37 protein-coding genes and 3 pseudogenes are annotated in these 51,651 nt (G+C 71.1%); 15 read left to right on the forward strand and 25 right to left on the reverse strand.

What is annotated here, in order from left to right:
* Window positions 1–373: 373 nt before the first annotated feature.
* Both ACWDSL_RS21320 and ACWDSL_RS21325 read left to right on the forward strand, forming a co-directional pair.
* Window positions 374–496, forward strand: a pseudogene (locus ACWDSL_RS21320) (transposase family protein); the annotation flags it as partial.
* Between the two features lie 48 nt (window positions 497–544).
* Window positions 545–994, forward strand: coding sequence for a transposase (locus ACWDSL_RS21325; RefSeq protein WP_450487671.1), 450 nt, complete (start codon window positions 545–547; stop codon window positions 992–994).
* An 85-nt stretch (window positions 995–1,079) separates the two neighbouring features.
* Here the strand turns inward: ACWDSL_RS21325 and ACWDSL_RS21330 are convergent, their stop codons facing one another.
* The 3 genes from ACWDSL_RS21330 to ACWDSL_RS21340 all read right to left on the reverse strand — a co-directional run bounded on the left by ACWDSL_RS21330 (window position 1,080) and on the right by ACWDSL_RS21340 (window position 5,262).
* Window positions 1,080–1,946, reverse strand: coding sequence for an alpha/beta fold hydrolase (locus ACWDSL_RS21330; protein ID WP_450487603.1), 867 nt, complete (start codon window positions 1,944–1,946; stop codon window positions 1,080–1,082).
* 83 nt (window positions 1,947–2,029) lie between these two features.
* Window positions 2,030–4,489 (reverse strand): GTPase-associated protein 1-related protein, encoded by a 2,460-nt coding sequence (locus ACWDSL_RS21335; RefSeq protein ID WP_450487605.1) that lies wholly within the window; start codon window positions 4,487–4,489, stop codon window positions 2,030–2,032.
* A gap of 44 nt (window positions 4,490–4,533) precedes the next feature.
* Window positions 4,534–5,262, reverse strand: a complete 729-nt coding sequence (locus ACWDSL_RS21340) for a hypothetical protein (RefSeq protein ID WP_450487607.1) — start codon at window positions 5,260–5,262, stop codon at window positions 4,534–4,536.
* 206 nt (window positions 5,263–5,468) lie between these two features.
* Here ACWDSL_RS21340 and ACWDSL_RS21345 point away from each other — a divergent pair, with 206 nt between their 5' ends.
* Window positions 5,469–7,127 carry a cellulase family glycosylhydrolase gene (locus ACWDSL_RS21345; protein WP_450487608.1) on the forward strand — a complete coding sequence of 553 codons (1,659 nt, stop codon included), beginning with the start codon at window positions 5,469–5,471 and terminating at the stop codon, window positions 7,125–7,127.
* A gap of 32 nt (window positions 7,128–7,159) precedes the next feature.
* Here the strand turns inward: ACWDSL_RS21345 and ACWDSL_RS21350 are convergent.
* From ACWDSL_RS21350 to ACWDSL_RS21370, 5 genes and pseudogenes are all read right to left on the reverse strand, one after another.
* Window positions 7,160–9,130, reverse strand: a pseudogene (locus ACWDSL_RS21350) (DUF2264 domain-containing protein); the annotation flags it as partial.
* A 22-nt stretch (window positions 9,131–9,152) separates the two neighbouring features.
* Entirely contained in the window at window positions 9,153–10,214 is a 1,062-nt protein-coding gene (locus ACWDSL_RS21355; protein ID WP_450487610.1) for a LacI family DNA-binding transcriptional regulator, read from the reverse strand.
* Window positions 10,215–10,285: 71 nt separating this feature from the next.
* Window positions 10,286–11,935 carry an extracellular solute-binding protein gene (locus ACWDSL_RS21360; protein WP_450487612.1) on the reverse strand — a complete coding sequence of 550 codons (1,650 nt, stop codon included), beginning with the start codon at window positions 11,933–11,935 and terminating at the stop codon, window positions 10,286–10,288.
* A 92-nt stretch (window positions 11,936–12,027) separates the two neighbouring features.
* A complete protein-coding gene (locus tag ACWDSL_RS21365) occupies window positions 12,028–12,915 on the reverse strand; it encodes a carbohydrate ABC transporter permease (protein WP_450487614.1) in 888 nt (295 codons plus the stop codon).
* Window positions 12,912–13,766 (reverse strand): ABC transporter permease, encoded by an 855-nt coding sequence (locus ACWDSL_RS21370; RefSeq protein WP_450487616.1) that lies wholly within the window; start codon window positions 13,764–13,766, stop codon window positions 12,912–12,914. The genes ACWDSL_RS21365 and ACWDSL_RS21370 overlap by 4 nt, the downstream gene beginning before the upstream one ends.
* A 232-nt stretch (window positions 13,767–13,998) precedes the next feature.
* Between ACWDSL_RS21370 and ACWDSL_RS21375 the strand changes: the two genes are divergently transcribed.
* Window positions 13,999–14,505, forward strand: a complete 507-nt coding sequence (locus ACWDSL_RS21375) for a zinc ribbon domain-containing protein (protein WP_450487618.1) — start codon at window positions 13,999–14,001, stop codon at window positions 14,503–14,505.
* 9 nt (window positions 14,506–14,514) lie between these two features.
* Window positions 14,515–14,718, forward strand: a pseudogene (locus ACWDSL_RS21380) (hypothetical protein); the annotation flags it as partial.
* A gap of 32 nt (window positions 14,719–14,750) precedes the next feature.
* On the opposite strand, the gene ACWDSL_RS21385 reads toward ACWDSL_RS21380, so the two are convergent.
* Together ACWDSL_RS21385 and ACWDSL_RS21390 are read right to left on the reverse strand one after the other, a co-directional pair.
* Window positions 14,751–15,518 carry a VC0807 family protein gene (locus tag ACWDSL_RS21385; RefSeq protein WP_450487620.1) on the reverse strand — a complete coding sequence of 256 codons (768 nt, stop codon included), beginning with the start codon at window positions 15,516–15,518 and terminating at the stop codon, window positions 14,751–14,753.
* Window positions 15,519–15,737: 219 nt separating this feature from the next.
* A complete protein-coding gene (locus ACWDSL_RS21390) occupies window positions 15,738–16,076 on the reverse strand; it encodes a GNAT family N-acetyltransferase (RefSeq protein ID WP_450487622.1) in 339 nt (112 codons plus the stop codon).
* Window positions 16,077–16,345: 269 nt separating this feature from the next.
* On the opposite strand from ACWDSL_RS21390, the gene ACWDSL_RS21395 reads away from it, so the two are divergent.
* Window positions 16,346–17,218: a LysR family transcriptional regulator gene (locus ACWDSL_RS21395; protein WP_450487624.1), complete on the forward strand. Its 873-nt coding sequence runs from the start codon at window positions 16,346–16,348 to the stop codon at window positions 17,216–17,218.
* Window positions 17,219–17,276: 58 nt separating this feature from the next.
* Here ACWDSL_RS21395 and ACWDSL_RS21400 read toward each other — a convergent pair whose 3' ends face one another.
* Entirely contained in the window at window positions 17,277–18,539 is a 1,263-nt protein-coding gene (locus tag ACWDSL_RS21400; protein ID WP_450487626.1) for an MFS transporter, read from the reverse strand.
* Window positions 18,540–18,878: 339 nt separating this feature from the next.
* Here ACWDSL_RS21400 and ACWDSL_RS21405 point away from each other — a divergent pair, with 339 nt between their 5' ends.
* Complete coding sequence (locus ACWDSL_RS21405) at window positions 18,879–19,988, forward strand: low temperature requirement protein A (RefSeq protein WP_450487627.1); 1,110 nt, start codon at window positions 18,879–18,881, stop codon at window positions 19,986–19,988.
* A 116-nt stretch (window positions 19,989–20,104) separates the two neighbouring features.
* Here ACWDSL_RS21405 and ACWDSL_RS21410 read toward each other — a convergent pair whose 3' ends face one another.
* Together ACWDSL_RS21410 and ACWDSL_RS21415 are read right to left on the reverse strand one after the other, a co-directional pair.
* The gene (locus tag ACWDSL_RS21410) at window positions 20,105–20,827 is read right to left on the reverse strand and encodes an alpha/beta fold hydrolase (protein ID WP_450487629.1); all 723 of its coding nucleotides are present in this window, start codon (window positions 20,825–20,827) and stop codon (window positions 20,105–20,107) included.
* 14 nt (window positions 20,828–20,841) lie between these two features.
* Window positions 20,842–21,813, reverse strand: coding sequence for an alpha/beta hydrolase (locus ACWDSL_RS21415; protein ID WP_450487630.1), 972 nt, complete (start codon window positions 21,811–21,813; stop codon window positions 20,842–20,844).
* A 276-nt stretch (window positions 21,814–22,089) separates the two neighbouring features.
* On the opposite strand from ACWDSL_RS21415, the gene ACWDSL_RS21420 reads away from it, so the two are divergent.
* The 4 genes from ACWDSL_RS21420 to ACWDSL_RS21435 all read left to right on the forward strand — a co-directional run bounded on the left by ACWDSL_RS21420 (window position 22,090) and on the right by ACWDSL_RS21435 (window position 26,065).
* The gene (locus ACWDSL_RS21420; protein WP_450487632.1) at window positions 22,090–23,970 is read left to right on the forward strand and encodes an amidohydrolase; all 1,881 of its coding nucleotides are present in this window, start codon (window positions 22,090–22,092) and stop codon (window positions 23,968–23,970) included.
* An 88-nt stretch (window positions 23,971–24,058) separates the two neighbouring features.
* On the forward strand, window positions 24,059–24,721 hold the full coding sequence (locus ACWDSL_RS21425) for a hydrolase (RefSeq protein WP_450487634.1): 663 nt from the start codon (window positions 24,059–24,061) through the stop codon (window positions 24,719–24,721).
* Between the two features lie 74 nt (window positions 24,722–24,795).
* Window positions 24,796–25,347, forward strand: a complete 552-nt coding sequence (locus ACWDSL_RS21430; protein ID WP_450487636.1) for a DoxX family protein — start codon at window positions 24,796–24,798, stop codon at window positions 25,345–25,347.
* Entirely contained in the window at window positions 25,328–26,065 is a 738-nt protein-coding gene (locus ACWDSL_RS21435; protein WP_450487638.1) for a YoaK family protein, read from the forward strand. Before ACWDSL_RS21430 ends, ACWDSL_RS21435 begins: the two co-directional genes overlap by 20 nt.
* A gap of 181 nt (window positions 26,066–26,246) precedes the next feature.
* Here the strand turns inward: ACWDSL_RS21435 and ACWDSL_RS21440 are convergent, their stop codons facing one another.
* The 3 genes from ACWDSL_RS21440 to ACWDSL_RS21450 form a co-directional block, all read right to left on the reverse strand.
* Entirely contained in the window at window positions 26,247–27,248 is a 1,002-nt protein-coding gene (locus ACWDSL_RS21440; protein WP_450487640.1) for a helix-turn-helix domain-containing protein, read from the reverse strand.
* Between the two features lie 176 nt (window positions 27,249–27,424).
* On the reverse strand, window positions 27,425–29,338 hold the full coding sequence (locus ACWDSL_RS21445) for an AfsR/SARP family transcriptional regulator (RefSeq protein ID WP_450487642.1): 1,914 nt from the start codon (window positions 29,336–29,338) through the stop codon (window positions 27,425–27,427).
* Window positions 29,339–29,408: 70 nt separating this feature from the next.
* Window positions 29,409–32,273, reverse strand: coding sequence for an AfsR/SARP family transcriptional regulator (locus ACWDSL_RS21450; protein WP_450487644.1), 2,865 nt, complete (start codon window positions 32,271–32,273; stop codon window positions 29,409–29,411).
* Between the two features lie 195 nt (window positions 32,274–32,468).
* On the opposite strand from ACWDSL_RS21450, the gene ACWDSL_RS21455 reads away from it, so the two are divergent.
* On the forward strand, window positions 32,469–33,908 hold the full coding sequence (locus tag ACWDSL_RS21455) for a tetratricopeptide repeat protein (RefSeq protein WP_450487646.1): 1,440 nt from the start codon (window positions 32,469–32,471) through the stop codon (window positions 33,906–33,908).
* A gap of 338 nt (window positions 33,909–34,246) precedes the next feature.
* On the opposite strand, the gene argG is transcribed toward ACWDSL_RS21455, so the two are convergent.
* The 3 genes from argG to ACWDSL_RS21470 all read right to left on the reverse strand — a co-directional run bounded on the left by argG (window position 34,247) and on the right by ACWDSL_RS21470 (window position 38,714).
* The gene (gene argG / locus ACWDSL_RS21460) at window positions 34,247–35,698 is read right to left on the reverse strand and encodes an argininosuccinate synthase (RefSeq protein WP_450487648.1); all 1,452 of its coding nucleotides are present in this window, start codon (window positions 35,696–35,698) and stop codon (window positions 34,247–34,249) included.
* Between the two features lie 43 nt (window positions 35,699–35,741).
* Window positions 35,742–35,891: a hypothetical protein gene (locus tag ACWDSL_RS21465; RefSeq protein WP_450487650.1), complete on the reverse strand. Its 150-nt coding sequence runs from the start codon at window positions 35,889–35,891 to the stop codon at window positions 35,742–35,744.
* A 135-nt stretch (window positions 35,892–36,026) separates the two neighbouring features.
* Window positions 36,027–38,714 carry an ABC transporter substrate-binding protein gene (locus ACWDSL_RS21470; RefSeq protein ID WP_450487652.1) on the reverse strand — a complete coding sequence of 896 codons (2,688 nt, stop codon included), beginning with the start codon at window positions 38,712–38,714 and terminating at the stop codon, window positions 36,027–36,029.
* A 178-nt stretch (window positions 38,715–38,892) separates the two neighbouring features.
* Between ACWDSL_RS21470 and uvrA the strand changes: the two genes are divergently transcribed.
* Window positions 38,893–41,763, forward strand: coding sequence for an excinuclease ABC subunit UvrA (gene uvrA / locus ACWDSL_RS21475; protein ID WP_450487654.1), 2,871 nt, complete (start codon window positions 38,893–38,895; stop codon window positions 41,761–41,763).
* Window position 41,764: 1 nt separating this feature from the next.
* Here uvrA and ACWDSL_RS21480 read toward each other — a convergent pair whose 3' ends face one another.
* The 5 genes from ACWDSL_RS21480 to ACWDSL_RS21500 form a co-directional block, all read right to left on the reverse strand.
* Entirely contained in the window at window positions 41,765–42,682 is a 918-nt protein-coding gene (locus ACWDSL_RS21480) for an NmrA family NAD(P)-binding protein (RefSeq protein WP_450487656.1), read from the reverse strand.
* Between the two features lie 141 nt (window positions 42,683–42,823).
* Window positions 42,824–43,540: a zf-HC2 domain-containing protein gene (locus ACWDSL_RS21485; RefSeq protein ID WP_450487658.1), complete on the reverse strand. Its 717-nt coding sequence runs from the start codon at window positions 43,538–43,540 to the stop codon at window positions 42,824–42,826.
* A complete protein-coding gene (locus tag ACWDSL_RS21490) occupies window positions 43,537–44,115 on the reverse strand; it encodes a sigma-70 family RNA polymerase sigma factor (protein ID WP_450487660.1) in 579 nt (192 codons plus the stop codon). The genes ACWDSL_RS21485 and ACWDSL_RS21490 overlap by 4 nt, the downstream gene beginning before the upstream one ends.
* A gap of 90 nt (window positions 44,116–44,205) precedes the next feature.
* On the reverse strand, window positions 44,206–45,177 hold the full coding sequence (locus ACWDSL_RS21495; RefSeq protein WP_450487662.1) for a DUF1996 domain-containing protein: 972 nt from the start codon (window positions 45,175–45,177) through the stop codon (window positions 44,206–44,208).
* A 173-nt stretch (window positions 45,178–45,350) separates the two neighbouring features.
* Window positions 45,351–46,043 (reverse strand): TetR/AcrR family transcriptional regulator, encoded by a 693-nt coding sequence (locus ACWDSL_RS21500; RefSeq protein ID WP_450487664.1) that lies wholly within the window; start codon window positions 46,041–46,043, stop codon window positions 45,351–45,353.
* Window positions 46,044–46,096: 53 nt separating this feature from the next.
* Here ACWDSL_RS21500 and ACWDSL_RS21505 point away from each other — a divergent pair, with 53 nt between their 5' ends.
* Window positions 46,097–47,215 carry an FAD-dependent oxidoreductase gene (locus ACWDSL_RS21505; protein ID WP_450487666.1) on the forward strand — a complete coding sequence of 373 codons (1,119 nt, stop codon included), beginning with the start codon at window positions 46,097–46,099 and terminating at the stop codon, window positions 47,213–47,215.
* Window positions 47,216–47,309: 94 nt separating this feature from the next.
* Here the strand turns inward: ACWDSL_RS21505 and ACWDSL_RS21510 are convergent, their stop codons facing one another.
* A complete protein-coding gene (locus ACWDSL_RS21510; RefSeq protein WP_450487667.1) occupies window positions 47,310–49,535 on the reverse strand; it encodes a family 43 glycosylhydrolase in 2,226 nt (741 codons plus the stop codon).
* Between the two features lie 207 nt (window positions 49,536–49,742).
* On the opposite strand from ACWDSL_RS21510, the gene ACWDSL_RS21515 reads away from it, so the two are divergent.
* The gene (locus ACWDSL_RS21515) at window positions 49,743–51,524 is read left to right on the forward strand and encodes a glycoside hydrolase family 9 protein (RefSeq protein ID WP_450487669.1); all 1,782 of its coding nucleotides are present in this window, start codon (window positions 49,743–49,745) and stop codon (window positions 51,522–51,524) included.
* Window positions 51,525–51,651: the final 127 nt, after the last annotated feature.

Consider the following 51,651-nt stretch of genomic DNA (forward strand, 5'->3'; position numbering starts at 1 on the left):
CACCGACACCGGCGCATCCTTCGCCCGCCGCCACACCTCACCCCGGTTCGGCCCCCGAAACCGCCGCCCCTCCCCAGGAGCAGGAGCAGGAGCAGGAGCAGGAGCAGGAGCAGCCAATGATCGACTCACCACACTCTCCCCCCTCTCCCGGACCAGCGTCAGCGTCAGCGTCAGCGTCAGCGTCAGGCATAACGTCATGAAGTCTGTTCGGGTTACGGTCAGTTGTATGGAGCTTCGTCTCGCCGCCTGCCGTTCTGCTCAGTTGAAGGCGTGGACGGGGCTGTCCGGACCGCAGTTGCACGCCCTGATCACCCGTTTGTGGCGGCGCCGCCCGGACAGCGGGTGCGGCCGGCCCTGATCACTTGCCTTCGGCGACCGGGTGCTGCTGGTCGTCCTGGGCTACCGCACGAACCTCACCATGGAGCAGTTGGCCGCGCTGTTCGCCACCACGGACTCCACCGTGCACCGGGTCACCGCCGACCTCGCGCCGCACCTTGCCGCCCTGCTCGGCCCGCCGCCCACCGACCGGCGGGAACTGTGGCTGGTGGACGGCACCCTCATTCCGGTGCATGACCAGCGGAAAACGAAGAAGTCGAAGAACTACCGGGGCAGTGTGAATGTGCAGATCGTCTGCCGGGCCCGTGACCGCCGTATCGTCGCGGTCGGCGACGCCTGGCCGGGCAACCGCAACGATGTGGTGGTCTTCCGGGAGACCGTCGGCAAGACCCTGCCCGATCATCCCCGCCTGTCCGGCGATGGTGGTTATCAAGGGATCGAGCGGATCCGCTCGCCCCGGCGCGGGCCTGACCGGAAGATCATCAAGGACCGGGCCTACCGGCGGTTCCGCAAGCGCCGCGCCGTCGCCGAACACACCATCGCGCGCCTCAAGGACCACCAAGTCCTCCGCCAGTGCCGCCGCAGGGGAGAAGGGATCGACCACGCTTTCGCCGGCATCGCTGCTCTGCACAACCTGAAACTGGAGATCAACGGCTGACCACAGACCCGCAACTGCTCACAGGAAACCGTGTCTGACCTGGCATTACGGGATATCTCTTAGAGAGAGCCCTGCCGACCCGGCCTCAGCGTCCGGGTGCTTTGCCGAGAAAGGCCCGGACGTGGTCGGCGACCTCTTCGAGATGGCTTTCGAGCAGGAAGTGGCCGCCGTCCAGGAGGTGGACCTCGGCGTCGGGCACATCGTCCCTGAAGGCCGTCGCTCCGGCCGGCCCGAAGATCTCGTCGTTGCGGCCCCAGACCGCGAGCAGCGGGACCCGGCCGGCCCTGAGGTAGGCGTGCAACCGCGGGTAGACCTCGAGGTTGGAGATGTAGTCGCGGAACAGCTTGAGCTGGACCAGGTCGTTTCCCGGGCGCTGGACGAGCGCGGCATCGTGGTGCCAGGCGTCGGGGCTGACCAGGCTGGGGTCCGGGACGCCGTGCAGATACTGCCACTTGATGGCCTCGAGGCCGAGCGCGGGCCGGAGCGCGGCCTCGGTCTGCGGATTCGGATCCTTGGCGTAGGCCCAGACGGGGGTCCAGAACTCCTCGACGAAGCCGGCCTCGTAGCCGTTGCCGTTCTGGCTGACGATCGCGGTCACGGCGTCCGGGTTGTCGAGCGCGAGTCGCCAGCCGATGGGCGCGCCGTAGTCCTGGACGTAGAGCGCGTACCGGTCGACGCCGAGTTGGGCGAGCAGACCGGCGGTCAACTCCGTCAGCGCGTCGAAGGTGTAGTCGAAGGCGTCGACCCCAGGAGCGTCGGACAGGCCGAATCCGAGGTGGTCGGGGGCGATGAGGTGGTAGCGGTCGGCGAGGGCCGGGATGAGCTGGCGGAACATGAACGAGCTGGTCGGGAAGCCGTGCAGAAGCACAAGGCTCGGGGCGTCGGCCGGTCCGGCCTCCCGGTAGAACAGCCGCTGCCCCCGTACGGTGGCGTAGCGATGGTGAACGGCCATCCGATCCGACCTCCTGCCTGGGGGATCCCGGAGCAGTGCCCATCCACTTGGCAGGCTAAGCGAATCTTTCACCGACGGCCATTTCAGCCGGGGTGGCCGGGGTGGCCGGGGTGGCCGCCCGACGTCCCCTTGCGCCGCCGGCCGGCCAGGCGCCGGCCGATCCGGCCGAACGCGCCGGGACGGCTCCACGCCCGGAACTCATCGGCCCAGCGGACGCTCGTACGCTCCAGACAGTGCTCGACGGAGGCGATATCCGCGGCGGGCAGCGCCCGCACCACCGGACGGAGCACCGAGTCCAGCAGCGCCGTCCGCGTCTCCTGCCAGGCGCCACCCGCCTGGGGATGCGAGCTCCAGGCGGTGAAGCACTCGGCCACATACGAGGGCTCGGCGCGGAGCCGGTCAAGCACCCGCTCGGACCCCGCGGCCCGGCCGTAGGCGGCGACCAGGGCCGGGTCCTCGCTGTGGATCAGCGCGTACAGCTCTCCGTCCGGGGCGTCCTCGGACAGCACACGGTCCGCGAGCGCCCCGAAGGCATGCTCCAGAACCGTCGGCTCCACCGGCTCCGCCGTGGCCCGAAGGGACAGCGCCCGCCCGGCCCAGCCGGGCTCGGCGCGACGGCTCCGCAGATCGCGGGCGAACTCCAGGAGCAGCAGCGACGCGCGGTCGCGTGGCGTCAGCACCTCGGCGAAACAGCGCAGCAGGTCATGGGCGAGATCGGGTACGTCGGCATCGTCCGCGGGCCCTTCGAGCGCGGCCTTGAGCAGCGTGGCCGAGGTGCCGGCCGCGCGGTGGGCGTCGGATCCGATCTCGCCGAGCATCAGCCGGGCCTCGTGGGCGGTCGGTGTGCCGCCCGCCCATACCAGCCCGACCGCGGTGCGCAGCACGAGCGGATCGGCGAACACCGAGACTCCGCCGGAGCGCAACACGGCGTTCAGCACCGTGGCGCGGTCGCCTCCGCCCGCCGTCAGCCGCGGCGCCTCGGCACACATCCGCAGATGGGGGAGGGCCTTGCTCTCCGCGAACCGCAGCGGCACCAGGGCCAGCAGCCGGGCCGCGGCGAGCGGATCGCCCACGGCCAGGGTGTCGAGCTCGCCGAGCAGCGCGGTGCGCAACGCGAAGTGCTCGTCCAGCGCCAGGCGCACCGCGGGGGTGTGGGTCGCCTCCGGATCGGCCAGCAGCGCTTGGGCGAGTCCGTGTGCCACCTTGGGCAGCAGATCCGAGCAGTCCACGCCCAGCAGATCGGCGATACGCAGCAGCTCCAAGGGCCGGGCGATGCCCAGTTCGGTGTCGGACACGCCGACGCGCAGATCGGCCGCGAGCTCGCCCGCGAGGCGCAGCCGGACCTCTTCGGTGAGCGCCTCGGGCCGCAGGGCTTCGAGGCCCGGGCCGGCCACGGGCGCACGGACGGCCTCGGCCAGCACCAGCGCGGCGAGCGGTGTGCTGACGGCGGTCGGCACCCTGCCGTCCAGACAGGTGAACAGCCCTGTCAGGGCCGCCTTTTCGGCATCCGACCGGCCCCCGTCCGGCACGCACAGCGCCGCCAGCAGCCGGTGCAGCCGTTCATCGCCCAAAGCTTCAGGGTGGTGGCGCGCCCAGTCCGCCGCCTCGGTGCGGCCTACGGTGCCGAGGTCGAGCCCCGCGCACAGCGCGCCGACGGCGAGCGCACCGGGGGCGAAGGGGCCACCCGGAAGCGCGTCGGCCTCTTTGAACAACTCGGGCCGCCCGCCCAGCCAGATGCCCGCGGCCACCTCCGCCCAGCCGTCGGACACCGGCTCCCCGGTCCTCCGGCCGGCCACGTCGTATACGCGACAGCGGTGGCCGTGGTCGGCCGGCTCCCGGCCGTCTTCCGGCAGTACGCCGATGATCTGCTGCCGGGAGAGCTCCGGCCGCGGCGCATAGGTGGTGAACGTCAGCCGGTGGCCGAAGTCGCGCGGCAACGCGGCGCAGGCCAGGGCGATCCACCGGGCCACATCGGCGCTGTCCCGCTCGACCAGGATGATCCGCGGCGCGGACTCGTCCTCGCTCAGCCTGCGCAGATCCGCGAAGAAGCGCGCGAGCCACGGCGCCCGGGAGCCCGCGAAGGCGACCAGGCCGTCCCGGTTCAGGCGCCCCGAGGCGGTCAGCGCCTCCAGCGGCTCCGGGACCCCGCCCTCCGGCGCGCGAGCGGCCCACTGCGGGGAGCCCCAGGCGGTGATGGGCAGCGCGCCGCCCGGCAGCGACGCGCCCGTGGGCAGATACACGGCATGGCCATGGAACGTGCCCCGGCGCCCGCTGTGGTCGGCCCCCGTATGGACCGTATGGACCGTACGGGCCAGAAGCCCGCTGCCGTCGGAGAGCAGGCTGTAGCTGAACGTCTCCGGAGACGAGGCGTGTTCGGAACCGGAGGGACGCGGGGGTGCGTCAGCCGGCGGCTCGTATCCGATCAGCTGCTCGACCTCCCCGAGCAGCGACGCCGGCACCGCGGCGCTGACCGCGGTGAACCGCAGTCCGGATCCATCGGGCCCCAGCGGTGCCGAGATGTAATGCAGCTGCGCCAGGTTCATCTTCCGGGCCTCCACGGCTCCAGCACCACCGCCCGCTCCCCTGCTCACCGTTGACTGTGAGAAGGATTATCACAGCAGATCCACCTCTGTGGTGGCGGAGTCCCCAGGTTCGCCCGAGGTGGTGGCGGCGTACCGCTGGGACCGGCGCGGGGCCGGTCCCAGCGGGTCCGCCAGCCGGCCTGGATATCGGCGAGAAGTTTCTTCGCTTCCGCCGGCTTCGGCCCATAGGTCGCGGGATCGGTGGCATTGAGCGCGATGAAGATGTCCACGGCGTCCTGCGCCCGGGCGAGGGCCTGGTCCCGCCGGCCGGACTGGCGCAGATACGGAATCGTCGGCCACATCAGCCAGTCGCCCAGCCCGGGACGGTACTTAGGGTCCTTGGTGGCGAGCTTGCGGAGCAGATCGGTCGCCTGGACGGCGCGCTGGGCGCCCTGGACGTGGTCGGGCTTGCCCCACAGGGCCTGCGCCAGATTGATCAGCGTCCAGGATTTCTTGTACGTGAGCTCGTCGGAGTCGGGCTGCTCCTGGAGCAATGTGTCGTACAGCCCCAGCGCCTCCTGCTCACGGGCGATCGCCTCGTCGTAGCGGCGAGTGCCCATCAGATAGGTGCCCGCGGGGAACACCAGCCATGACGCGAGCCCGGCCCGGTAGCCGGGCTTCTTGGCGGTGAGCTTGCGGAGCAGATCGGTCGCCTCGACGGCACGCCGGGCACCCTGCTCATGGTCGGGCTTCGCCCACAGGGCCTGTGCCAGATTGACGAGCGTAAACACCAAAGCGGTGCCGTATATGGCGATTGAAAGCGAACAGTCCCTCACATCCTCAACAGACCCAATGTCCTGTTGTGGTGCGGTGGATGGTCCGCTCCGACGGCCTGGCTCCCGTCGGAGACCTTGACGTGTCCCGGGCGCGATGCATTGATGGGAGCGCTCCCAGTTCCTCGCCCGCGTCAGCCGTCATGTGCTCACTCCTTGGAGTCGCGATGAGACGAACGAGACCGCCGGCCGTCCTGCCGGCCGTATTGGCCGTACTGGCCGTACTCCTCGGGATCCTGGGCCTCGGCCCGACCGCCCAGGCCGCCGCCCCCGCCGAGTCGCGCGCCGCGGCGGCCACCGGCCTCCACATCAGCGGCGGGCGCCTGTTGGAGGGCAACGGCAACGATTTCATCATGCGCGGAGTCAACCACGCCCACACCTGGTACCCGGGCCAGACCCAGTCGCTGGCCGACATCAAGGCGCTGGGCGCCAACACCGTCCGCGTCGTGCTCTCCAACGGCCACCGCTGGACCAAGAACAGCGCCGAAGACGTGGCCGCCATCGTCGCCCAGTGCAAGGCCAACCGGCTGATCTGCGTACTGGAGGTGCACGACACCACTGGCTACGGAGAGGAGTCCGCGGCCGCCTCACTCGACCAGGCAGCGGACTACTGGATCGGCCTCAAGAGCGTGCTCACCGGCGAAGAGAACTACATCGTCATCAACATCGGCAATGAGCCCTGGGGCAACACCAACCCCGCCAGCTGGACCGCACCCACCACCGCCGCGATCCAGAAGCTGCGCAGCGCCGGATTCCAGCACACGATCATGGTCGACGCCCCCAACTGGGGCCAGGACTGGCAGAACGTCATGCGCGACAACGCGCAGAGCGTCTACAAGGCCGACACCACCGGCAATCTGATCTTCTCGATCCATATGTACAGCGTCTACGACACGGCGCAGGAGATCACCGACTATCTCAACGCCTTCGTCAGCGCCCGTCTGCCCATCCTCATCGGCGAGTTCGGCGGACCCCCCGACCAGTACGGCGACCCCGACGAGAACACCATGATGGCCGCCGCGCAGCAGCTGAAGCTCGGCTATCTGGCCTGGTCCTGGAGCGGTAACACCGATCCGATCCTGGACATGACCACCAACTTCGACCCCACCAAGCTCACCGACTGGGGCAAGCGCGTCTTCAACGGCCCCAACGGCATCGCCGAGACCTCCCGCGAGGCCACCGTCTACAGCGGTGGCTCCGGCGGCGACACCCAGGCCCCGACCGCCCCCGGCACCCCGACCGCCTCGGCCGTGACGGCCACCTCCGCCACGCTCACCTGGCCCGCCGCCACCGACAACGTCGGTGTCGCCGCCTATGACATCGTCCGCGTCAGCGGCGGCACCGAGACAAGGGTCGCCACCTCGACCGGCACCAGCGCGAGCATCACCGGCCTGACCGCCGCCACCTCCTACACCTTCGCCGTCTACGCGCGGGACGCGGCCGGCAACCGCTCGGCCCGCTCGGCCACGGTCGGCGTCACCACCGAGGCGGGCGGCGGCTCCGGGGCGGGCTGCTCGGTCGGCTACCGCGTCGTGGGCGACTGGGGCAGCGGCTTCCAGGGCGAGATCTCCATCCGTAACACCGGCTCCGCCGCCATCAGCGGCTGGACTCTCGGGTTCTCCTTCGCCAACGGCCAGACCATCACCAACATGTGGGGCGGCACGCCGCAGCAGTCCGGTGCCGCGGTGACCGTCACACCCGCCGCCTACACCTCCACCATCCCCGTCGGCGGCTCGGTCACCGTCGGCTTCACCGGAAACAGGGGCAGCACCAACTCCGCGCCGACCGCCTTCACACTCAGCGGCAGCTCCTGCGCCACCGGCTGACGACCCTCGGATGTCGTGAGGGCGTCCGCTCGTACGTGTTCGACCACCCCGTCCGGGAAGCGGACCTCCACGGAGCCGTCCGGTGTCACACCGGCGCGGGCGCCCGAACGCACGACATCGATGTCACGGCACACGTCTGGGTCGGCCGTGAGCAGGACCAGCGTCACCAGCAACCGGGTGCCGCCCGGGTGCCGGTCCAGGGTGAGCAGGGGCGTCGCCGAGTGGCGGCCGTAGGCGTTGCGGTCCCGCGCCTGCGCCACCGTCCCGCGCGGCGCCCCGTCCGCGCTGTCCCAGCCGAGCAGGCCCACGAGCGCGGTGGTCAGGCCGTCGTGGCGGCGGGCCAGTGCCCAGCCGGGGCCGGTGTCCGCGGTGGGCGGGGCGGTGTCGCAGGCCACGGCCCAGCCGCCTTCGCGTACGGAGGTGCCGGGCGGGGCCTGGACATGGTGCACCCGCACCTCCCAGGGGCCGTGCACGAGGCCGGCCGTGGCGATGCGCGAGGCTGAGTCGGTGTGTTCCTCGCCCGCGTGTTCCTCGCTCTCCGGGACGAGCGGGGTGTGCCATGAGGCGGCGCGACGGCCTTCGGCGTACAGCGGGTGGATACGGCCCCGGCGGGACGGGCCCGAGGGGGTCAGCAGCGCGATGTGGTTGTCCGGGCCGGGTGGTTCGTCGCCGGGCGGGGTCTCCGGCGCGGTGGCCGTGGAGTAGGCGAGCCGCGTGTAGTGCGGGCTGTCCTGCGGGGCGGCGGGCGGGGGTGGCAGCCGGTCGCTGCCGTGGTTGACCAGGCGTACGATCCCGTCGGCCGCGGTGGAGTGCAGCAGCCAGCCCGGGGCGGGCAGGGCCAGGTGGTGGTCGGCGGTCTCCACGGGGCCGGGTTCCTCGGTCGCCGTCCATACCGGGTGGTCGGCGGGGAGCAGCAGACCGAGGAATGCCTTGCTCGCCCAGTAGGGGGAGGCGGGGCCCGAGTAGGGCTGGGTGACCGGGCGGAACGGGCGGTACCAGCCCAGGCTCAGCAGGCCGCCCGCATCGGGTGCGCCGTGGTCGGCGAAGTGTTTCAGGGCGCCGGAGGCCAGTCGGCGGGTGCGGCCGGGCGGCAGCGGGGTGGCGTCGGTGAGGGCGCCCGCCCACAGGGGCGCGGTGGTGGCATAGCGGTAGGTGAGGGAGCGGCCCTGGTGGACGGGTGCGCCGTCGGAGCCGAAGAAGTACTGGTGGGTGTCCAGGAAGGTGTGCAGTCGGGCCCGGTGTTCGGCGACCAGGGCGGCGTCGGCGCGGGGCCCGGCGATACGCGCCCACAGCACGGGGTACAGATGCAGCGCCCAGGCGTTGTAGTAGTCGAATTTCCGTCCGTCGCCGTCCGTGTACCAGCCGCCGCCCCGGTACCAGTCGTCCAGGCGCGCCAGGCCCGCGTCGATCTCGGCGCGGCTGTGGGGCGCGTCGATGGAGGCGAGGAACTCTTCGGTGATGACCTGGAAGAGACGCCAGTTGGAATCGTTGGCGGTGGCCCCCACGAAACCGCCGAGCCATGCGGCGGTCCGCCGGCGTACGGGGTCGGGCAGCCGGTCCCACAGCCACGGGCGCGTCTCGTGCAGGGCGATCGCGATGGACGCGGCCTCCACCATGGGCTGGCCGCGGTCGGTGATGGGCGGCCACCGCTCGGGGTGGCGGGGGTCTGTGCCGGTGGCGAGGCCGGTGGCGTAGCGCTCGATGAGCGCCTGGGCCACGGTGCTCCCGGGAGCGTCGGTTCCGCCGGCCCCGGCGATACGGAAGGCGGCGAGCAGGAAGGAGCGGGCGTAGCCCTCGAGCCCGTCCGACCAGGCGCCGGCGTAGCTCGCCGGGCCGGGGAGCCGGTACTGGGCCAGACCGGGTGAGGCGTACGGGACGAGCGCGGTCAGCAGGTGGTCGGCGGTGGCCTCCCAGTGGGCCCGGGTGTAGCCCGTATACGGCGACCGTCGGGGGTCGGGGGGCGGCAGATGGTCGGTGTCGACGATGCGATGCGGCGCGGTCATGCCGGGTCGGGTCCTCCGTATGTCACTGTGCGCGTGCGGACGGGGGCGGGCTCACGCTGTCGCGTACGACGATGTGGGTGCCGAGCACATGCCGGGTCTCCGCGGTCTCCTCGGGATCGCGCAGGGCCAGGCGTACGGCGGCTCGCCCCAGTTCCTCGGCGGGGGTGTGGACGGTGGTGAGCGGGGGGTTGAAGTCCTGGGCAAGAGGGATGTCGTTGTAGCCGACGAGGGAGATGTCGCCGGGGACGCGCAGGCCCGCGTCGGAGATGGCGCGCAGGGCGCCCGCGGCGACCATGTCGTCCCCGGCGAAGACCGCGGTGAACTCCCTTGTGTTCTGGAGGAGTTCGGACATGGCGCGATGTCCGGCGGCGCGGCCCAGGCCGCAGTCGACGATATGCGCGGACTCGGCCGGCAGGCCGTGTGCGGCGAGCGCGGCCCGGTAGCCCGAGACGCGGGCGTCCAGGGCCGTGTTGCCGGGCAGTCCGCCCAGGAACACGATCCGCCGGTGTCCCGTCGAGATCAGATGGCTGGTGATGGCCTTGGCGCCGGCCTCGTTGTCGAAGACGACGACCAGCGCCGGCAGGCCGGGGTCGGGCGAGGGACGGCCGCACAGCACCAGCCGGGAGCCGGCGGCGTCCAGGGCGTGGGCGTAGTGGGCCACCCGTTCCCGGTAGGCGTCGTCCTCGACGACACCGCCCGCCAGGATGACCACGCTGGCACCCTCCTCCCGCATCAGCTGTACGAACTCCATCTCCCGCTGCGGATCGCCGCCGGTGCTGCCGACCAGGCACAGCAGGCCGTGGGCCGTCGCCTCCGCCTCGACGCCCTCGGCGACCTGGGCGTAGAACGGGTTGGTGACCTGGCGCACGACGACGGCGACCATCTTGCGGCCGCCGCCGACCAGGGCGCGGGCATGGGGGTTGGCGACGTAGTCCAGGGCGCGCGCGGCACGGAGCACTCGGGTACGGGTGGCCGGTGGCACCGGGTACTTTCCGCTGAGCACACGGGAGACGGTGGCCGCGGACACGCCCGCCCGCCCCGCCACATCGCGGATCGTGATCCGCCCCCGCTCCGTCGCCGCCATGCCGTCTCCCATCTCCTCGTGCCTCTCGTGCCTCTCGTGCCGTTCGTGGCCACCTGGTCGTCGGTGCCCGCTCAGCTGTTGGCGGCGTGTTCCTTGGCGTACTCCTCGGCGAGCCTGTCGCCACCGCGGGAGCGCCACCGCTTGACGGCGTCGTCGTATTCGGACATCGAGACCCGTCCGGCGATGACCGCCGTGATCGTGTCGTCCATCAGCGCTCTGAGCGTGGCGCCCTGGGTGGTTTCGGTGCGGGTCTGGAGCCCGTACGACGCGTTGCGGATGGCGACCGGGACCACTTTCTGCTGCCAGGCGTGCAGGGCGCGTACGGCTTCCGGCCTGCCCGGCACGAAGAGCACCTGCGGTCCCTCGGCCAGATACCTGAAGGGGAGGTTGCTGACGTTCTCCACCTGGCCGAGCTTGGTGGTCTTGGGCGCGCCGTCCTTGTCGCGGGTGAAGTGCGCACCCTCCACGCCGTAGTGGATCAGCTCCCACTCCTTGGTGCCGAAGGGGGCGGCCAGATAGTCGAGCAGGCGCAGCAGCAGTTCGACGCGTTCCTTCTTGGCCTTCTTCACGATGGTGTAGCCGAAGGAGCGGCGGGCGGCGACGATCCCGCCCGGGGTGCCGTCCACGCTGTAGGGGGTGGCGGGGGCGGGGGTGAGCAGGCCCTTGGAGTCGGGGTAGAGGGTCTGGTAGGCGCCGAAGCCGTTCTGCTGGGAGCCCACGGTGCCGTTGAGGAACAGCGTGGACAGGTCCACCTGCGACAGCGAGGTGGCGTCGGGGTGGTAGGAGCCGTTCTTGCGCAGCTGTGCCTGGAAGGCGATCGCCGCCTTGTGGCGCTCGTCGGTGTAGTTCGGGTGGAAGGTGCCCTTCTTGTCCACGGCCCAGCCCTGCGGGGCGTTGTGGGCGGCGGAGTGCACCCCGTTGCCGAACAGCGAGCCGGTGGCGGCGCCCAGCGCGTACGTTTTGCCGTGGGTGGCCTGCTTGGCGACGGTGGCGAAGTCCTGGGAGCTCCAGCCCTGTTTCATCCCGGCGTCGGTGAAGATGCCCTGGTTGAGCCACAGCGTGGAGCCGGGCAGCGGGCGTTCGAGGGGGATGCCGTAGAGGCGGCCCCCGATGCGGCCCATGTCGCGCCAGGCGTGGGTGGGGATACCCGCCAGGTTGGGGTATTTCTTGACGGCCTCGCCCGACAGGAACGGCGTCAGGTCCTCGGCCCTGCGCTGTACGAACTGCGCCTCGCGGGGCAGGACGAACCCGGAGAAGACATTGATGATGTCCGGCAGCGAATCGGGGTCGCCGGCCATCACCGTGGCCATCTTCTTCTGGTAGTCGGCCTGCGAGATGATGGTGTACTCGATCTTGACGCCGAGGGCCTTCTCGACGGCCCGCCAGTACTGGTTCTGCCCGCGCCCCTTGGGCGGTGTGCCGAAGGTGATGGACATGACCTTGACCGTGGAGCCGTCGCCCGGGGTGCGCGCGACCGAGGTGGCCAGGTCGGAGGGGTAGGCGGTGTAGCCGGCCTGGACCCCCGCCTCGGTGGCGGCGAGGTCCGGCTCGGCGCCCGGGGCCGGCTGGTAGGCGGGCCACGCGGCGAGCTTCTTGCCCGCGTTGCTGACGTCGCCGTCGTCCGAACCGGTGGAGCAGGCGGTCAGCAGACCGGGGACGCAGACGGCGGCGCCACCGGTGGCCATGGAACGCAGCAGAGTGCGTCGGGACATGCTGGGCATGGGCGAATGACCTTTCTGGGTGCGGCTCTTGCTGGCGGTTCTCGGCTCTGGCCGGCTCTCAGCGCTTGCTGGTTCTCAGCTCTCGCCGGCCCTCAGCTCTTGATGGCGCCGGTGAGTACGCCCTTGGTGAAGTACTTCTGGAGGAAGGGGTAGACGGCCAGGATCGGCACGGTGGCGATGACCAGGACTGCCATCTGGATCGTCTGCGGCGCGTTCACCGTGGCCTCGCCGGTGGTGGTGTCCGTGAGCCCCGAGCCGGTCACGACATAGGTGCGCAGGACTTGTTGGAGCGGCCAGTGGTCGCTCTCGAGGTAGAGCGAGGCGTAGAACCAGGAGTTCCAGTAGGCCACGGCGTAGAACAGCCCGACGACGGCCAGCGCGGCCTTCGACAGGGGCAGCACGACCGACCACAGGACACGCAGGTCTCCGGCGCCGTCCAGGCGGGCCGCCTCGTACAGCTCCTCGGGGATGGCCTGGAAGAAACCGCGCAGGACGACGAGGTTGAACACGCTGATCAGCACCGGGAGGATCAGCGAGGCGTAGGAGTCGAGCAGTCCGAGCTCCTTGACGAGCAGGAAGTTCGGGATCATGCCGGGCGGGAAGAGGAAGGTGAACAGGACGAGCAGGAGTACGGGCCTGCCGCCGAACACGCCGGGGCGGGACAGGGCGTAGGCGAGGGTGACCGTGCAGACGAGGCTGAGCAGGGTGCCGACGAGGGTGACGCCCGCGCTGACGCCGAGTGCGTGGGTGACGATGCCGCCGTCGAGGATGTCCCGGTAGGCCTTCAGGGTCGGGTTCTCGGGCCACAGCACCCAGCCGCCGTTGGCCACCACCTCGCGCTGGGAGGCCAGCGAGGTCGACACGATCACCAGGAACGGCACACAGACCAGCAGCACGACCGCGACGAGGGCCACGGCTTTGGCGGCCTGGGTGACGGGCTTGGGCTTCTCCATCCAGCCGGGCCGCACATGGGCGCTCACTTGTAGACCCCCTGTTCCCCGAGCCGGTGGGCGACCTTGTTGGCCGCGTAGACGAGCAAGGCGCCGACCAGGCCCTTGAACAGGCCCGCGGCCGCCGCGAACCCGTAGTCGCCGCCGACGATGCCCTGGTAGTAGACGAAGGTGTCGATGATCTCGGCGGCCTGCGGGCCGACCGCGTCGCGCTGGAGCAGCATCTGCTCGAAGCCGACGGAGAGGATGTCGCCCAGCCGCATGATCAGCAGCAGCACGATCACCGGCCGGATCGCGGGCAGCGTGACATGCCAGAAGCGCCGCCAGGGCCCCGCGCCGTCGATCGCGGCGGCCTCGTACTGCTGCTCGTCGACCTGGGACAGCGCGGCCAGGAAGATGATGGTGCCCCAGCCGGCGTCCTTCCAGATCACCTGCGCCACCACCAGCGGCTTGAAGGCGTCCGGGTTGCCGATGATGTCCACGGTGTGCAGACCGACGTCGCCGAGATAGCCGTTCAGCATGCCCGTGTCCCCGAGGAGCTGCTGGAACAGGGCCACGACGATCACCCATGAGATGAAGTGCGGCAGATACACCACCGATTGCACAAAGCGGCGCACGGTGGACCAGGTGAGGCTGTGCAGCAGCAGCGCGAGGGCGAGCGGGACGGGGAAGTAGAAGACCAGCTGGAGGACCGCGATCCAGAGGGTGTTGAACACCGCGTCCCAGAAAGCGCCGTCTTCCAGCATCCGCTGGAAGTTGCCGAGGCCGGTCCAGGGGCTGCGCCAGATGCCGTCGAAGGGTACGTACTCCTTGAAGGCGATGACGTTGCCGACCAGCGCGCCGTAGTGGAACACCAGAAAGTACGCGAGCCCGGGCACCATCAGCAGGAACAACGTCCGGCTGCGGCGTCTTTGAAAACCTTTTCGCTTGATTGAAGCGCCTGACGGGTGACGGGAGGGGCGGCCCACCGTCGATTTCCCAGGGCGCTCGCGTAGCAGCGCTGCCACGGAGCCTCCTCGGCTGTGGGTATGGAGTGAGGGGAAGTTAAAACGTTTTCAGGCTTGGGTCAACACTTCTGACGCATCTTCGGCGCCCGCTCGTGATGCCGTTCGTGTGCCCGTCCGCGGTTCACCGGCGCGCCGCACCTTGACGCTCGGGCCGGGCGCTGCCAAACTCGCGGCCACACCCCAGAAAGCGCTTGCTCCGCCCTGCGACCAGTCCCTCGGCACCTTCGCACGTACCCTTGAGGCCAAGTGCAAGCGGTACGGGCGGACGTTCGTCGTGATCGACCGGTGGTTCCCTTCCACCCAGTTGTGCTCTCACCCCGGGTGCGGGCGCCTTACCGGCCCCAAGGGCCGCGAGGAGCTGAACGTCCGCGTGTGGACGTGCGCAGGATGCGGGACCCGGCACGACCGGGACGAGAACGCGGAGGTCAACATACGCGCCGCCGGACGGAAACGCGCCGCTGCGATGCGGCGCGAGGCGGAGCGTCAAAACGCCTGTGGAGAGCACGTCAGACCCCGCACGCCGGGGCAGCGCTCATCGAAGCAGGAACCCACCCGAAGCCCCACCGCTGCGCGCGGCGGAGCAGGCGGGAATCACCCACATTCACATGGGTGAGGACGTCAAAACGTGAATCTCGCGGCACAGAGCGGCACGGTCACGGGCGGCGGCGAGATCCGGCTCGCCGCGCGCACGGAGTTCGCCAACAACCGGGACATCACCGTCCAGAACCTCACCGTGACCAACTCGACCATCCGGGAGAACCCCTGCGGTGAGAACACCGAGTTCCGCAACAAGCGGCTGGTGAACAGCGCCCAGAGCATCTGCTGAACCCGGCCGCGTACGTACCCCCTCGGGGCCGGTCAGGCGTGAGCGGCGGCCGCCGCCTCGGCCGCCGCGGCGTGCTCCTCGCCCTTGCGCTGCGACCGCTTGGCGTACCAGCCCGTCCACAGGGCGAGGGCGCCGAGCACGCTGTAGATCAGAACCGGGCTGACGACCACCATGGTGTCGGTGGACAGCGTGTAGGCCAGCGCGACCCGGACCCCGGCCTCCAGCAGGTAGGCCACGCCCCACACCGCGGTCATCGTCATCATGGTCCTGCGGAACCCGTCGAACTGCCACAGACCGTTCCACCACGCGGTGCTCGCCTCGGTGCCGTCGGTGGCGAACTTGCGCCCGAAGTAGAACATCAGCGGGCGCGGCGCCAGCAGCGTCACCAGGCACAGCAGTCCGAACAGACCCGTCACGCCCGAGTCCTTGACCAGCAGCGCGCGGGTCGAGTGGGCGCCGACCAGCGACACCACGGCCGTGATCACAAGGAACACCAGGGTGACAATGGCGAATTCGTCCAGATGGCGGCGCCAAGCGAGGTGGACGGCGCTGTCGAGCACCGGCCATGCGCCGCTGGCCAAAAGCGCGGCGAATTCGCTCCAGCCGTGGTCGTGGAGCGCGTTGTACGTGATGATCGGGGCCACAACGTTGAGGGCGATGGTAACAACCCAGCCGAGGGCGGCGGCGCCCCTGGACCGGGCGGGCGGCACCGGGCGTTCGTCCGGCCGCGCCGGCGGTGTGTCGGGCCGGGCCGGCGACGTGTTGGGTGCGCCCTCTGCGGTGGTGTCCTGACCAGTCACTGTTCCCCCGTAAGACGTGCTCGATGGTGCGGGAAGAAGATTAGTACAGGGGGGGACGGGAGCACGGCGGGCGCCAGTATCGGTTCGCGCGGTCCGGTCCTACGGCACTTCCCGTCCAGATCGACAGCACCCGGCCGCTCACCGGCCTCGCCCATGGAACGGCGGGCATCGCCATGTCTCGGCTCGATCTGATCGGAGTCCTGCTACTGCACCCGCCGGTCAGCGCAGCGCCGTACGGAGCCACCGCAGGTCGTCCTGGGTGACGGGGTCGGCGATGTCGTCGAACTCGGTGTGCTTCTTCAGGAACTTCGCCACGTAGGGGCAGATGGGCACGGCGCGCAGCCCGTTGTCGCGCACATCGGTCAGCGCCTGCTGGACGAGGAACGAGGCGAGGCCCTGCCCGGCGAAGGCGTCGTCGATCTCGGTGTGGAAGAAGACGCGCTGCTCGCCGCGGTCGCGGTACTCCGTGAGACCGGCGAGCTGCCCGTCGACCAGGATCTCGTAGCGGTGCTTGTGGTCCTCTCGGCTGACCACGGGCGCGGCGGCAGGCTCTGTCATCGTGTTCCGTTCGGCGAAGGGCGAAGGGCGAAGGGCGAAGGGCGAAGGGCGAAGGGCGAAGGGCGAAGGGCGAAGGCGAAGGCGGTACGGGGCTCATGCCCCAGGTCAACCTAACCCGCCGGGTGGGGGCGGTATGCCGACGGGTGCACGGGGCCTTGCCCCACAGCGCACTGACGACGGGACGCGGCTGATCCTGGTATGCGATGATCGGTGAGTGTGCTGATCTCGTCCAGAGATGGCCACAACGGCTCGTCCGTCGGGGAGTGGAGATGGATCTGCGGCAGATGGAGGTCGTCGTCGCGGTCGCCGAGGAAGGCGGGTTCACCGCGGCGGCGCGGCGGCTGCATGTGGTGCAGTCGGCGGTGTCAGGTACGGTCCGCGCGCTGGAGAAGGAGATGGGGACCCGGCTCTTCGACCGCACCACGCACCGGGTCGCCCTCACCCCGGCCGGTGAGGCGTTCGTGCCCGCTGCCCGCGCGGCGCTGCGGGCGGCGGAGCAGGCACGGGCGGCGGTCGACGTGGCGCGGGGCGAGCTGCGCGGGCAGGTTACGGTCGGCACGATGCAGGGCGTCTGGGTCGGGCTGCACCGTGCGCTGGCCCGGCTGCGGGCGGAACACCCACGGGTAGTGGTCCGGCTCCGGCAGGGGCCGGTGGCCGATATCCGGGAGGCGCTGCGCGACGGCTCGGTGGACCTGGCCGTGGTGGCCCTCGACCGCCAGCAGCAGCGGGGGTTGCTGGTCCGGCCGCTGGTGCGCGAGGAGATGGTGCTCGCGGCCTCGCCGGTACGCGGCTTCGCCCAGGACGACCAGGTCACCTTCGCCGAGGTCGCCCGGATGCCGTTCATCGACTTCACGCCCGGCTGGGCGATCCGCTCCGCGGTGGACCGGGCCTTCCGGACCGCCCTGGTCGAGCGCGTCCCGGCCTTCGAGGTCAACGACATCGTCGCGGCGTCCGAACTGGTCAGGCACGACCTCGGGGTGTGCGTCATACCGGAGTCGATCGCCGCGCGCTTCCCCGATCTGGCGCTGCGCCGATTCGTCCGGAACCCGCCGCGCTGGCACGTCATGGTGGTGCGGCCCCGGGGGGAAACTCCACCGGCGACCGCCGCGCTGCTGCGCCACATCACGCCCGCGGCCGTATGACCCGAGCGCCGACCCCGTCCCCGGGTGTCGGCGCTCGCGTACGGGCCGGTGTGCGCCATCAGTGGGCGGTGCGCCGGGCCCTCCGGTGCTCCGCGGTCCAGTGCTCCGTGGTCCAGTAGAGCAGGGCCAGGACGGGCAGGACAGCCCCGAGCGCGGCCACCGCGGTCCAGCCGCCCGCGCGGTAGACGACGGACCCGAGCTGCGATCCGAGCGCGCCCCCGGCGAAGAAGATGGCGATGAAGGCGCTGTTGAGACGGGCGCGGGCGGCCGGGTCCAGCCGGTAGACGGTGTGCTGGCCGAGGATGAGGGTGGTCTGCACGGCCATGTCGAGCAGGATCGCGGCCAGCGCGATCAGGACGACGCTGTGCCGGCCGAAGCCGGCGACCGCGGACGCCAGCGCCGCGACGGCGAAGGCGGCACCGGACATCGGCCGCGCCAGCCCGCGGTCGGCCCAGCGTCCGGCCAGTGGCGCCACGGCCGCACCCGCGGCGCCGACCAGGGCGAAGATCCCCACACCGATCGCGGAGTAGTGGAACTGCGGGCCGGTGAGCTGATACGAGACGGTGGTCCAGAAGGCGCTGAACGCACCGAACATCGCGGCCTGGTACAGCCCCCGGCGCAGCAGCGCCGGGTGGGTGCGCACCAGCCGGACGGTGGAGCGGAGCACATGGTGGTACGGGGCGGCGGTGGTCGGGGCGTGCTCGGGCAGGGCCCGGTACAGGGCCACGGCCAGCAGCGCCATCAGGACCGCCGAGCCCAGGTAGACCACCCGCCACCCGGCCACATCGGAGACCAGGCTGCTGAGCGTGCGGGAGAGCAGGATGCCGGTGAGCAGTCCGCTCATCACCCGGCCCACGATGCGGCCCCGGGCGTGGTCGGGGGCCAGGCTCGCGGCGAACGGGACCAGGATCTGGGCCACGACCGAGGTGGCCCCGCTGACCAGGGATGCGATCAGCAGTACCGGGAAGCTGGCCGCCGTACCGGCGACGAGCAGGGCGACCGTGGTGACCGCCAGCAGGACGGTGACGAGCCGGCGCTTCTCGAACCGGTCGCCGAGCGGGACGAGGAAGAGCATGCCCACCACATAGCCGATCTGGGTGAGCGTGATCAGCCCGCCCGCGGTGGCGGTGTCGATGTGGAAGACCTCGCTCAGCGAGGCCAGCAGGGGCTGGGCGTAGTAGAGGTTGGCGGCCGTCAGACCGGTGCCGACGGCCAGCAGCGCCACCAGCCACCCCGGGACACCGGAGTCGGCCCGCGCGGGGGCGGCGCGGTGTACGGGGGGAGTGGTCGGGCGGAGGGAACGGAGCCGGGTGGTGGTCATGGGCTCGGACACCTTCTTGGACGGGGCTTCGCGGTGGTGGAGCGACTGCTTCGGCGCTCGCACGGGTGCAAGCGCTCGGCAGGTGTCGGATGCTTCCCCTGTCACGGCGATGATCCAGGACAACTGTTATCTGTGACAGAGATGAATGACCGTGCCGTGTCCTGGCCGTGTCCTGGCCCGGGCCGCCTTGGCGGGGTGCGCGGGCGGCGAAGTACTGTACGACCTGGGTCGCCGTCATCGCGGAGGTGCCCGTCGAGCGACTCAGGAACATGATCTATGCGAATCCCACCGTCCACCGGACCGTCCATGCGGGCTCGTGATCCGCGCGAGAAGCACCGCGTGGCGACATCACTGGAACTGCTCTTCGACCTGTGCTTCGTGGTCGCCGTGAGCCAGGCGTCCTTCAGCCTCCACCACGCGGTCACCAGCGGCCACTATGCGTCGGGCGTCCTGCACTACCTGATCGTCTTCTTCAGCGTGTGGTGGGCGTGGATGAACTTCACGTGGTTCGCCTCCGCCTACGACCCGCAGGACACCCCGTACCGGCTCGCGGTGTTCGTCCAGATCACCGGATCGCTGATCCTCGCGGCCGGTGTGCAGCGGGCGTTCCAGGGGAACGACCTCAGCGTCATCGCTCTGGGGTACGTCGTGATGCGCACCGCGCTGGCCGGGCTGTGGCTGCGCGCCTCGCGGGCCGACCCGGAAAGGCGCCGGACCACCCTGCGCTTCGCCGGCGGAGTGGTGGCCTGTCAGATCGGCTGGATCGTGCTGCTGTTCCTGCCGGACGCGGCGCATGTGCCGGTCATCGCGGCGCTGGTGGTGGCGGAGGTGGCCGTACCGGTGTGGGCGCAGTCCGCCGGGATGACGCCCTGGCATCCGCACCACATCGCCGAGCGCTACGAGCTGTTCACGCTGATCGTGCTCGGCGAATCCGTCGCCTCCGCCACGGCCGCGGTCCGCACCGCCTTCGACGAACACCCCACCGGGGCGCTGTACGCGGTGGCGGCGGGCGGGCTGCTCATGGTCTTCGCCATGTGGTGGCTGTACTTCGCCCGCCCCGCGCACACCCTGCTCGCCACCACGCACCAGGCACCCGGCAGACGATTCCGGTGGGCGTACGGCCACTACCTGATCTTCGGTTCGGCGGCCGCCATCGGGGCGGGGCTGGGGGTGAGCGCCGACCAGGTCACCCACCGCACGGACGTGCCCTCGCAGGTCGCCGGTGCCATGGTGGCCGTTCCGGCGGCCGTCTTCCTGCTCACCGTATGGGCGCTGCATCTGCGGCCCCACCAGCAGTGCGCCGGCGAGTCGGTGCCCTTCCTCGTCGCCGCCGCCCTCGTGCTGCTGACCGTGTTCTCCCCGGTGCCGGCCCTGGCCACGGGGATCGTGCTGGCGGTGCTGGCCGCGGTCGTCACGATGACCCGCGGCGGCCGGACGGCGGCCGCCTGAGCCGCGCTCTCCGGCCCGGGCCTCACAACAGCCAACGCCGTACAGCCGCAAGCCCGGCCGGGGAGCGCCACGGCCGGGCTTGTGTGCGTATCGAGACCCGACCCGGGCCAGAGGCGTCAGCCCGTCGCGCGGACGGCGTCGAGGATGAGGTCCGCGACGGCCTTCGGCTGGGACACCGCGACGGCGTGCGAGGCCCCTTCGACCTCGACGACGTTCGCCCCCGCCCGCTCCGCCGCGAAGCGCTGCACCTCGGGGTTGATGGCCTGGTCCGCGTCGGCCACCAGCGCCCAGGAGGGCTTGGTGCGCCAAGCGGTGGCCCGGGCCGGCTCGTCGAACGCCGCCGCGGCGAGCGGGCGCTGCGCGACCGCCAGGACCTTGGTGACCTCCTCGGGCACGTCGGCGGCGAACACCGACGGGAAGGACTCGGGCACGATGGTGAGCTCCACCGCGGGCTCGGCGCCCTCGATGGGGAAGGTCGCCGGGCGCAGGTTGTCCGCCAGCGGCGGTGCCGGGAAGCGCCCCTGCAGCTCGCCGAGGCTCTCCCCCTCCTCCAGGACGTACGCGGCGACGAACACCAGCCCGACGACGTTCTCGGTGGTCCCGGCGACGGTGATGATCGCACCGCCGTAGGAGTGGCCGACCAGGATGACGGGGCCGTCGATCTGCGCGGCGACGGAGGCGACGTACGCGGCGTCGGACGCGAGTCCCCGCAGCGGGTTGGGCGGCGCCACCACGGACACGCCGTGGCTCTGCAGCTCGCGGATGACGCCGGACCAGCTGCCCGCGTCGGCGAATGCGCCGTGGACCAGAAGAACGGTCGGGGTGGTAGGCGAGGTCATATCAGATCTCCTTCTCAGCGCTCGTTGAGCGCGGCGCCCAGCGTGTCCGCGGCCAGCTTGATGGCGGCCTCCGCCGCATGGGTCTCACGCAGGGCGTTGAGCATGACGAAGTCGTGGATGATGCCCTGGAAACGCACGGCGGTGACCGCGACACCCGCCTCGCGGAGCTTGTTGGCGTAACGCTCGCCCTCGTCCCGGAGGACATCCGCCTCACCGGTGATGACCAGGGCCGGAGGCAGTCCGGTGAGCTGCTCCGTGGTGGCGCGGAGCGGGGAGGCGGTGATCTCGGCCCGCTGCGCCTCGTCGGTGGTGTACTGGTCCCAGAACCACTGCATACCGTCCCGGCGCAGGAAGTATCCGGTGGCGAACTGGTGGTACGAACCGGTGTCGAAGTTCGCGTCGGTGACCGGGTAGAACAGCACCTGCTGGACCAGCGGCACATCGCCGCGCTCCTTGGCCATCAGGGTCAGCGCCGCGGTCATGTTGCCGCCGACGGAGTCCCCGGCCACGGCCAGACGGGTGCCGTCAAGGCCCTTGGACGCGCCCTCCCGGACCACCCACTGGGCGACCGCGTAGTTCTGCTCGATGGCCACCGGGTACCGGGCCTCCGGCGACAGGTCGTACTCGGGGAAGACCACGGCCGCGCCCGCGCCGACGGCGAGTTCACGCACCAGGCGGTCATGGGTGTGGGCGTTGCCGAACACCCAACCGGCACCGTGGATGTACAGGATCACCGGCAGTTCCCCGGTGGCACCCGCCGGCTTGACGATCCGGGCCCGGACACTGCCCGTCGGACCACCGGCCACGGTGATCCACTCCTCGTCCACCTCCGGCTTGTCGATCTCGCCTGACTGCACCTCGTCGACCGCCGCCCGGCCCTCCGCCGGGGGCAGATCGAAGAGGAACGGCGGCTTGGCGGTGGCTTCGGCGAAGGCGGCCGCGGCCGGCTCCAGGACGGGCTGGACCGGCACGATGGCGTCGGACATGTGGGGCTCCCGAGTGGTGCGGGGATACGAATGGGAATGCCGGGATGAAGGGGTAAATCTCCCGGTTGCTGTGGCCACCTTAGGTCGGTCGGTGGAAAACTCTTGCCCGTGAGCGCACCGGGTCTTTCCCCGCAGCGCCATTTGTGGGACGCGGCGCCGCGCCGTGCGCTGTCGGGCCGGAAGCAGTGCGCTGCCGGGCAATGCGGGGGCGCCGACGAACCCTAATGTCCTGGGCATTCCCGACGTCGTTATTTGGAGTCTGCCGAGGTGCCTACGATGCCGGTCGGCGGCTTGGTTCCGCACGCCGCCGACGATGCCGCGGACCTGATCGTCCGCAATGCCAAGATCTACACCGGGGACACCGGCCGCCCGCACGCCGGCGCCCTGGCCATCCGCGACGGCCTCGTCACGGCCGTCGGGGACGACGCGGAGGTCGCGCCCTTCGTCGGCCCGGCCACCACCGTGGTCGACGCGGTCGGCCGACGCGTGATCCCGGGGCTCAATGACGCCCATCTGCATGTGATCCGGGGAGGCCTCAACTATGTCCTCGAACTGCGCTGGGACGGTGTGCCCACGCTGCGTCAGGCCCTGGCGATGCTGCGGGAGCAGGCGGCCCGCACCCCCAAGGGGCAGTGGGTGCGGGTGGTGGGAGGGTGGTCGGCCGAGCAGTTCGCCGAACGGCGGCTGCCCACCCCCGCCGAGCTCAACGCCGCCGCACCGGACACCCCGGTCTTCGTCCTGCATCTGTACCAGTCGGCGATCCTGAACCGGGCGGCGCTGCGCGCCGTCGGCTACACCAAGGACACCCCCGACCCCCGCGGCGGCCAGATCGTACGGGGCAGAAACGGCGAGCCCAACGGGATGCTGGTGGCCGCCCCCAGCGCCCTGATCCTCTACTCCACGCTCGCCAAGGCCCCCACACTGGACGGGGAGGACAAGAAGACCTCCACCCAGCACTTTCTGCGCGAGCTGAACCGCTTCGGGCTGACCTCCGCGATCGACGCCGCCGGAGGCTTCCAGAACTTCCCCGACAACTACGGCACGGTCACCGAACTGGCCAGGGACGGGCAGCTGACGCTGCGTATCGCCTACCACCTGTTTCCGCAGACCGCCGGTCAGGAGCTCGACGACCTCGCCCGCTGGATCGAGATGGTCCGCCCCGAGGACGGGGACGAGTGGCTGCGGCTGAACGGCGCGGGCGAGAACCTGACCTGGGCCGCCGCCGACTTCGAGAACTTCGCCGAGCCCCGCCCGGAACTGAGCGGCGACTACGAGACCGGGTTCGAGAACGCGGTGCGGCTCCTCATGGGGCACGGCTGGGGTTTCCGGCTGCACGCCACCTACGACGAGACCATCAGGCGCGACCTTGCGGTGTTCGAGAAGCTTGCCGCGGAAGGGCTGTTCCCGGCCGGGAACAGATGGCTGTTCGACCATGCGGAGACCGTGTCCCCGGACAGCCTCGACCGCGTCGCGGCCCTCGGCGGGGCGATGTCCGTACAGAACCGGATGTCGTTCCAGGGCGAGGTGTTCGCGCGCCGGTACGGCCTCGGCGCCGCCGCGGAGGCGCCGCCGGTGCGGGCCATGCTGGCGCGCGGGCTGACCGTCGGCGCCGGCACCGACGCCACCCGGGTGTCCTCCTACAACCCCTGGGTCGCGCTGCACTGGCTGATCTCCGGCCGGACGCTGGGCGGAGCGGCCCTGCGGCCGCCGCAGAACCGGGTCGACCGGGAGACCGCTCTGGCCATGTACACCCGGGCCGGCGCCGCGCTGACCGGCGAGGAGCACATCAAGGGCATCCTGCGGGAGGGCTTCTTCGGCGACCTCGCGATCCTGTCCGACGACTACTTCACCGTGCGGGAGGGGGACATCCCGCATATCGAGTCGCTGCTGACCGTCGTCGGCGGCCGGGTCGTCCACGCCGTGGCGGAGTACGAGGACATGGCGGAGGAGATCCCGGCCGTCAGCCCCGAGTGGAGCCCGGTGGCGCACTTCGGCGGCCACTGGGCCACCGGGGGAGCCGGTGGCTCCGGCGCCCGCCAGGCGGAGCTGCTGGGGGAGGCCGCCGCGGAGTCGGAACTCCACTGGCAGTGGCGCGTCCAGCGGGGGCTTGCCGACGGGGGCCGCCCCGAGCCGTACGACCCCTGCTTCGTCCTCTGACGGTGTCTCACCCCGTTCAATGACGGTGTCTCACCCCGTCCGACCCATAACTGCCCAGAACTGCCCAGAATCGAGAAGGGAAACCGCGATGGTCGACATCAACGAGGTCAGCGCCGTACCGAGCCCCGACCTGCTCACCCCGGACAACGCCGTGGTGCTGTTCGTGGACCACCAGCCGCAGATGTTCTTCGGCACCGGCAGCGGCGACCGCACCGCGATCATCAATGCCACCGTCGGCCTGGCCAAGGCCGCCAAGGTCTTCGAGGTGCCGACGGTCCTGACCACCGTGGCCGCCGAATCCTTCTCCGGCCCGGTCCTGCCGCAGCTGGCGGAGGTCTTCCCGGACGCCGAGATCATCGACCGTACCTCGATGAACGCCTGGGAGGACCCGGCGCTCGTCGAGGCGGTGAAGGCCACCGGCCGCACCAAGGTGGTCATCGCCGGGCTGTGGACCGAGGTCTGCCTGGTGCTGCCCGTGCTGTCCATGATCGCCCAGGGCTATGAGGTCTATGTCGTCTCCGACGCCTCGGGCGGTGTCACCCCCCAGGCCCACGAACACGCGCTCCAGCGGATGATCCAGGCCGGCGCGGTGCCGGTGACCTGGGTGCAGGTGCTGCTGGAGCTGCAGCGCGACTGGGCGAGAACGGAGACGTACGGCCCCGTCACGGAGGTCGTGAAGGAGCACGCCGGCGCCTACGGCCTCGGTGTCTTCTACGCGCAGTCCATGATCGACCCCCACGCGGCCGGCTGACCCCGACCCCCGACCCCCGACACCGGTCATAGGACCAGGACCAGGACCAGGAACAGGAACGGGAACCAAACACGATGGACACCGGACTGCTGATCCTCCGGGTGGTGGTGGGCCTGCTCATCGCCGGCCACGGAGTGCAGAAGGTGAGCTTCCGCCTCGGCGGCCACGGTCTGGCAGGGGGAATCGAGGAGTTCCGGCACGACGGCTTTCGCGGTGGTTCCCTCACCGCGCTCGCCGCGGGCGCCGGCCAGATCGGTTCGGGCCTGTTCCTGGCGCTCGGGGCGCTCACACCGATGGCGGCCATGGTCGCCATCGGCGTGATGACCGTCGCGATCACGGTCAAGTGGCAGCACGGACTGTGGGTGCAGAACGACGGCTACGAGTACCCCCTGGTGCTGGTCGTCGGCTGCGCGGCGCTGTCCTTCACGGGCTCCGGCCGATGGTCCGCCGACCATGCGATCGGCCTGGACTGGCCGGTGTGGCTGTCGTCGGCGACGATCGCGCTCGGCCTGGCCAGCGGCCTGCTCACCCGCCTGGTCCTGCACCGTTCGACCACCGAGGATCCGACCACCGAGGATCCGACCACCGAGGAGAGGATGACCGCCGATGCGCGCACTGCTGACTGACGCGGCCCGCACCCTGGTACCGCCCCGCGCGGACCGGCACGGCCCGCTGCCACCACTGATGCTGACCCTGACGCTGGTCACCGGCATCGTCGACGCGGTGAGCTACCTGGGACTCGGGCATGTCTTCGTCGCCAACATGACGGGCAATGTGGTCTTCCTCGGCTTCGCCCTGACCGGCGCCCAGGGGCTGTCGGCCTCGGCGTCCCTCGTCTCACTGGCCGTGTTCCTGACCGGCGCCCTGGCGGGAGGCCGGCTCGCGACTCGGCTGGTGGCACATCGCGGACGGCTGCTGGCCGCCGCCACGGGTGTTCAGACGGTCCTGTTCGGTGCGGCGGCGGCCACCGCGGCCGCGGCCGACGGCCGGGTGACCACAGGGGTCGAGTACGCCCTGATCGTGCTGCTCGGCCTGGCCATGGGTCTGCAGAACGCCGTGGCCCGGCGCCTCGGCGTGCCCGATATGACCACCACCGTCCTCACCCTCACCCTGACCGGGCTCGCCGCCGACTCCACCCCGGCGGGCGGCACGGCACCCCGGCCGGGCCGGCGGATCCTGTCCGTACTCGCGATGTTCCTCGGGGCCCTGATCGGCGCCGCGCTGGTGCTGCACACCCATCTCGCGGCAGCTCTCGGATTGGCCCTGCTGCTGCTCCTGGTCACCGCGCTGATCACCCACCGCGTCTCGACCGCCGACGCGCACTGGGCTCCGCCGACGAGTTAGGCATTGTCTCCGGACCTCCGCGGCGGGACTCCTTCGGCAAGTGCTGGGGGTTTTCCCAGCGGTACATGGCGCGCATGCGATCGCAAGGCGGAGGGGAGCCCTCCGGCGGGCGGCTCCCGGCCGAAGGCCGAGGGTGAGCCCGCCCGGGGAGGTCGGGGAGACAGGGCCTGCGCTCCGCCGGTCAGCTCGCGGCGCCCTGCCATTCGCTGGGGGACATCCCGTACGTGGCCCGGAACACCCGGCTGAAGTGGGTCGGGCTGATGAACCCCCAGCGGCGGGCCACCCCCGCGATGGTCTGGCGCCCCCTGGCCAGGACCAGTTCGCGCTGGCACTCCTCCAGCCGGCGGCCCCGTATCCAGCGCCCGACCGTGGTGCCCTCGTCCCGGAAGAGCTTGTGCAGATAGCGCACCGAGATGTGGTGGGCGCGGGCGATGGCCTCCGGCGAGAGGTCGGGGTCGGAGAGGCGGTGGGTGATGAAGCGCTGGATCCTCAGCAGCATCGCCCGGCGCGCGTCCGCCATATCGGCGGGCGGCGGGGCGTGTTGCTCCATGACCAGGGTGGCCAGGAGATCCAGCGCGTTGCGGGCGACGGTCTCGCCGACCGCGGGGGCGGCGGAGGTCACCATCTCGGCCAGCTCGGACAGGAACGGCGACACCAGGGAGCCGAGCAGCGACGCACTGCGGACGGGGGCCGCCGTGACCCGGTGCAGATCGTGTCTGCCGACGCCGAGCAGCTGCCGTGGCAGCAGGAAGATCTTCAGCCGGGCACCGGCGGGCATTTCCAGGAGGTGGGGGAGTTCGGCGTCGTAGAAGAGGATGTCCCCGGGGCGCAGCAGCGTCTTCGGCGCGGCGGGCCCAGCAGGCCCAGCAGGCCCGGCAGGCCCAGCAGGCCCGCCGGACCCGCCGCACCGGGGGGAGCCACTGCCCGTGCCCAGCAGTCCGACGAAGTGATAGTCACCGGGGTCGTATGCGCCCAGACGACGGGGACCGCGGCCCGGCGACTGATCGGACAGGACCGATACGGCCGTCGCCGGATCCGACCGGCCGTCGCCGAGGGACATCCGCGGTGCGGCGTCCACGACGGCGATGTCCAGACCGACGGACCTCCAGTACCGCGCGCCCTCGTACTCGGCGACGGTTCCAGGGGTCTCCTCCCGCGGTTCCGCGGTGCGGCCGATTCTCACTTGCGCCTCCACCGGCACCCGACGAATGGCCCTCGACCTCGGCTTTTGTCGCCGGGGTGAGGGCCTTGTGCTCTTCGCGAGTGACCGTACAACCGCAGGAAGTACAAAAAAGTGTCACTTCAGTGACCACGGTTGGCGTCCCCATCCGGAAGGTGGACGCCAGGTGACGTCCGCTGTTACGACTCCTCGCCGAGCCCCGCGGCATAGGAGCGCAGCAGGTCGTGGACGGAGTACCGGCCGGGGCTCAGCTCGGCGACCAGGTGGGCCCGGATGAGCTCGGCGAGCAGCCGAGCGCTGTCCTGAGCATCGAGTTCGGTGGGTCCGGTGAGTTCGGCCACCGCGGACGCCGAGAGGTCGGGGCCGGGGTGGCCGACGAGCAGCCGGAAGAGCCGGGCGGCGCCCGCCGACAGCGCGCGATACGACCAGGAGAAGACCGTGCTGACCTCGGCGGACCCCCGGGCGATGGCGTCCAGCCGGTCGTGGGCATCGCGCAGCTCGGCGGCCAGGGCGGACAGCCGGAAGCCGGGGTGGGCGGCCAGCCGGGCGGCGACGCAGGACAGGGCCAGCGGCAGCCCGGCGCACAGCTCGACGATCTCGGCCGCGGCCTGGGGCTCGGCCGCGACCCGGGCCGCCCCGAGCCGGGCGGCCAGCAACTCGCGCCCCTCCTCGGCGTCGAGCCAGCACAGGCTCAGCGGATGCGCGCCGTGGTCGGCGACCAGCCCGGTCAGCGTGTCCCGGCTGGTGACGATCACCAGACAGCCGGGCGCCCCGGGCAGCAGCGGCCGCACCTGCTCGGTGTCCAGGGCGTTGTCCAGCAGCACGAGGAAGCGCCGCCCGACCAGCAGGCTCCGGTACAGCGCGGTTTGGGCGTCCAGGCCGTGCGGCACGCGGTGCCGCGGCACCCCGAGCGCGCACAGAAAGTCGCGTACGGCCTCCCCGGGGTCGAGGGCCGTGCCGGTGGGGTCGAATCCGCGCAGGTCGACGTAGAACTGGCCGTCCGGGAAGCGGTCTGCCACCTGGTGGGCCCAGTGCACGGCCAGCGTGGTCTTGCCGACCCCGGCCATCCCCCCGATCACACTGATCACCGCCGTGTCGAGCGGTCGGCCATCCTCCGGCAGCAGGCCGGACAGCTTCGCCAACGGGGCGCGCCGGCCGGAGAAGGCCGGCAGGTCCTGGGGCAGTTGGGCGGGCCGCGGTTCGGAGTACGCGGCTCTGGGCAGCGGGAGCCCGCCGACCGCCGACTCCCCGCCGAGCGCGGCCCCGGAGCCCGCGGCAGAGCCCGCTGAGGGGCGCGAAGCAGAGCCCGCGGCGGGGCGCGCCGCCGGACGGGACTCGCGGAGCACCGCCGCATGGGCGTCGGACAGCTCCTGCCCCGGGGTCAGCCCCAGTTCGTCCGCGAGCCGGGCGACGGCGGCGCGCTGGGTCTCCAGCGCCTCGGCCCGCTGGCCGGTGGCCGCCAGGGCGAGCACCAGCCTGGCCAGCAGGGGCTCGTCCAGCGGGTTGGCCAGCGCCGCCTTCCGGAGCTCGTCCAGGACCGGGGCCGTCATCCCGGCGCGCAGCGCCGCGTCCGCCAGCTCCTTCACCGCCGCGAGGTGTTCCCGGTCGAGTACGTCGAGAAAGGCGCGCGCCCGTATCTCGACGGACACATCGGCGCCGGCCGGTCCCTTCCACAGCGCCAGCGCCTCGGTGAGCAGCGTCACGGCCCGCCCGGGGGACCGGTCGGCGGCCTCGCCGGCCTGCTCGCGCAGCCGGCGGAAGCGGAGGAGGTCCAGCGAGTCCGCGTCGACGGCGATCCGGTAGCCGGCCGCTTCGCGCAGCAGCCAGTGACCGGGCGCCCTCAGGGGCAGCCCGGGCTCCAGGGTGCGGCGCAGGATTCCGATGTGCCGGCGGACGACGTTCACGGCGCTGCCGGGCGGGTCCTCGCCCCACAGGGCGTCCACGATCTCGCTCAGCCCGACGGGCCGCCCCGCCCGCGCGAGCAACAGGCCCAGCAGTACGCGCTGTTGGGGGCGTCCCAGGTCCAGCTCTGCCCCGGCCCGCCAGGCCCGTATGGGCCCCAGCACCGCGAACCGTACAGATTCCCGCGACACCCTCGCTCCTCACATACCCTCAGCGCGTGGATACGGCGGCAAATAGTACAGAGTCGTACGGGCCGCCGGGTCACCCCCGGTGCGCCTCGTCACCTGGGGCCAGGCGTGCGCTCACCTTCCCGGCGTCGGGGTGTTCCAGCCGGTTGAGCAGCGACAATGCCTCCCGCCAGGCGGCGCGGGCGGCTTCGGAGTCGCCCAGCGCGCTGTGCACGTCCCCGAGGTCGGTCAGCGTCTGGGCCTCCATATAGGGCACGCCCAGCTCCTGGTACAGCTCGAGGGCGTTGCCGTACCCGCCGAGGGCACGCGTATGGCGGCCGACCTGCTGATGGATGTAGCCGATGCTGTGCCAGGCCGCGGCCTCGCCGTAGCGGTCTCCGTACTCCCGCAGCACCGGCAGCGCCGTGCGGCAGTGGCTGAAGGCGAGGTCGTACTCGCCGAGCAGGGCGTGGTACCAGGCCACCGAGGCCAGGACGCTCGCCCACGCGGGCCGGTCCTTCGTCGACCGCAACAGCTCCAGCGCCTGCTGGTTGTGGTGCAGGGCCCCGCGGAGATCGCCCAGTTGCTCGGCGGTCCAGCCGAGACTGCGGTGGGTGTTGCCCCGCCCGATGTCGTCGCCGAGCTCCGTGAACAAGCGCAGGGCGCGTTCGAGATGCGTACGGGTCTCGTCGTGCCGGCCGAGGCGGCCCTCGACGCGGGCGAGGGCCCGCAGGGCGCGGGCCTCCATGGCGGGCAGGCCCGTCCGCAGGGCGGCTCCCAGGGCGGTGCGCTGGACCGTGGCCCAGTCGTGCCAGTGGCCCCGGCGGTCGAAGAACGCCTCCAGGGCCCAGGCCAACTTGCAGGCGTGGGTGTCGAATCCGTTGCGCACCGCGACGTCCACCGCCAGCAGTAGCGCCGGGTACTCGGCGGTGAGCCAGTCGAGTGCCCGCTCGACGGAGGAGAAGGTCTCCAGGGTCGCCCCGGGCCGCGGCGGCGCGGGAGGGATCGGGTCCAGGTGCGGGGCGAGCAGCAGATCCGCGGCGTGGGCGGCGTGCGCGTAGTGGTCGAGCAGCCGGTGGAGGGCCGCCCGGCGCTCGTCCTGCGAGTCCTGGGCCCGCGCCAGCTCACGGGAGTAGGCGCGCAGCAGGTCGTGCAGCACGTACCGGCCCGGAGCGTGTTCGCCGATCAGCTGCACCTGGGTGAGCTCGGTCAGCAACGGCCATGTCTCGCGCAGCGGAAGGCCGACCAGACTGGCCGCCGCCGTGGCGGAGATGTCAGGACCGGCCTGCAGGCCGAGCACCCGGAACAGTCTGGCGGCGGCGGGGGAGATGGCACGGCAGGACCAGGAGAACACCGCGCCGACATCGGTGGACACCTCACCGCCCGCGAACCCCTCCAGGCTTTCCCGGGTCTCCCGCAACTCGTCGGCCACGACCGACAGCGGAACGTCGGGACTCAGCGCCACTCGGGCGGCGACGCAGGCCAGGGCGAGGGGCAGCCCGGCGCACCGTTCGGCGATCTCCGCGACGGCTCCCGGGTCAGCCGACACCCGGCCGTCCCCGAGCCGGCGGGCCAGGAACTCACGGGCCTCGGCCACATCGAGCGGCCGCAGGCTCAGCGCATGGGCGCCGTACGCCGCCAGCAGCCCGTGCATCTGGTTGCGGCTGGTGACGATCGTGAGACAGCCGGGCGAGCCGGGCAGCAGTGGCCGTAACTGATCCGTGCCCGCGGCGTTGTCCAGCAGCACCAGGACCCGGCGGCCGGCCAGCAGGCTGCGGTAGAGCGCGGCCTGGGCGTCCAGGCCGTTCGGGATGTGCCGCGGCGGCACACCCAGGGCATCGAGAAAGCCGCGTACGGCCTCCCCGGGGGTCATGGCGGGCCCCGTCGGGTCGAATCCGCGCAGGTTGACGTAGAGCTGCCCGTCGGGGAAACGGTCGGCGACCTGATGGGCCCAGTGCACGGCCAGGGTGGTCTTGCCGATCCCGGCCATCCCGCCGATGGCGCTGATCAGCACCGTGGAGGTGTCCTGCCCCGCCCCCGGCAACCGGGCAAGCACCTCCGCCATTTCCGTTCTGCGACCGGTGAACACCGGCAGGTCGGGCGGGAGCTGGGCGGGGCTGGGGGCGGTGTAGCCGGTGCGCCCGGACGGCCCGTCAGGGGCGGGACCGCCTGCCGGAGGCGCCGCCTCCCGGGGCTTGCGCCCGGCCGCCACCGCCTGAGCCGCCAGCAGCTCCGCGCCGGGCGATATGCCCAGTTCGCCGGTGAGGCGTATACGGGCCCCCTCGTACACCTCAAGCGCCTCGGACCGGTGTCCGGCCGCCGTCAGGGCGAGCACCAGCCGGGACAGCAGCGGCTCGTCCAGCGGGCTCGCGGCGGCGGCCGTCCGCAGCGCCGGCAGCACCAGGTCGGCCGCCTCGGCGCCCAGGGCCAGGTCGGCGGACTCCTTGACGGCCGCCAGGTGTTCCCGGTCCAGCGCCGCGAGCAGCGGGTGGCCGCGCACCTCGGCGGCGATCCCGGAGGCGGCGGGCCCCTGCCACAGCGCCAGCCCCTCGACGCTCAGCGCCACGGCCCGCCCGGCCGCCCCCTCCGCCGCGGCCTGCCGGGCCGTCTCCCGCAGGCTCCGGAAGCGCAGCAGGTCCAGGGAGTCGTTGTCGACCTCCAGACGGTAGCCACCCGCACCGCGCAGCAGCCAACGGCCCGCCGCCCGCGTGGGCAGCTCCGGCTCCAGCAGCCGGCGCACCGTGCCCACATGCCGGTGGATCACATTTGCGGCGCTGTCCGGCGGGTCCTCGCTCCACAGGCCGTCGATCAGGCCGTCCATCGAGACCGTCCGCCCGGCCCCCGCCAGCAGCAGTGCCAGCAGCGCCCTGCGCTGAGGGCGCCCCAGGTCGAGCTCGCTCTCCCCACGCCAGGCCCTGACCGGCCCCAGGAGCGCGAACCGCACGGGACCCTGTGACAACTCACCCTCCGAGATCCGATCGCCGCCCCATTCCTGATCACTCTAAGTGGTGATTCGACCGCGGCCGAATCCACGGCCCCACGGTGCACGGGCGGGGAGCCGCGTCCGCCGGGACCGGTCCCGGGAGCGGGGGCGCACGATGCGGTGACCCGCCATGTGGGGCTCGCACGTTTCGTGAGAGGAAGAGACCAGGAGATGGCTGACCCGACGTACGCCGCCGTGCCGGAGCCCGCGCCACCCGGGGGCCGGGCACCCGACCCGCTGACCGGCGCCCTCGGCAACGCGTCCCTGCTCGGCGTCGGCTACCTGCTGCTGGGGCGGCGCAGGCTCGCCATCGCCGCCACGGTGGTGACCGTCGTCCTCGTCTCCGTCCTGGTCTCGGTCGCCCGGCCGTGGTGCGAGGCCGTGGTGGTCGTCTGGTGGGTGGCGGTCATCGCGCACGGGTGGTTCCTGGCGCGGGGCCGCGGCGGCCGTGGTGTGCACCTCGGCCGGGCCGTACGTACGCGGCGTCTGGTGGCGCTCGGCGTCACGGCTCCGGTGCTTCTGGCCGCGGGGTTCCTGCGGTTCGACGCTTCCAGGATCGAGCGGAGCGTGGCCGAGGCCCGGGAAAGCGGCGACTGCGCACGGGTGTTGGCCGCGCAGGACGAGGTGTGGACCGGCCACCGCATAGCCGACGCGCCGCTGGCCGCCCGCGGCGACAAGACCGTCAAGGCGTGCCACCGGCTACGGGCCGCCAAGGCGGACCTGACCACCGGGCTGACCGGGGACACCGGCGCCCTGAAGGCGGGCTTCGACACGCTCTCCTCGGTCCTCGCGCAGCCCGGCAACGGGAAGACGGTCGACGCGGTCCTGGACGGATTCCTCGGCGGTCTGCCCACCAAGAACCCCTGCCGCACCGTCACGGTCACCGACTGGCTCCGCCACCGCCGGCCCACCCACAACGCGCTGGACCGGTCCGCCGACACCGCGAAGCGGACCGCACCCGCGGCGCTGGTCGGATGCGGTGACGATTTCATGGCGGGCAAGGACTGGAAGAAGGCGCGCGACCGCTATCGGCAACTCCTCGACCAGTACCCGGGCGACGGACTCGCGGCCAAGGCCCGCGGCGGGGTCAGGCGGGCCACACTGACCATCGAGCTGGGACACGTCCGCGACCTGCTCGACGGGTCGACGGACACACAACCCACCTACTGCTCCCGACCGGCCAAGTACAGCGGCGCCGCCCCCTATGGCAAGGGAACCAACCGTGCGCTGTTCTACGGGAACGATACGTACAGGAACAAGCTCCCGGGCGAGTGGCGGACCACCGACGCCGCCCACGCGGTGCTGGTGGTCTGTGCGGACGACGAGGACTACGGGACGTCCGTCCGGACGTGTCCGTACGAGAACAAGTCCTTCCCCAACTTCCCCACGGATGTGACATTTCACAAAATCGCGATTCCGGTGAAGGTCTACGAGCTGCGGACCGGAAAGCTCGTGGCCGACCGCTCGGTGGAGATCAGCGGCACGAGCTGCCCCAGGAAGCTCTCGTACACCACCTACGGGCCCACCGACCTCGGCCCGCCGTCGAAGGTATACGTCAAGGCGTCCAAGGCCGATGTGCGCGCCGGCTTCCGGTCGCTGATCCACCGATGACCGGGCCCTTCACCGGCGCCTTCCCCGGCCGTTCACCGGGTCGGGGAGCCGCCCGCACCGCCACGACCTGGTGGTGCCGCGGATGGCGGACGCGGTGGACATCGCCCTGCCCTCGTACCTGACCGACGTCTGGCGCCCCCGGCCCTGGCCGGCCTGGCCCTGGCGGGGCTGGTGATCGGGGTGCTGGGCGCCCTGATCCCGGCGCGGCGCGCGGCGCGGCTGACGATCGCGGAGGTGCTGCACAACGAGTAGCGCCCCGCCATACGGAACGCGGCGGCCCTCGTCCGGATCGGAACCGGACAAGGGCCGCCGCGTGATGCGTAGGTGGCCAGGGGCCGCTAGTCGGCGCCGAACTCCATCGCCGCGCGGTCGAGCAGCTGGTCGTCGCTGGAGACCTGGCCGTCGGAGGAGGCGATCGCCTCGGACGCGCCCTTCGGCATCGTGCCGATCAGCCCGGTCGAGGCCGCCTGCGCGGCACCGATCAGCGCCGGGTGGGAGTTGCCGACCATCCCGAGCCCCGCGTACTGCTCGAGCTTGGCGCGGGAGTCCGCGATGTCGAGGTTGCGCATGGTCAGCTGGCCGATCCGGTCCACAGGGCCGAAGGCGGAGTCCTCGGTCCGCTCCATGGAGAGCTTGTCCGGGTGGTAGCTGAACGCCGGCCCGGAGGTGTCCAGGATGGAGTAGTCCTCACCGCGCCGCAGCCGCAGGGTCACCTCGCCGGTGATCGCCGCGCCGACCCAGCGCTGCAGCGACTCGCGCACCATCAGCGCCTGCGGGTCCAGCCAGCGGCCCTCGTACATCAGCCTGCCGAGCCGCCGGCCCTCGGTGTGGTAGGTGGCGACGGTGTCCTCGTTGTGGATCGCGTTGACCAGCCGCTCGTACGCCGCGTGCAGCAGCGCCATGCCCGGGGCCTCGTAGATGCCGCGGCTCTTGGCCTCGATGACGCGGTTCTCGATCTGGTCGGACATGCCCAGGCCGTGCCGGCCGCCGATGGCGTTGGCCTCCAGCACCAGATCGACGGCGGAGGCGAACTCCTTGCCGTTGATCGTCACCGGCCGGCCCTGCTCGAAGCCGATCGTGACGTCCTCGGCCGCTATGTCGACGGTCGGGTCCCAGAACCGCACGCCCATGATCGGCTCGACGAGCTCCAGCCCTACGTCAAGGTGCTCGAGCGCCTTGGCCTCGTGCGTCGCGCCCCAGATGTTCGCGTCGGTGGAGTACGCCTTCTCAGTGCTGTCCCGGTAGGGCAGGCCGTGGGCGACCAGCCACTCCGACATCTCCTTGCGGCCGCCGAGCTCGCTGACGAAGTCGGCGTCCAGCCACGGCTTGTAGATCCGCAGGGAGGGGTTGGCCAGCAGACCGTAGCGGTAGAACCGCTCGATGTCGTTGCCCTTGAAGGTGGAGCCGTCGCCCCAGATCTGGACATCGTCCTCGAGCATCGCGCGCACCAGCAGGGTGCCGGTGACGGCCCGCCCGAGCGGGGTGGTGTTGAAGTAGCTGCGGCCACCGGACCGGATGTGGAACGCCCCGCAGGCCAGGGCCGCGAGACCCTCTTCCACGAGGGCCGCCCGGCAGTCGACCAGCCGGGCGACCTCCGCGCCGTAGGCCGTGGCGCGGCCGGGCACCGAGGCGATGTCGGGCTCGTCGTACTGGCCGATGTCAGCGGTGTAGGTGCAGGGCACCGCACCCTTGTCGCGCATCCACGCGACGGCTACCGAGGTGTCGAGGCCACCGGAGAAGGCGATCCCGACGCGCTCGCCGACAGGCAGGGAGGTGAGAACTTTGGACACGGCAGAAGTATGCATGACCCCGCATGATCATGCAAGCGCCGATTTACGACCCGCCCCCGGCCGCCTCCGCGACCGCGACGGCCCACGCCACGGCCGTACGCCTGCCCGGTGCCGGCACCAGCAGGCCGATGGCGATCTCGGCCACCCCGGAGGCCGCCACGAGCGGTCCGGCGCGGCCCGGCCAGGACGGCACCAGGGAACGCCCGCGCGACGCTGTCCGCCGAGTCGGCCGCGTTCCAGGTGACCCGCCATGGCCCTGCTCGGGTGGATACCGGGTTTCTTGTCGTCGGCGCGCCGGGCCACCGGTTTCCGTGGCGGACAGTGAGCGTCAGCGTGCGCACGGTGCGCCGGTCGTACGGCTCGAGGTGTCCGGCCGGTATGCGCCGCAGGCCACCACCGCTTCCGGTTGCTGTGCCACCTGGCGCAGCAGGACCAGGGTCTTGTCCCGGGGCGGCGCGTTGCTGCCCTGGTCGTAGGAGACGTATCCGGTGGCTCCGTCGAAGGTGACACCGGCGCCGAGGGCGATGAGGACGGACTCCCGCTCGACGTCCGGGTCGCGCAGCCGGGCCTGGTCGATCGCCTGCGACAGCATGTGGACGGCGTCGTAGGACACCGCGGAGTGGCCGTCCTGCCGCCAGGGGTCGTCTCCGTCCGTGGTGGTCCGGACGAAGTGGTCGTATTCCTTGGCGAACTGCCGGGTCCTGGCGCTGGTGCGCGGGTCGGTGAGCGGCATGCGGTGGGCCGAGTAGTACAGCCGCAGCCAGCTCTTGTCGCTGAGCTCCCCGGTCATCGCGACGTTGGTCAGGTCGTTGCCGCCGAGGACCGTGATGTCGTGGTCGACGCAGGTGCCCCGGAGGTCCATGGCGTTGATGAAGGCGGTGAAGTCGCGGGCCCGCGCCGACCAGTACACGACCGAGTCCGGGTCCGTACGCAGCGCCCGGCACAGCTGGTTGGCGAGTTCGACGGCGCTGTGCACGCTGGTGGAGCCGGCCGGGGCGAACCGGAAGTCGCCGTCCTGGTCGAAGTTGAACACCGAGGCGGGGCCCGGGAATTCGGCGCGGAACTTGTCCGCGAGGCTCTTGCTGTAGAGGTCCGCCGAGCTTTCGATCACCAGCGCCCGTTTCGCCGGGGAGCAGATGTTCTGCTTCTCGCCGCGTGCCGCCACGATGTTCTCCTGGCCGGCGAAGTCGGCCTCGATGCGCGCCTCGGTGGAGTTGGACGGGGTGGAGGGCCAGTAGTTCAGGCTCGCCGGGCCGTCCAGCATCTCGTCGGCGGTGGCGGTGGTCCCGACCGCGGGGATTCCGGCCGCGCCGAGCACCCGGAGCGCGGCCTTGGTCGTGTCCCGGCTCTGCGCGTACCCGAGGACGCCGACGACCTTCTTATAGTCCCTTCTACGGTCCTTGCGCCCCGCCGCGTCCTCGTGGCGGGTTTCGTCGACCAGCCGCCGGGCCGCCTGTTCGGCGTCTTGGAAGTTCTCGCCCGTGGTGCGCACCTCCACGCGCAGCGGCACCAGCGAGTCGTCCGAGACCGCCTCGTCGTTCAGCCTTCGCTGCCACAGGGCGATCCCGCGCAGCTCCGGGATCGTCCCGTCGAACAGCGCGTCCGTCTCGTCCCGCGGTCTGCTGGACCCGAAGGCCACCACGGTCCGTACGGTCCGCCCCTGGCCGGCGAACCGCTCGGCGCGCCCGTTCTCGGTGTCGATCGCCTTGCGCGCGGCGTCGTACCAGGCCTTCGGGGTCATCCGGACCGGTGTGGCGCGGGCGGACTCGGCGACGGACCGGCTGCCGCCGACGCAGGAGCGATCCTCAGGGTCCGGCAGTGTGCGGCTCACGATCAGGACCGTGCCGACCAGGGCCAGCGCCGTGAGGGCCGCCACGATGGACGTGGTGGTCCGCCAGCTCAGCCGGAAGGTCCTCGGCGCCACCGGACCCACGGGCAGCCCGGGGCCTGCGAGAGCCGCCTCGCCGAAGGTCACCAGGACCGGTGGGCCGTCCTTGTGGCCCAACTGGAGCCCGGCCTGGGTGAAGTTGCTCTCCGGCGGGCCGCCCAGCTCGGCGAGGAGCGCCGGGGACGGCTGCCCGACGGCGATGACCAGCGGCCCCGGCTGCGCCGCGGTGTCCCGCATCCGGTGCAGCGCGCGCAGGAAACGCTCGGCGCCACGGGCGCCCTGCGCCCCGGCCGGCGGCAACTCCACCAGCAGCACCGGCCGCGCGGTGCGGCGCCGCCGCCTGGGCAGCACCCCGCCGACGGGCGGGGTGCGCAGATCCTCCAGCAGGGCCCGTACCAGCAGCTCCTCCAGTTCCTGGAGGGCTTCGTCGTGGTGGGGATTGGTCCTCAGCCGCACCGCCTGGACGGCGGCCACCTGGTCCAGCACCGCGAACAGCGTCCGGCCACCCGCCGCCACCGGCAGGTCCGCCAGCCAGCCGCGCATCACCTTCGCCGATGTCCACCAGGACCAGAGCCTGCGGGGGAGTCTCCGGGCGACCGACAGCCAGCCGACGCGCAGCAGCCACCCCCGGATGGTGTCCGCCGGGGGGTCGCTCGCCGGGAGCCTCCCCAGCAGGCCGCGGTGTTCGGCCTGTTGCCGATCGCAGGCGTGTTCCCGCAGCTCCCTGGCGCGCGCTCCGGGCCAGCGCGCCGGATGGTCCCTGAGATAGGTCACCAGGTCGCGGACCACCCGGAAGTGCGGAAAGCGGTCCGGCACCATATGCGGGGGGACCTGAAGACAGCTGCCCGCGCGCTCGGAGAGCAGTTCGGTGTCCGGGCCGGCGGTCAGATGTGCGTACGGCACAAGCCTGCCGCTGTCGTCGATCGACCGGCGCAGCGCCTCCAGCACCCGGTGCGCGGCGGCCTCGCACCGGGCGGCATCGCCCGGGACCCGCAGGATGAAAAGTGGCGGCTTCGTCGCCAGGTTCTTTCGGTTCGCCGGAGCCACCGCGGTCAGGAACTCGCGTACGAAGACTTCGGCTCTGGAATCGTCCGGGAACCCGTCGAATCCACCGTGAGGTAAGGGCATAAGCGGCCACCCCCGTTGCGGTTCATCACGAATTATAAGCCTATAGGGGGTCGGGCGGGACCGGTCCCGGAGTAATTGCTCACATCGGCGACTTCCCCGTCAAGGGCGATGTTCCTCACATCGAAATGATGCTGAATATATGCCTTCACCAGCGGTGATGTGCTGTTACGGTTCGAAAGTGAGAAATCGACTCGTCGTCAAGGGTGCCCGCCAGAACAATCTCCGCGACGTCTCTCTTGAATTGCCCCGGGACGCTCTGATCGTATTCACGGGGGTATCGGGATCCGGTAAATCAAGCCTGGCGTTCGACACGATTTTCGCGGAGGGCCGGCGTCGCTACGTCGAGTCGCTGTCGGCGTATGCGCGGCAGTTCCTCGGGCAACTCGACAAGCCGGACGTCGATGTGATCGAGGGGCTGTCCCCGGCCATCGCCATCGACCAGAAGGCATCGAGCCGCAATCCGCGCTCCACGGTCGGCACCAGCACCGAGGTGTACGACCATCTGCGCCTGCTCTACGCCCGGATCGGCCGCCCCCACTGCCCCGAGTGCGGCGAACCGGTCAGCCGGCAGACGCCGCAGCGGATCGTCGACCGGCTGCTCACCGAGGACGAGGGCACCCGCTTCTCGGTGCTGGCCCCGGTCGTCCGCGACCGCAAGGGCGAACACGCCGATATCTTCCGCCAGTTGAGCATCGACGGATTCAGCAGGGCCCGGGTCGACGGCCGGGTCCACGCGCTCGCCACGCCGCCCGCGCTGGACAGGCGCAAGAAGCACTCCATCGACGTGGTGGTGGACCGGGTGGCCGTCAAGCCCGGTGTCCGGCAGCGGCTGACGGAGTCCGTGGAAACCGCGCTCGGACTCGCCGGCGGCGTCCTGCGCGTCGAGTTCGTGGACCGGGACGCGGCCGACGGCGAGCGGGAGCTGATGTTCTCGGAGAAGATGGCCTGTCCGCGCTCCCATGACATCGGCCTGGAGTCGCTGGAGCCCCGGCTGTTCTCCTTCAACGCGCCCTGGGGCGCCTGCCCCGCCTGTACGGGCCTCGGCTCGCGGGTGGAGGTCGACCCCTCCCTCGTCGTCCCGGACGACACCAAGTCGCTGGCCGAGGGCGCCATCGCGCCCTGGACCAACACCAGCGGAGCCGACTACTTCGCCCATCTGCTGGACGCCCTGGCCGCCGAGACCGGTTTCAGCACCGCCACGCCCTGGCACCAACTCCCCACCGACGTACGGGACATGGTGCTGCGCGGAAGCGAGCGGCGGCTCCAGCTGTCGTACCGGAACCGGTTCGGCCGCGAGCGGTCCCATATGTCGCGGTACGAGGGCGTCATCCCGCATATCGAGCGCCGCTACGCGGAGGGCGCCGCATCCGGGACCTCCCAGGACCGGTTCGCCGGGTATATGCGTGAGGTGCCGTGCCCGGCCTGCGCCGGGGCCCGGCTCGCTCCCGGCGTGCTCGCCGTCACGGTCGGCGGCCGGAACATCGCCCAGGTGTCCGCCCTGCCGCTCGACCAACTCGCCCATTTCACCCAGGGGTTGGAGCTGACGGGCAGCGAGCGACGGATCGCCGAGGCCGTACTCGCCGAGATCGGCGAGCGGCTGCGGTTCCTGCTCGACGTGGGTCTGGACTACCTCTCGCTCGACCGGCCCGCCGCCTCCCTCTCCGGCGGGGAGGCACAGCGGATCCGGCTGGCGACCCAGATCGGGACCGGGCTGACCGGGGTGCTGTACGTACTGGACGAGCCGTCCATCGGGCTGCATCAGCGCGACAACCAGCGGCTCATCGAAACACTCAAGCGGCTGCGCGACCGCGGCAACACGGTGATCGTGGTCGAGCACGACGAGGAGACGCTGAAGGCGGCCGACTGGGCGGTGGACATCGGGCCGGGTGCCGGTGCGCACGGCGGCCGCGTGGTGCATACGGGCACCGTGCCCCAGCTGCTGGACCACCCCGAGTCCCTGACCGGCGCCTATCTGTCCGGGCGGCGCGCGATAGCCGTCCCCGCGCGGCGACGGGAGCCGGTAGAAGGCCGCGCGATCACCGTGCACGACGCGTCCGAGCACAATCTGCGGGAGGTGACCGTATCGTTCCCGCTCGGGCTGTTCACCGCCGTCACCGGCGTCTCGGGCTCCGGGAAGTCGACGCTGGTCAACGACATACTCCAGACCTCCCTGGCCCAGCGGATCCACCGCGCCCACAAGGTGCCCGGCCGGCATCGCACGATCACCGGGGCCGAGCAGATCGACAAGGTGGTCCAGGTCGACCAGTCCCCGATCGGCCGCAGCCCCCGCTCCAACCCCGCCACGTACACGGGCGTCTTCGACCAGCTGCGCAAGCTGTTCGCCCAGACCCCGGAGGCCAAGGTGCGCGGCTACCAGCCCGGCCGGTTCTCCTTCAACGTCAAGGGCGGCCGCTGCGAGCACTGCTCCGGCGACGGCACCATCAAGGTCGAGATGAACTTCCTCCCGGATGTGTATGTGCCGTGCGAGGTCTGCCACGGCGCCCAGTACAACCGCGAGACCCTGGATGTGCACTACAAGGGCAAGTCCATCGCGGACGTCCTCGCCATGACCGTCGAGGAGGGCCTGGGCTTCTTCGACGGGCACCAGATCATCTCCCGCCATCTGCGGACCCTGCACGATGTGGGCCTCGGCTACGTCAAGCTCGGCCAGCCCGCCACCACCCTGTCCGGCGGCGAGGCGCAGCGCGTCAAACTCGCCGCCGAGCTCCAGCGGCGCACCCGCGGCCGCACCCTGTACGTACTGGACGAACCCACCACCGGACTCCATGCCGCGGACGTCGACCGGCTGCTTTCGGTGCTCCAGCGGCTGGTGGACGGCGGCAACACGGTCGTGGTCATCGAGCACAACCTCGATGTGATCAAGTCGGCCGACTGGCTGATCGACATGGGCCCGGACGGCGGACACCGGGGTGGCGAGGTCATCGCCGAGGGCACCCCGGAACAGCTCGCGGCCCACCCGAGCTCGCACACCGGGCGGTTCCTGAGCGGACCGCTGAAGGCGGAATGCGGAGCCGCCTCCGCGGGGTGACTCACTCCCCGAAGAGTTCGGGACGGCTCTTCACAAAGCCCTCCACGCTCGTCGGCTGCCGGCCGAGGATCGTGCTGACATCGTCCGTGGCGCGGTCGTAGCGGTTCTCGGCGTGCAGCCGCGCCATCGTCGAGAGGTGATTGAGCACATGGTCGGGGAGGCCCTGGGTGGCCAGCTCCTGCTGAAGCCACTGGTCATAGGGCACATCGACGTATGTGACCTTTCGCCCGAGCGCGGCGGAGAACTCCGCGGCCACGGCCGTCATATCGCGGGAGGCGCCGCCGGTGAGGTGATACGTGTTCCCGAGGTGCGGAGCCGGATCCATCAGGACCGTCGCGACGACCTCCGCCACATCCCGGGCGGCGATGGGCGAGGTCTTCCCGGAGCCGAACGGCAGCCGGATCGTGTCGCTCTTCTTGATCGAGGCGTACGCGAAGATCTGGAAGAGCGGGTTCTCCATGAACACGGTGGGCCGGATATGGGTCACCGGCAGGCCCGACCAGTTGAGGACCTGTTCGACCAGCCAGTGCTGATGCTGCTGGGTCGATTCCGATGTGCTCGTGGCGCTCATCTGGGCCACGGTCATCTGTGACATGTTGACGAACACGTCCAGGTGTCCGCGGTCGCGCGCGATGGCCGCGGTGTTGATCGCGGCCTCCAGATACTGCGCGGAAACGCCCATGCCGAAATAGACCCGCCGGCAGTCCACCATGGCCCGGCCCACGTCCCCGGGGTTCGCGAGATCGCCGACGAAGACTTCCGCACCCGTGGCGCGCAGCGCCTGCGCTCGTTCGTCCTCGCGGCGGACAAAAGCGCGTACGGGGAGTTCTTTCGCGCGGAGAAGTTCCACCACGGTGCGGCCGACGGCTCCGACACTGCCCGCGGCCCCGGTCACGAGAATCGGACGTGTCTCAGGCATCGAGAGTCCTCCTGTTCCCCAGCATTCTCGCTGGCCGACGCGGTCGGCGCGAGTCGGCCCCATGCGCCCTCACCCCGGCCGGGACGCATGGACGGGGCGGTTCCGGCCGGGGGCGTACTGGTGTCGCGGGTTGGTCGTTCGTCAGAGCTTGACCGACACGTATTCCTTGCCCTCGTCGTTCTCCACCACGACCTTGGCGATCTGGTCGGCCGGTACGGCCGCCGAGCCGTCGAGGTTGGCCCCCTTCTTCTCGCCCGAGACGAGCCAGCTTCCCGCCACTTCGCGGCTGCCGTCGTCGGACACCACCACCAAGCGGCAGCGCTCACCCGCCGGGATGCCATTGACCGAGGCGTTGATCCGGACCCAGTCGACCGCCGGGGTCACCCGTACCGTCATCCGGCTGCCCGTCTCGGCGCTGGTCACCGAGGCCACCTTCGTACCGGCCGGGGGAGTGGCCGGAGCCGAGGTCGAGGTCGGCGGGCGCTCCGCGATCTCCGTCGGCTGCCCGCCGGTGTGCCGGCCGATCAGCACACCGCCGCCCAGTACGGCCGCCGCCGCGACCGTCGCGACGGCGGCCAGGACCGCCCGCTGTCTGCGCTCCATGCCCTCGCGTTCGCCACGGGCCTGCCGCAGGGTGCGCTGCAGCAGCAGATCCCCGCCGTCCGGCGGACCGTCGAGAAATGCCTCGGGGGGCACCTCACCCAGCGCGGACTCCATCTCCCGCAGTCCGTCCAGTTCGTCGCGGCATCTCCGGCACGACGCCACATGTTCGTCGATGGCCCGCACCTCCCGCTCATCCAGCGCGCCGAGAACGTAGGCGCCGAGCAGTTCGCTGTTGTCATGCTGCTGAATGCTCATACCGCCACCCCCTTCAGCGCGACGAGCTTCGCCGTCGTCGGTTTGTCCTTGTACATTTCACGCAGTGCCTTCAAGGCATAGTGTGATCGCGACTTCACGGTTCCGGGTGGAATCCCGAGACTTTCCGCCGCTTCGGCGACGCTGCTTCCCTGGAAATAAATTTCTCTCAGCACATCCCGGTGGTCCGGGGAAAGCTGATCGAGCGCTTCCAGCACGAGCATCGAATTCATCACGGCGTCCGCGTGGTCCTGCGCCACGGGTGTGGTGGCCGCGGACTCGGCGACCTCGGTCGGGCGTGCCGCCTTGGCCCGGTACCGGTCGGTGACGATGTTGCGAGCCACGGTGAGCAGCCAGCCGCGCACCGAGCCCTTGCCGTTGACCAGCGCGTCCGGGTGGGTCCAGGCCCGGATCAGCGTCTCCTGGACCACGTCCTCCGCGGCGCTGTGGTCGCCGGTCAACCGCTGCGCATAGGCGAGCAGCGCCCTGCCGTGTTCCTCGTAGAGAGCCCGGATCAGTGCCTCGTCACTCGTTCTCTGTTGCTTCTTGCGAGTGCGGGACCATAGTGCCGCCGCCATCCACCCACTCCCGTCCTCTCCTGCACCGACGCGCTGAACACGGATCCCGAACGACCCCGGTTCAATGTGGCCTGCGTCACATGATCTGTGTCATGTGGACCGGCAGTGACGGCCCTTGTTGATACAGCGCACCATCGCCGCCATCCGGCGGTCCGTCATCACATTGATGACGAGAGCGTGGTCGGTCCTCGGATCACGCCGTTGCTCCGGGAAGGAGTCCACGGCGTAGCGCGTGCCGTGGGGGAGGCCGTACGCGACGGTGATCCGTAGCTGCGGCACGGGGAAGGTGGCCTGCGGGCAGACGCCGTTGACGGCGGGGAACACCACATGGGCGCGGTGGTCGGGGCTGTCGGTGGCGAGTCCGTTCCAGCAACTGGGGAGGTCGAACGTACGGGTGGGCCCGCTGCCCTGCGGACATCTCGTGTACGCCGTCGTGAACCGCCCGGGGTGGCCGGAACAGCCCCACTGGGCCCGTATCTGCGCATCGCCGCCCGCGGTCGCCGCGACCGCGTCCCCGGTGACCAGCCGCAGGAACCGGGGCATGGCGACCACCTTGCTCACCGGGTTGCCGCGGAACTCCACCCGGACCGACGACGGTTCCACGATGGCGCCGGTGTTGCCGTCCGCCCCTCCGCCCACGGCGCGGGCATCGGCGCCGGCGCGATCCAGCCGCCGGATCACCGGCCAGTAGTACGTCGAGCGGTCGCCGCCCGCGCAGGTGGTTCCGGCTCGGGCCAGGCTCTCGTTGGTCGACAGGGCGTCGGTGGACACATTGCCCACGTAGTCGTGGGTGTGGTGAGCGCCGCCCACCACGCCCGGGGCCACGACGACATTGTCGGCGTTATGGTGCCCGTTCTCGTTGCGCCCGCAGTCCTCCGTGAAGGATCCCGTCGAGGCGTCAGGCCCGGCCGCCGGGACGACGGCCGGGGAAACGGCGGTGATCTCGACATAGCGGCCGGCCGAGGGCCCCGTACGGTCCGGAGCCGAACGGCCGGCGGCGAAGACCACCCCCACGGCGACGATCACGGACAGACAGAGCGTCACGGTGAGAACCACCGGCACCGGCCGGGACCTTGGACGGAGGTGTCGAAGCCACACGGGAGCAGGGTCCCAGCACCTGCCCGGCCCCATCAAGGCCGACATCGAGAACCTTCAGCCCGGCAACGTCCCCCAGCGCGAGCATCGCGAGCCGGTCGGTGTGCGCGTTCCACGACCCGACCGGCAAGAGCTGAGCGTCACGCCGGTGGCCGGGTGAGTTTGGCGGCCACGGCGTCGAGGACCCAGTCCAGGCCGGTCGCGAAGGATGTCTCGGCGTCCACGTGCGTGCCGTCGTACACGGCCTTGGCCAGCGCCGGGAAGCGGCCCGTGGCCAGCATTTTGGTCACATGCGGGCCGGAGGCGCGCTGCCAGTCGTGCTTGGACAGGCCCGTGGCGCGCTCGGCCCGCAGGTCCGCGATCTCGCGCCTGATCGCGCCGGTGAAGTAGGAGCTGACAGTCTCCACGGCGCGCATGGCGGTGTCGATGTCGGCGAGGCCGTCGAGGGCGGCCAGCGTGGCCTCGGCCACGGCGAGGCCGTTCGGGCCCAGGGCCGGGCGGCCGCCGAGCAGGTCGGCCAGCCATTCGTGGCGGAGAACGGCCTGCCTGGTGCGGTGGGCGAGGACGCGCAGCGCCTCCCGCCAGTCCTCGGGCTGCTCCTCGGGGAGGATCTCGGCGTAGACCTCGTCCACCATGAGGTCGAACAGCTCCTCCTTGGTGGAGATGTATCCGTACAGCCGCATCGGGCCTGCGTTCAGCCGGGCGGCGACCTTGCGCAACGACGCCGCCTCCAGCCCGCCCTCGTCGGCCAGCGCGATGGCGGCGGCGACGATCCGCTCCCGGTCGAGCGGCACGGGGCGAGTCGGCGGCTCCGGCCGGTCCCACACAGTCATGGACACATCGTACTGTTGCGATGCGCCGTCCCGGGGCAATACGGTGTATCGACATGAGACACCGAATCGCCGTGGTCGGGAGCGGCCCTGCCGGCCTTGCCTTCGCCCGCGTCCTGCACCGCCACGATTACCCCGTCGCCGTTCTCGAACGCGATCCCGCCCCCGACGCCCGCCCCCCGGGCGGCACGCTTGACCTGCACGAAGGGCTGGGCCAGCGCGCGCTGGACAAGGCGGGGCTGCTGGCGGAGTTCCAGGCGCTGTCCCGTCCCGAGGGGCAGGCCATGCGCATCCTGGACACGGACGGGACCGTCCTGCGCGACTGGCGACCCCGTCCAGATGAGCGGGCCAATCCCGAGATCGACCGCGGGCAACTCCGTGACCTGCTGCTCGGCCCTCTCGACGTCCAGTGGGGGCGGGGCGTGACGCAGGTGGTGCCGGGCACCCGGGATGGCGCACAGGTCCATTTCGCGGACGGGCGACAGGAGACGTTCGACCTCGTGGTCGGCGCGGACGGCGCCTGGTCCCGGGTCCGCCCGGCGGTCTCGTCGGTGACGCCGCACTACACCGGCGTCACCTTGGTCGAGACCTCCCTGGACGACGTCGACACCCGCCACCCCGACCTCGCCCGGTTGGTCGGCGACGGTTCCATGGCCGTGTACGGCGTGAACCGCAATCTCGTCGCCCAGCGCAGCAGCGGCGGCCACGTCAAGGTGTACGCCCAGTTCCGCGCGCCGCTGGACTGGCACACGGACCTGGACCTGGCCGACGTCGAGGCCGTGCGATCGAGCCTGCTGGCTCTGTTCGACGGCTGGGCCGCTCCCGTCCTCGACCTCCTCCGCCACGGCACCGCTTTCGCCCACCGCCCCCACTACGTCCTGCCCGTGTCCCACACCTGGACCCACGTCTTTGGGGTGACGCTCCTGGGCGACGCCGCCCATCTGATGCCACCATTGGGGGCGGGTGCGAACCTCGCGATGCTGGAAGGCGCCGAACTCGCCGAGTCCATCGCCACCGGCCCCGAAGATCTGGACGAGGCCGTCCGGGCCTTCGAGGAACGGATGTGGGCACGGGCCGGCAGGTGGGCGAAGATGACGACGGCCGGTCTGGAACGCCTTGTGAGCCCGGACCCCGCCGAAGCTCTCGCCCTCTTCGACGAAGTCCAGCCATCCTGACTGCCCAGCGCGCGAGCCGCCCGTCTGCACACTGACGGGCCGGGGCCGCGCGGCCCCAGCCCGTCAGATCCGTCCGTGTGTCCGCAAACCCCGGTCAGCGCCGGTGGACCGGGGCGATGGACTCCAGGGTCGGCACCACCGGCTTGATCGTTCCGTCGGCCGCGAACTCCATGCGGTCGATGGTGGTCTCACGGTGTGTGCCGTCGCCACCCGCCTTCCCGGGGCCGTTGACGGCGAACCGGTGGTAGGCGATGTACCAGTCGTCCGTACCGGGGACGTTCACCACGGAGTGGTGGCCCGTGCCCTTGATCCCGTACTCGGCGCGCTTGGAGAGGATCGTGCCCCGCTTGGTCCACGGGCCGAGCGGTGTCGTACCGGTGGCGTAGGCGACGTGGTAGTCCTCGCTGCGGGTGTCGTCCTCGGACCACATGAGGTAGTACGTGCCCTTGCGCTTGACGACGAAGGAGCCCTCCCGGAAGTTGTCCGGGGTGAACTTCCGCACCTTCGACGCGTCGAAGGACGTCATATCGGCGTTCAGCGGCACCCCGTACGCCTGGCCGTTGCCCCAGTACAGATACGCCTGGCCGTCATCGTCCGTGAACACCGCGGGGTCGATCATCTGGCCCGCGAACTGGCCCTTGGCCACCAGCGGTTTGCCCAGCGCGTCCTTGAAGGGGCCGCCGGGGGAGTCGGCCACCGCGACGCCGATCTGCTGTTCGGCGCAGAAGTAGAAGTAGTACTTGCCGTCCCGCTCGGCCACCGCGGGCGCCCACGCGTTGTTGTCCGCCCAGCTCACATCGGGGCCGAGATCCAGGATCACCCCGTGGTTCTCCCAGTGGACCAGGTCCTTCGACGAGTACGCCGTGAACTTGGTCCCGCTCCAGCCGCGGAAGCCGTCGGTCGTCGGGTAGATCCAGTAGCGGCCGTCGAAGTACTGGATGTCCGGATCGGCGTTGAGCCCGGGCAGCACCGGGCTGCGCATCGGCACGGCCTCGACGGTCCAGGTGCGGGTCGTCCCGTCGGCGGTCTTCAGCGTGTACGTCCGGGCCTTGCGGAAGTCCCGCCGGGTGCCGGAGGCCGGGCTGAGGGTGGCGCCGGCCGGGAGCGCGAAGCGGGGCGCGAGGCGGCTGAGATCGGCCTTCGGGTCCATCGGCAGCACGACTTTGCCGCTCGCCCCGGTGACGATCGCGTACCCGTTCTGGCCCTTGGCCGTGACGTCGGCGAGCGAGTCGGCGGCCGCCGGGTAGGCGCTCAGCAGCCGGTCGTACTCCTCCTGCGTCACCGGGAGCACGGTGCCGTGCCGGGGGCTGGCGGGCAGCTGGTAGTTCTCGGACGGAGTCCACTTGCCCGAGCCGAGGTCGGTGGTCTCGAACGGGATGTAGCCGCGGCCGCCGAACTCGTCGATGAACAGATACCACTTGTCCTCGGTGTTCGACTTGAAGATCGTCGGCCCCTCGCCGCGGTCGATCGCGCCCTTGCCGATGCAGTCGGCGACGAAGTCGTACGAGGTGTCCGTCAGCGAGGTGGACTTCTCGGCCGTGATGAACTTCGAGCAGGGCGTACCGGAGGACGGGTCGCGCTCGTCCTTGGTGAACCGGTAGTACGTGCCCTTGTCCTTGATGACGGTGGAGTCGATGACCGAGTAGCCGGGGTCGTTCCACACCTTGGGCTCGCTGAAGCTGCGGAAGTCCTTGGTCGTCGCGTACAGCATCTTGTTGTACGTGTTGCCGGTGTGGTTCGGGTCGTCGTCGGCGTAGAGCTTCGAGGCCCAGAAGACCACGTACTCGCCGAGATCCTCGTCGTAGTACGCCTCGGGCGCCCAGGTGTTGCCGGCCGTGTCCGGCGAGACCTTGACGAGGCGCTGGTCGGTCCAGTGGACCAGGTCGGTCGACTCCCACACCATGATCGACTTGCTGCCGGTGCGCTGCACCTGGTCCCAGGTGCCGCTGGAGTTCTGATACATCCGCAGATCGGTGGCGATCAGATAGAACTTGTCGCCCTTGGGGGAGCGGATGACGAACGGGTCGCGCAGCCCCTTCTCGCCGAGGCCGGAGGTGAGGACGGGCTTGCCGGCGTTCAGTTCGCGCCAGTGCAGCGGGTCGTTGCCGCGGCTGAGGGCCATCCGTATCTGTTCGCCGTCGGCGCTGCCCTCACCGGTGAAGTAGGTGAAGAGATAGCCGGCGTACTTGGGTCTTGGCTGCGCCTCCGATGGTGTTTCGCGGTTCTGTGCGGGACTGGGCGATGCGGCCAGGAGGCTCACCACCATCGTGAACAGGACGAGCAGCGGCAGGAGGAGGGTTCGGGCTGTGCGGGACGCCATGAAACATCCTGTGGGAGTCTGATGGATTCTGTTGGACTGCTGGCCTCCGAAGTGTGGTCAGTTGAACCCTGCACGTCAATGGCTGGGCGGCCGCTCAAAGGTGCGAAAGTTTTCGGCCGCGCTGTGCGGTTTCGTTCGGGTGTGGGCGGGTCAAGGTCGCGGCCCGCCCGGGTGGCATGCCCGGCGGACGCCGCGCACGCTGGCGATATGGCACAGGGGCTGCGACAGCTGCGACGGTACATCCCGGACACCGGCCCGCGGGTGCGGGTCAACCAGGTCGGCTATCCGCCGTGCGGACCGAAACACGCGACCGTCGTGACCGACGCCCCCGGACCGATCCCCTGGCAGCTGAACAACAGCGCGGGCGCCACCGTGGCGTCCGGCGCCTCGACACCGGCCGGGGTGGACCCGACCTCCGGACAGCGGGTGCACACACTGGACTTCGGCGCGGTGGCCGGGACCGGCACCGGATACACGCTGAGCGCCGACGGACAGACCAGCTACCCGTTCGACATCTCCGCCACCCTCTATGACCAACTGCGCTCCGACGCCCTGCACTTCTTCTACGTCCAGCGCAGCGGTATCCCCATCACCGAGGCGCTGGCACCCGGGTACGGCCGGCCGGCCGGACACCTCGGTGCCGCCCCCAACCAGGGCGACACCAGGGTGCCCTGTCTGCCGGGTGTCGGCGGCTATGCGCTGGACGTGCGCGGCGGCTGGTACGACGCCGGCGACGCGGGCAAGTACGTGGTGGGCGGCGGGATCGCCACCTACCAACTCCTCAGCCAGTACGAGCGGACACTCACCGCACCCCCAGGGCGCCTGGGTCCGCCCGGCGACGGTGAGCTGCGTATCCCCGAGGCCGGGGACGGCGTACCGGACATCCTCGACGAGGCGCGCTGGGAGCTGGAGTTCCTGCTGCGTATGCAGGTGCCCGCCGGGCAGCCCCGCGCGGGGATGGCGCACCACAAGGTGCACGACGACAACTGGACCGGGCTGCCGCTGTCCCCGGACCAGGACCCGCAACCGCGCCATCTGCACCCGCCGTCCACGGCGGCGACACTCAACCTGGCCGCGGTCGCCGCGCAGGGCGCCCGGCTGTACGCGACCTACGACCAGGGCTTCGCCCGGCGCTGCCTGACCGCCGCCCGTACCGCCTGGGTGGCAGCGCAGACCCACCGGGAGGTGTTCGCCGACAGCGACGACGCGATCGGCGGTGGCCCGTACGACGACACGGACGTCACCGACGAGTTCTACTGGGCGGCGGCCGAACTGTTCCTCACCACCGGCGAGCAGGCGTTTCTCGATGCCCTTCGGGCCTCGCCGGATGCCACCGGCGAGGCGTTTCCGCCGTCCGGGTTCGGCTGGCAGCAGGTCGCCGCGCTCGGCCGGCTCGACCTGGCGACCGTGCCGAGCCCGCTGCCGGACGCCGACCGGATGGCCGCCCGCGCCTCGGTGGTGGCCGCCGCGGACCGGTATCTCGACACGGCGCACGGCCAGGCGTACGGGATGCCGCTCGGCGCAGGCGAGTATGTCCAGGGCTCCAACAGCGTGCTGCTCAACAAGCTCGTCGTCATCGCGACCGCCTTCGATCTGACCGGTGACCGGCGGTATCGCGACGGGGCGCTGGAAGGTCTCGACTACATCTTCGGCCGCAACGCCCTCAACCAGTCCTATGTGACGGGATACGGCGAACACCACTCCCACAACCAGCACAGCCGTCTCTACGGCCATCAGATCGACCCCGCGCTGCCGGGGCCACCCGCCGGTTCGCTCGCGGGCGGCCCGAGCGCCGGCCTGGAGGACCCCAAGGCCAACAGGCTGCTGGTCGACCGCACCGTCGAGCCGCCCCGGCGGCCCGCGCCGCAGCTCTGCTACCTCGACGACATCCAGTCGTGGTCGACCAACGAGGTCGCCGTCAACTGGAACGCGGCGCTGTCGTGGGTCGTTTCGTTCGCGGCCGACCAGCCGGCGGCAACCGCTCCGTGACGGTCAGCCGCCCGCAACGCTTATTGGGTCGGTGGCGTGTCCCCATGTCCACCTGGCCGACGCCTTCGACCACACCGCGATCGACGAATATCTGGCCGCCTCGGCCTGACGGCCGGGCGCGGCCACC

The organism is Streptomyces sp. NPDC000941, from assembly GCF_053599555.1.

Coding starts and splice junctions, on each gene's coding strand:
- ACWDSL_RS21330 (WP_450487603.1), bottom strand. CDS start 1,946: ATGGCCGTTCACCATCGCTACGCCACCGTACGGGGGCAGCGGCTGTTC.
- ACWDSL_RS21335 (WP_450487605.1), bottom strand. CDS start 4,489: ATGAACCTGGCGCAGCTGCATTACATCTCGGCACCGCTGGGGCCCGAT.
- ACWDSL_RS21345 (WP_450487608.1), top strand. CDS start 5,469: ATGAGACGAACGAGACCGCCGGCCGTCCTGCCGGCCGTATTGGCCGTA.
- ACWDSL_RS21355 (WP_450487610.1), bottom strand. CDS start 10,214: ATGGCGGCGACGGAGCGGGGGCGGATCACGATCCGCGATGTGGCGGGG.
- ACWDSL_RS21360 (WP_450487612.1), bottom strand. CDS start 11,935: ATGCCCAGCATGTCCCGACGCACTCTGCTGCGTTCCATGGCCACCGGT.
- ACWDSL_RS21370 (WP_450487616.1), bottom strand. CDS start 13,766: ATGGTGCCCGGGCTCGCGTACTTTCTGGTGTTCCACTACGGCGCGCTG.
- ACWDSL_RS21390 (WP_450487622.1), bottom strand. CDS start 16,076: ATGACAGAGCCTGCCGCCGCGCCCGTGGTCAGCCGAGAGGACCACAAG.
- ACWDSL_RS21395 (WP_450487624.1), top strand. CDS start 16,346: ATGGATCTGCGGCAGATGGAGGTCGTCGTCGCGGTCGCCGAGGAAGGC.
- ACWDSL_RS21400 (WP_450487626.1), bottom strand. CDS start 18,539: ATGACCACCACCCGGCTCCGTTCCCTCCGCCCGACCACTCCCCCCGTA.
- ACWDSL_RS21410 (WP_450487629.1), bottom strand. CDS start 20,827: ATGACCTCGCCTACCACCCCGACCGTTCTTCTGGTCCACGGCGCATTC.
- ACWDSL_RS21415 (WP_450487630.1), bottom strand. CDS start 21,813: ATGTCCGACGCCATCGTGCCGGTCCAGCCCGTCCTGGAGCCGGCCGCG.
- ACWDSL_RS21420 (WP_450487632.1), top strand. CDS start 22,090: ATGCCGGTCGGCGGCTTGGTTCCGCACGCCGCCGACGATGCCGCGGAC.
- ACWDSL_RS21425 (WP_450487634.1), top strand. CDS start 24,059: ATGGTCGACATCAACGAGGTCAGCGCCGTACCGAGCCCCGACCTGCTC.
- ACWDSL_RS21430 (WP_450487636.1), top strand. CDS start 24,796: ATGGACACCGGACTGCTGATCCTCCGGGTGGTGGTGGGCCTGCTCATC.
- ACWDSL_RS21435 (WP_450487638.1), top strand. CDS start 25,328: ATGCGCGCACTGCTGACTGACGCGGCCCGCACCCTGGTACCGCCCCGC.
- ACWDSL_RS21455 (WP_450487646.1), top strand. CDS start 32,469: ATGGCTGACCCGACGTACGCCGCCGTGCCGGAGCCCGCGCCACCCGGG.
- ACWDSL_RS21470 (WP_450487652.1), bottom strand. CDS start 38,714: ATGCCCTTACCTCACGGTGGATTCGACGGGTTCCCGGACGATTCCAGA.
- ACWDSL_RS21480 (WP_450487656.1), bottom strand. CDS start 42,682: ATGCCTGAGACACGTCCGATTCTCGTGACCGGGGCCGCGGGCAGTGTC.
- ACWDSL_RS21485 (WP_450487658.1), bottom strand. CDS start 43,540: ATGAGCATTCAGCAGCATGACAACAGCGAACTGCTCGGCGCCTACGTT.
- ACWDSL_RS21490 (WP_450487660.1), bottom strand. CDS start 44,115: ATGGCGGCGGCACTATGGTCCCGCACTCGCAAGAAGCAACAGAGAACG.
- ACWDSL_RS21500 (WP_450487664.1), bottom strand. CDS start 46,043: ATGACTGTGTGGGACCGGCCGGAGCCGCCGACTCGCCCCGTGCCGCTC.
- ACWDSL_RS21505 (WP_450487666.1), top strand. CDS start 46,097: ATGAGACACCGAATCGCCGTGGTCGGGAGCGGCCCTGCCGGCCTTGCC.
- ACWDSL_RS21510 (WP_450487667.1), bottom strand. CDS start 49,535: ATGGCGTCCCGCACAGCCCGAACCCTCCTCCTGCCGCTGCTCGTCCTG.
- ACWDSL_RS21515 (WP_450487669.1), top strand. CDS start 49,743: ATGGCACAGGGGCTGCGACAGCTGCGACGGTACATCCCGGACACCGGC.